This is a genomic window from Actinomycetospora lemnae, from assembly GCF_028737315.1.
Classification (GTDB): Bacteria; Actinomycetota; Actinomycetes; order Mycobacteriales; family Pseudonocardiaceae; genus Actinomycetospora; species Actinomycetospora lemnae.
Genome location: NZ_JAQZAO010000009.1, coordinates 1 through 57,238 on the forward strand (window position 1 = coordinate 1; position 57,238 = coordinate 57,238).

Genomic DNA, 57,238 nt, shown 5'->3' on the forward strand with positions numbered 1-57,238 from the left:
GCCCCGTACGTGAGCGGACTTTCGAGCTATAGCTCGAAAGTCCGCTCACGTGGGGCGCGCCGGTTCCCCCGCCGAGGTCCCGGGAGCGCCCTCGGGCTCGGGAGACGCCACCGCTTGCCCCGCCGCCAGGGCCGTCTTGCGCGCGATGTCGGCGAGGGCCTCGCGCTCGGCGGCCGCGGCCTCGTAGTCCGCCATCCGGTCGCGCACCACGCGCGCCGGGGCGCCCACGGCCACCGACCAGTCCGGCACGTCGCCCCGCACCACCGCGTGCGCGCCCAGCACGCACCCGCGCCCCACCCGCGCGCCGCGCAGCACCGTCACCTTCGTCCCGATCCACGTCTCCGGGCCGATGCGCACCGGCGACTTGACGATCCCCTGGTCCTTGATCGGTGCGTGGACGTCGGCGTAGCGGTGGTCGAAGTCGCAGACGTAGATCCAGTCCGACAGCAGCGTCGCCTCGCCGAACTCGATGTCGAGGTAGCAGTTGATCGTGTTCTCGTTGCCGAACACCGACTTGTCGCCGATGCGCAGCGAGCCCTCGTGGCAGCGCAGGCGGGTGTTGTCGCCGATGTGCACGAAGCGGCCGATCTCGAGCCGCCCGAACCCCTCGCGCGCCTCGAGCCGCACGCCCTTGCCCAGGAACACGAGCCCGTGCAGGACGATGTGCGGCTGGCGCACGCGGACCTTGAGCATCCGCCAGTACCGCACCAGGTAGAACGGCGTCCACGCGCGGTGGCGCACGATCCAGCGCAGCGAGGCCCAGGTGAACAGTCGCGGCTGGCGCGGATCCGACCTCACGGTCTGCAGACCCTACGATCGCCCGGTGTCCCGCCCCGCAGAGAGGCCGACGGAGGGCCTCCCGCCGCGGGTGACCGTCGTCGGCAGCGTCAACCTCGACCTCGTCGCCCGGGTCGACCGCCTCCCGGCCCCCGGCGAGACGCTCACCGCGCACGGCGTGACCCGCGTGCCCGGGGGCAAGGGCGCCAACCAGGCGCTCGCCGCCGCCCGTCTCGGGGGCCGGGTGCGCCTGGTCGCCGCGGTCGGTGACGACCCGCTGGCCGGCGAGGCGCTCACCCTCCTGCGCGCCGGCGGCGTCGACCTCGCCGGCGTCCGCATCAGCGACGACGCCCCGACCGGCACGGCGATGATCCAGGTCGACGACGACGGCGAGACCACGATCGTCATCGACGCCGGCGCCAACGCCACCCTCGCCGTCACCCCCGACGAGCTCGACGCCGACGTGGTGCTCACGGTGCTCGAGGTGCCCGACGAGACCGTGGCCACCGCCATGGCCGCGTCTGCGTTCACCGTGCTCAACGCCGCCCCGGCGCGCCCCGTCGCCGGGGACGTCCTCGCCGGGCTCGACCTGCTCTGCGTCAACGCCGCGGAGTACGGCGAGCTCGCCGCGCACGCCGACCTCGACGACGTCGTCGCCGTCGCGATCACCCACGGCGCAGCCGGGGCCGAGCTGCGCCGCCGGGGCCGGGTCGTCGCGCAGGTCGAGCCGCCGCCGGTGGACGCCGTCGACGGCACCGCGGCCGGCGACGCGTTCACCGCGGCCCTGGCCCTCGGGCTCGCGACGGGACTCGACGACGAGGCGGCCCTGCGCCGCGCCTGCCGGGCCGGCGCGCTCGCCGCCACCCGCGCGGGCGCCCAGCCGTCCCTGCCGACCCGCGACGAGGTGGACGTCCCGTGACGCCGCTGGTCATCGACACCGATCCGGGCGTCGACGACGCGTACGCGATCGTCCTCGCCGCCCGGCACGCCCACGCCGACCTGCGCGCGGTCACCGCCGTCTTCGGCAACGTCGACCTCCCCACCACGACGGCGAACGCGCGCCGCCTGCTCGGGATGCTCGGGCGGGGCGACGTCCCGCTCGGCCTCGGCGCCGAGCGTCCGCTCATCCACCCCGTCTCGCGGCGCGCGGCCGACGTGCACGGCGACGACGGGCTCGGCGGCGTCGCCGAGCGCTTCGGCCCGCTCGGCCCGGAGCCCGCCGGGCGGGCCCTGGACGTCATCGCCGACGTCCTCGAGACGAGCCCCGAGCCCGTCGTCCTCGCCGCGATCGGTCCCCTCACCGACGTCGCGCTGCTGCTCGCCACCCGCCCCGACCTGGCCGAGCGCATCGGGCGGCTCGTCGTCATGGGCGGCTCGATCGGCATCGGCGGCAACGTCAGCGCCGGCGCCGAGTTCAACGTCTGGTCCGACCCCGAGGCGGCGCGGCGCGTCCTGGTCGAGGAGCGGGTGCCGACGACGCTGGTGCCGCTGGACCTCACCCACGCCGTCACCGTCGACCGCGGTTGGCTGGAGACGCTCGCCGCGTCCGGGCCGGTCGGCGAGGCCCTGGCGGCGACGCGCACCGTCTACGGCCGGGGCGAGGCGCTCGGCGTGGACCGGGTCCCGATCCACGACGCGGTCGCCCTGCTCGAGGCGATCGAGCCCGGGACGCTCGCGACGGTGCCGCTGGAGGTCGAGGTCGACACGTCGCTCGGGCCGGCCCGCGGGATGGTGCTCGCCGACCGCCGCGGGCGCACCTCGCCGGGCCGCACCGTCGAGGTCGCGCTGCCCGAGGGCACCGACCTGGACGGAGTGCGTGACGCACTCGCCCGGTGCCTGCGCGACGACATGGTGACCCGCCCCGGCGGGTAGCCGCCCGGATGACCGAGCCCGAGCACAGCGACGAGGTCCCCGAAGAGCCCGACCTGGGCGCGAGCGTCCAACTCGAGTCCGGCGAGACGCTCGACGGCCGGCCCGGCACCGACGGCCTGGACGCCGGCGTCGTGTCCCCGAACCGGCCCTTCGGCCTCGACGACCCCGACACCACGCCCGCGGGGCAGCGCGAGCGCGAGACGCTCGACGAGCGCCTGACCCGCGAGATCCCCGACGACACCGGTGGTGCGGCCACCGCACCCGGCCCCGAGCTCTCCGAGGGCGAGATCGCCTCCGAGGCCGGTCAGGCCCGCAGCGGGCGCCTCACCGCCGCCGAGCCGGACCCCGACCAGGTGCCGGGGCGCTCGCTCGCCGCGGAGGACGCCGGCATCTCCGGCGGCGCCGCGTCCGCGGAGGAGGCCGCGGTGCACGACATCCCCGAGGACGACCTCGTCGACCTCGACGCCACCGAGCAGGCCATCGGCCGCGACCTCGACGAGCAGCTCGAGGGCCCGGAGGTGCGCCTCGACGACGAGGACGTCGACCCGGCGAGCGGTGTGCCCGAGAACCGACTCTGACGGCCACCGCGGCCCCGCGCCTCCGCGGGGCCGCGGTCGGTCCTCACTAGGCCGCGTGCTCCCGGCACGTGTCGGCCTGCGCCCGGGCCTCGAGGCGCTCGTCGTCGATCTGCTGGCCGCAGACGCGGCAGCGTCCCCAGGTGCCCTCGTCGATGCGCGCCAGCGCCGCGTCGATCTCGGCGATCTGGCGCTCGCTCTCGTCGGCGAGGCCCTCGCGCTCCATCGTCTCCTCGACCTCGGAGCCGTAGTCGCCCGGGTGCTGGCCCAGCGCGCCCTCCTGCTGCACGGCCACGGCGGGCTCGTGCTCACGGGACCACGAGCCCATCTCGCGCAGGCGCTCGCGCTCCTCGGTCAGCGAGCGGCGGGCGGTCTCGGCGTCCATCCGGTGGTGCCTCCTCAGGTTCGGTCGGAGGTCGCGGATACCCGGTCGCCGCCCCCGTCCCACACGGCCTCGCACACATAGGCCGCCGGGCCGCTCGCGAGGCGGGCGAGGACGACGGTGGCCTCCTGTGACCCGGCGAGCCGCAGCCGGGGGCGCAGCGCGTTCGGGTCGACGTCCAGACCGCGCACGAGGATCTCGAGGCGCCCGACGTCGCGGCGCCGCAGCGTCGTGCGCAGCGTCTTCTCGCTGTAGCGGCCGTGCTCGAGCACCCGGAACGCGCGGACGCCCGGCGGCGGCGCGTCGCCGGAGAGGTAGGCGAGGTGCTCGTCGAGGCGCCACAGCCCGTGCCGCGCGCCGTACTGGCGCACCAGGCCCGCGCGGACCACCGCGCCGTCGGGGTCGACGATCCACGCGCCGGCCGGGGCGACGGGGCAGTCGTCGTCCTCGGCGTCGGTGACCGCGAAGCCGGCGCCCCGGCTGGAGACCACCGTGGCCCGGCGCCGCGTCGTGGCGAGGCCCGCGGACCAGAGCGCCGCCTCCCGCACCCGCCCGTCGAGGCTGACGAGCTCGACCTCGGCCGCCCAGGGCACCAGCGCCGGGTCGAGGCCCGGGGCCGTCGAGACGACGAGATCGTGGCTGGCGGTGTCAGCGAAGTGCCGTCGCTGACACCCAGTGTCCGTATCGGTACTTCGATCACCGAGGACTGTGGCGGCGAGCTGGTCCAGCGGCGGGGCGAAGTCGGCGGGGCGCCAGGTGCGGCGGCCGGCGGCGGTGCGGCGGGCGGGGTCGGCGACGAGCACCGTGTCCCGCGACGGTGGGGCCAGCGCGTCGGCGCGCACCAGCGGCACGCCCGGCACGTTGACGCGCGCCATGGCCAGGCGCACGGGGTCGAGGTCGGAGCCCACGACCCGCCGGGCCACCCCGGACAGCGCGTGCAGCTCCGCCCCCACCGAGCAGGTCACGTCGTGCACGTCGCGCCCCGCGAGCCGGGCGGCGCGGTGCGCGGCGACCGGCGCCGCGGTGGCCTGCTCGGCGGCGTCGGCGGTGAGCAGCCAGCCGTCGGGCACCCGGCCCCGGGCGCGGTCCTGCAGCAGCGCCGTCTCCAGCACCGGCGCGGCCCGCTCACCCAGCCGTGCTCGCAGCGTCTGCACCGCCCGGAGACGATCAGCAGAGACCAGCGGCGCCGCCCCCGCGACGGCGTCGCGCCCGGCGTCCGAGGCCAGGAACACGACGTCGTCGAGGGTGAAGGCGTAGGCCACCTAGACGCGGACGGGGTCCGCCGGCCGCACCCCGGTGACCAGGGCGTTGTAGAACAACGACCGCGGCACGACGCGTGCCAGGCGCGCGTCCAGCCACGACAGCCGCTGCCAGGTGCGGTAGGCGAACATCGCCCAGCCCATGCCCAGCTTCTCCGGCGGCACCGCGGCCTCGAAGGTGCGCACCGGCCAGCCGAACACCGCCGCCGTGAGCTCCTCGGTGGCGACGCGGACGTCCACCGCGCCGGCGGCGTGGGCGTAGCGCTCGAGGCGGTCGGGGTCGAACACGTGCTGGTCGACCACCGCCTCCAGCGCCGCCGCGCGCGACGACTCGTCGAGCTCGGTCTGCGGGCGCAGCCACGACGACGGGGCGAGGCGGGTCGTCGCCCACCACGTCGCCTGCCCGAGCTTGCGGGCGTAGAGGTCGCCGATCCGCGTCGGCTCGCCCGCGAACACGAACCGCCCGCCGGGCTTGAGCACCCGCAGGATCTCCCGGAACGCCTGGTCGAGGTCCGGGATGTGGTGCAGCACGGCGTGCCCGACGACGAGGTCGACCGACGCGTCGGGCACCGGGATCGTCTCGGCGTCGGCCACGCGGCCCTCGACGTCGAGGCCCAGGTCGGCCGCGTTGCGCGTCGCGACCTCGACCATGCCCGGCGACAGGTCGGTGACCGTGCCCCGCCGGGCGATGCCGCCCTGCATGAGGTTGAGCAGGAAGAACCCGGTCCCGCAGCCCAGCTCGAGCGCGTGGTCGAACGGCCCCGCGTCCCCGGCGACCGCGCGGAAGCGGTCCACCGCGAACGTCGTGCAGCGCTCGTCGAACGAGATCGACCACTTCTCGTCGTAGCTGTCCGACTCCCAGTCGTGGTAGAGGACGTTGGCGAGCTTCGGGTCCTCGCGGGCGGCGTCGACCTCGGCCTGTGACGGAGCCATCAACGCCCCAGGAACTGGGCCTTGCCGGGCCCGTTCTCGACGAACGACCGCATGCCGATCGTCTGGTCCTCGGTGCCGAACAGTGCCGCGAACACCTCGGACTCGAACGCCAGCCCGTCGCGCAGGTCCATGTCCATGCCGCGGTCGATGGCCGCCTTGGCCGCCGCGAGCGCGCGGCTCGGACCGTTGGCGAACTGCTCGGCCCAGGCCCGGGCGCGGCCGTAGACCTCGTCGGCGGGCACGACCTCGTCGACCAGGCCCATCTCCAGGGCCTCGGCGGCCTTGACGAAGCGGCCGGTGAAGATGATGTCCTTCGCCTTCGCCGGCCCGACGAGGCGCGTGAGGCGCTGGGTGCCGCCGCCGCCGGGGATGATCCCGAGCAGGATCTCCGGCTGGCCGACGGTCGCGTTGTCGCCGGCGATGCGCCGGTCGCAGGACAGCGCCACCTCGAAGCCGCCGCCCAGCGCGTAGCCGGTGATCGCGGCGACCACGGGCTTGGGGATCTCCGAGACCGCGCCGAAGCCCCGCGAGAGCTGGTGGGTGCGCTCGGCCATCTCGGAGTAGGTCATGTCGGCCATCTCCTTGACGTCCGCGCCGGCCGCGAGCGTCTTCTCCCCGCCGTACACGACCACCGCGCGCACGTCGGAGCGGCTGGTCGCCTCCGTCGCGACCTCCACCAGCTCGTCCTGCACCTGGCGGTTGATCGCGTTCATCGGGGGGCGGTCCAGGCGGATGGTGCCCACCCCGCCGTCCACCTCGAGCCGCACGAACTCCGTCACCGAAGAGCCTCCTCGATCAGGGTCGGTCCCGGCGGACCCTATCGCCGGAACGCGGTGAAGCGACGCCGCCGGCTCGTGAGCTCGAGCGGCTGCCCGAACGTCGCCGAGATGTTCTCGGAGGTCATGACGTCGTCGAGCAGGCCCTGCGCGACGACACGGCCCTCGCGCAGCAGCATCGCGTGGCTGCAGTTCGGCGGGATCTCCTCGACGTGGTGGGTGACCATCACCGTCGCGGGCCCGTCCGGGTCGGCGGCCAGCTCGGTGAGCAGCTCGACGAGGTCCTCGCGGGCGCCGAGGTCGAGGCCCGCGGCCGGCTCGTCGAGCAGCAGCAGCTCGGGATCGGTCATGAGCGCGCGCGAGAGCAGCACGCGCTGGCGCTCGCCGGTCGAGAGCGTGCCGTAGCGCCGTCCCGCGAGGCCCGCGACGCCCATGACCTCGAGCAGCCCGGACGCGCGCCGGTCGTCCTCGGGGTCGTAGCGCTCGCGCCAGGTCCCGAGGACGCCGTAGCCCGCGCTGCGCACGACGTCGTGCACGGTCTCGTCGGGCGGCACGCGGCCGGCCAGGCTCGCGGACGCGAGGCCGATGCGGGGGCGCAGCTCGAAGACGTCGACGCGGCCGAGGCGCTCGCCCAGCAGGTCGACGGTGCCCGTCGTCGGGTGCATCTCGGCCGCCGCGAGGCGCAGCAGCGTGGTCTTGCCGGCGCCGTTGGGACCCAGCACCGCCCAGCGCTCGTCGAGCTCGACGGTCCAGTCGAGGTCGGCGAGCAGGTCGGTGCCGCTGCGGCGCACCCCCACCCCGGCCAGGCGGATCACCGTGTCGGCATCGGCTCCGTCGGCGGTGCTGGCTCCGCTGCGCTCCGGCTGGGTCACGGCCGCCATCCTGACGGATCCCGGACGGTCGACGGGCGACGGGCCGCCCCTCCATCGGGCACGATGCCCGTCCGATGCCCACCACCGCTCCCCGCCCCGGTGCCCACCTCGACGGCGACCAGCTGCGCGTCCACGTCCCGGCCGCGCCCACCGCCGAGGCGGTGGAGCTCTGCCTGCTCGCCGACGGCACCGAACGGCGGGTCGAGCTGCGCCGCGCGGGCGACGGGTGGTGGCGTGGAGAGGCCGACGGGGTGACGATCGGCACGCCGTACGGCCTGCGCGTGCACGGTCCCTGGGACCCCGCGCGGGGCGTGCGCACCAACCCGGCGAAGCTGCTCGTCGACCCGTGGGCGCGCCGCGTGGAGGGGAAGGTCACGTCGCTGGAGGTCGCGCGCCCGTTCGCCGGGTCCGACCCGTTCGGCGCCCGGCGTGACGATCGCGACTCCGCCGGCGTGGTGCCGCACGCGGTCGTCGCCGCCCCGCTCGACGACGCCGCCGTGCCGCGCCCGCGGGTGCCGTGGGCGGACACGGTGATCTACGAGACCCACGTCCGCGACCTGACGATGCGCCACCCCGACGTCCCCGCCGAGCTGCGCGGGACCTACGCGGGCGTCGCGCACCCCGCCGTCGTCGACCACCTCGTCGCGCTCGGCGTCACCACCGTCGAACTGCTGCCCGTGTTCGCCCACGCCGACGAGCCCTCGCTGCTGGCCCGCGGGCGCGCCAACCACTGGGGCTACTCGACGCTCGCCTACCTCGCCCCGCAGCCGCGCTACGCCGCGACGCCGGGCCGCGAGGTCGAGGAGTTCCGCGCGATGGTGGCGACGCTGCACGCCGCGGGCCTCGAGGTCGTGCTCGACGTCGTGTTCAACCACACCTGCGAGGGCGGCGCCGACGGGCCGTCGCTGTCGTGGCGCGGGCTCGACGCCGGCGGCTGGTACGCCCTCGACGCCCGCGGTCACGACGTCGACCTCACCGGCTGCGGCAACACCCTCGACCCCGCCTCACCGCTCGTGCGCGGGCTCGTCCTGGACTCGCTGCGGTACTGGGTGACGACGATGGGCGTCGACGGCTTCCGCTTCGACCTGGCCTCGACGCTGGGACGCCCGCACGGCGGGGCCTTCGACGCGGCGTCGCCGTTGCTCGCGGAGATCGTCGGTGACCCGGTGCTCGCCGACGTCAAGCTCATCGCCGAGCCCTGGGACGCGACCGGCGAGGGCTACCGGGTCGGCGGGTTCGGGCCGGGCTGGGCGGAGTGGAACGGGCGCTTCCGCGACGACGTCCGCGACTTCTGGCGGGGTCACGGGCCCCTGTCGGCGATCGTGACGCGCGTCGCCGGCTCGTCGGACCTGTACTGGCCGGCGCGCACCCCGGCGGCGTCGGTCAACTTCGTCACCGCGCACGACGGCTTCACCCTCGCCGACCTCGTCTCCTACGAGCGCAAGCACAACGAGGCCAACGGCGAGCAGGGCCGCGACGGCACCGACGACAACCGCTCGGCCAACCACGGCGTCGAGGGCCCCACGGCCGACCCGGCGATCCTCGGGCTGCGGGCGCGCCAGTCCCGCAACCTGCTCACGACGCTGCTCCTCTCGGCGGGCACCCCGATGCTGCTGGGCGGCGACGAGCTGGGCCACACGCAGCACGGCAACAACAACGTCTACTCGCTGGACGACGAGACCTCGTGGCGCTCGTGGGACGACCCGGTGCTCGTCGACTTCGTCGCCCGCGCGCTCGCGCTGCGCCGCGCCACCCCCGCGCTGCGGCGCACCGACTTCTTCTACGGCCGCGAGGACACCGACCCCGACGGCGCCGTCCCGGACATCGCGTGGCTGCACGCCGACGGCCGCGAGCTCACCGAGCCCGACTTCCACCACCACGGCCAGACGCTGGTCGTGCGCATCGACGGCGACCGGGCGCTGCTGCTCGTCCTGCACGCCGGCCGCGGGCCCGTCGACGTCCTGCTGCCCGACGCGTTCGGGGACACGGCCTGGGTGCCGGTGCTCGACCCCGGCACGCCCGGCGGCGCGCCGCCGTCCTCGGAGCCCCTGCCGGCCGGGACGGCCCTCGCCGTCCCGGCCCACACGGCCCTGGTGCTGCGCGCGACGCCGCGGGGGTAGGCGGCGACGCCGGGGCGGGTCGCGGCCGCGCCTCAGTCCCCGGGACGCCGGTACGCGCTGCGCGCGGTGTCCGCGGTGTCGAGCACGCCCGGGAGATCGCCGGCGGCCAGGAGCTGCTGGGTCCGCAGGGACGAGAAGGCCCCGGAACTGTTCACGGCGAGGGACAGGGCGGCGGCGGCGGACGCGTCGGGCACGTCGAACAGCACCATGCCGTCGTCCTCACCGAGCATGTACCAGAGCCCGTCGAGCCGCCCTCCCACGCCCTCGACGAGCTCGCGGACGGCTTCGGTGCGGTCGGCGGGTTTCGTGAGCAGCGCGGCCCAGGTCTGCGGGGTGTACGAGAAGAACAGGGCGAACTCGGGCATGGCTCCTCCACTCCGTCTCGACGAGTCGTCGTCGGAGTGTGGGCGCCGGGGACGGGCCGGGTCAGTACGTGGATGTACGTACTCCCCCCGCCCGCCCGGCGCCCTCCGGCGGCGCGGCGTCACCCGGCCGCACGCGCGGTCGGTGGTGGGCCGGGCGGCGCCTACGCCGGCAGCACCACGCGCCCGAGCTCGGCCGGCGCGGCCAGCAGGTCGTGGCGGGGCAGCACGCGCACGGTGTAGCCCAGGACGCCCGCGTGGGGCAGGGCCACGACGGCCTCGAAGCGGTGCGACCCGTCGTGCCCGGCGCCGATCGGCTCCATCGGCTGGACCGTGGACTCGCTGAGCTCGTCGGCGTCGTCGGCACGGCCCACGACGGCCTGCACGAGGACCTCGTCCGGGCTCAGCCCGCCCAGCGCCACCTCGGCGCGGACGGTCATCGGCGCGCCCAGCACCGGGGTGTCGGCACCGCCGGACGCGTCGACCTCGGCCACCGCGACCGACGACCACGCCGCGTCGAGCCGGGCGCGGTAGGTCGCGAGCTCCTTGGCGCCGGCGAAGCCGTCGGCCACCACGCGCGCCGCCGACCGGGCCGCCGGGGCGTACCACTGCTCCACGTAGTCGGTGACCATCCGCGTCGCCTGCACCTTGGGCGACAGGGTCGCGAGCGTGTGGCGCACGAGCGAGGTCCAGCGGTCGGGCACGCCGTCGGCGCCGCGGTCGTAGAACAGCGGGGCGACCTGGCTGCCCAGCAGCTCGTAGAGGGCGTTGGCCTCGATGTCGTCGCGCCGCTCGGGGTCGTCGACGCCGTCGGCGGTGGGGATCGCCCAGCCGTTGCGGCCGTCGTAGAGCTCGTCCCACCAGCCGTCGCGCACCGACAGGTTCAGCCCGCCGTTGAGCGCCGACTTCATCCCCGACGTCCCGCACGCCTCGAGCGGACGGAGCGGGTTGTTCAGCCAGACGTCGCAGCCCCAGTAGAGGTAGCGCGCCATCGACATGTCGTAGTCGGGCAGGAACGCGATGCGGTGGCGCACGCCGTGGTCGTCGGCGAACCGGACCATCTGCTGGATGAGCCGCTTGCCGGCCTCGTCGGCGGGGTGCGACTTGCCGGCGATCACCAGCTGCACCGGACGCTCGGGGTCGAGCAGCAGCGAGCGCAGGCGCTCCTGGTCACGCAGCATCAGCGTCAGGCGCTTGTAGGTCGGCACGCGGCGGGCGAAGCCGATGGTGAGGACGTCCGGGTCGAAGACGCGCTCGGTCCACGCGAGCTCGGGCTCCGACGCGCCGCGCTGCAGCCACGACGCCTTCACCCGGCGGCGGACCTCCTCGACGAGCCGGCGCCGCAGCGTCCCGCGCATCTCCCAGAGCAGCGCGTCCGAGACGCCGAACAGCTCCGGGCTCCCGGCCGCCTCGGCGCCCGCGGTCAGCCCCGCGATCTCGCGAGCGGTCCAGGTCGGGCCGTGGACGCCGTTGGTCACCGAGCCGATCGGCACCTCCGGGGCGTCGAACCCGCCCCAGAGCTGCTGGAACATCCCGCGCGAGACCTCGCCGTGCAGCTGCGAGACGCCGTTGCTGCGCTGCGCGAGCCGCAGGCCCATGTGCGCCATGTTGAACATGTCGCCGGACGGCTCCCGGCCCAGCGAGAGGACCCGCGCCGGCTCGATGCCCGGGAGCATGTCGGCGGTGAAGTAGTGCTCGACCAGCCCGACCGGGAAGCGGTCGATGCCGGCGGGCACCGGCGTGTGCGTGGTGAAGACGGTGCCGGCGCGGACGGTGGCCAGCGCCTGGTCGAAGTCGAGGCCCGCGTCCCCTCCTCCCGTCGCTCCGCTCCCCCCGGCGACGAGCTCGCGGATGCGCTCGAGGCCCAGGAAGCCCGCGTGCCCCTCGTTGGTGTGGAAGACCTCGGGCGCCGGGTGGCCGGTCAGGTCGCAGAACGCGCGCACCGCCCGCACCCCGCCGATGCCGATGAGGATCTCCTGGCGGATGCGGTGCTCGGCGTCGCCGCCGTAGAGGCGGTCGGTGACCTGGCGCAGGTCGGGGTCGTTCTCCTCGATGTCGGCGTCGAGCAGCAGCAGCGGCACGCGGCCCACCGACGCCTGCCACACCCGCGCCCGCAGCGTGCGACCGCCGGGCATCGCGACGCCGACCAGCACCGGCGTACCCGCCGCGTCGGCGAGCAGGTGCAGCGGCAGGCCCTGCGGGTCGAGCGCGGGGTAGTGCTCCTGCTGCCACCCGTCGAGCGACAGCGACTGGCGGAAGTATCCGGATCGATACAGCAGCCCGACGGCGATCAGGGGCACCCCGAGATCGCTCGCGGCCTTGAGGTGGTCGCCGGCGAGGATGCCGAGGCCGCCCGAGTAGTTCGGCAGGACCTCGCTGACGCCGAACTCCATGGAGAAGTAGCCGATGGCCGTCGGCAGGCCCTGGTCCGTGTCGGAGGAACGCCTGGCCTGCCCCTGGTACCAGCGGGGCTCGCGCAGGTAGGTGCGGAGATCCTCGGCGCGCTCCTGCACCCGGCCGACGAAGTCGGCGTCCTCGGCGAGCTCGGCCAGGCGCTGCGGGCGCACCTCGCCGAGCAGCCGGACGGGGTCGCCGCCGGCGGCCCGCCAGGCCGCCTCGTCGACGCCGGCGAAGAGGTCCTGCGTGGGGCCGTGCCAGGTCCAGCGCAGGTTCATGGCGAGCTCCTGCAGCGGCGCGAGGGCGGCCGGGAGCTGGGCGCGGACGGAGAAGCGACGCAGAGCCTTCACGCGCTGAGAGCCTACGGCTCGACCCCCGACGCGCCGTGCGCCGCCCACCTCCCCTGGATCGATCCCATGACTACGCTGCGTCGCGTGAGCGCGCTGGGGAGATGGTGGCGGGTCGGACGACGGTCGAGTGAGGCGCAGACGGCTCCCGGCGAGCCGCCGGAGGCGCGCCGCGACCGCACCGGTGAGCAGCCGGTCGTCGGTTCCGACGGGGCCAGCGCCCCGGCGTTCGAGGAGGAGTACCCGCCCCGCTACGACCCCCGCACGGCCGACCGTCGCGCGCCCCGCCCGGCCCCGCGCGGCGAGGTCACGACGGGCACGCCCTCGGGCTGGTTCCGGCGCCGGCGCGGCTGGGGGTCCGCCGACGACGTCGAGGTCGGACCGCCGCCGCCCCCGGACGCGCGGCCGCACGGCCCGACGACCGGTCCCTTCCCGGTGCCCGGCCGCGCCACCGGCCCCTCCTCCGGACCGTTCCCGGTGCCCGGCCGCGCGACCGGCCCGTCCTCCGGTCCCTTCGCCGCGGCCGAGCGCCCCACCGGACCGGTGTCCGGACCGTTCCCGGCGCCCGGCCACGGCCCGCGCGAGCACTCCGGCGGCTTCCCCGCGCCCGGCGCCGTCGCCCCGTCCGGACCGTTCGCCTCGCCGGACCCCGCCGACCACCCCTCGCCCGGCGCCATGACCCCGCCGCCCGGGTTCCGCGCCGTCGGGGCCGACGCGCCCGACCTCGACGCCCACGGCCCCACCCCGTCCCTGCCGCCGTGGCGCCGTCCCGCGACCCCGCCGTGGGGCATCGCCACCGGTCGCCCCGGCACCGCCTCCCGCCGCCCCGCCGCATCGAACCCGCCCGTTCCGGGTAGCGGACGCGACATGAGCTCGTCGTCGGACCGCGACCCCGACCAGGCGTCCTGGCGCGCGGCCCCACCGACCGCACCGCCCGGCTCCGGGCCGCGCCTCGGGACCGGTGGGGCCGCGCCCTCCCGTCCCGCCGGCACCCACGCCGACGGCACCGAGCGCTCCGACGCGTCCGGCACCGAGCGCTCCGAAGCATCCGGCACCGAGCGCTCCGGCACCGAGCGCTCCGACGCCTCCGGCACCGACCGCGCCGCCCGCCCGGCGGCGGCCGGACCTGCCGGCGCCGTGCCGCCCGCCTCGGACCCGTCGTGGTTCACCCCGCGTACGCCGTACGCCCCGATCCCGAACGGTGCGGCCCGCGCGGACAGCCCCGCCGACGGCCCGGACGACATCCCGGACGACATCCCGGACGACAGCGGCGACCCGGCACCGACCGGCCTCACCGACGACGAGCCGACCGGCACCGCGGTCGTCGCGGGCGACCTCGGCGGCGAGGCGGCCGCCACCGGTCCGGACACCCCGACCGGCGACGACCCCGACCCCGTCGGTCGCCCGACCAGCGCCCGACCGGACACCTCGGTCGACACCCCGCTCGGCACCAGCACCCCGAGCGCGACCTCGGCGGATGCCGCGGCTCCGTCGCCCGACGACCGGGACGACGTCGCCACGAGCACGGGCAGCTCGGGCAGCACCGAGGACACCGCCGCCGCCGGCGCCGCGGGACTCGGGGCTGTCGGTGCCGTCGGTGCCGTCGGGGCCGCCGCGGCCTCCGGCGGCGGGTCCTCCGAGGGGTCGGCACCCGCTCGCGACACCAGCGCCACCAACGCCACCAGTGCCGGCGAGACCGGTGCCGGCGACGTCGCCGACCGGCCTTCCACCTCGCCGACCGTGTCCTCGGGGCACGGCTCGACCCCGCCGTCCCCGACCGCCGCGCCGAGCAGCAGCACGACCAGCACCCCGAGCAGCACCCCGAGCAGCACCCCGAGCAGCACCCCGAGCAGCACCGTCTCCGACGACGACCCGCTCGGCGTCGGCCCGGTCACGGTCGACCCGGACGCCTACGTCCACAGTCTCGCCCCGGACACGCCCGGTGACACGCCCGGCGGCACGCCTCGCGACACCCCGAGCGGCACCACCAGCGACTCCCGGGTCGGCGCCCCGCGCGCCGAGGTCCCGGCGTCGGACGTGTCGACGGCTCCCGGCGGCCCGATCGGCGACCCGGCCCGCGGCGGCGACGCCCCCGGCGACGTCACCGCACCCGACCCCACCGCACCCGACCCCACCGGCGCCGATGTCCCGGCCGAGGAGCCCGCGGGCGCGCCGTCCACCGACCCGGGCACGGTCGCCCCGGCCGCCACGGCCCCGGCCCCGCCGGAGAGCGCCGGCACGAGCACCACCACCACGAGCACCACCACGAGCACCACCACCCCGAGCACCACCACGGCGGACACCGCCGCGGCGATCGACCGCCACCGCCTCCCCCAGGGCCGGATCGGGATCGACGAGGTCACCCCGGAGGTCTCGGGCGGGCGGTTCCCGTCGAAGGCCGTGGTGGGCGAGGTCGTGCCGGTCAGCGCGCTGGTGTGGCGCGAGGGCCACGACGCGGTGGCGGCGACGGTCGTCTGGCAGCGCTGCGGCGTCGCCAGCCACGGCCAGCACCCCGACGCCACGATCCCCTGCGGCGACGAGGCCCCGCGCAGCATGCGCATGGCGCCGACGGGGCCGCTGACCGACCGGTTCGCCGGCCAGGTCGTCCCGGACGCCGAGGGGCTGTGGAGCTTCCGCGTCGACGCGTGGGGCGACCCGTGGGCGACGTGGCGGCACGCCGTCGACGTCAAGACCCGCGCCGGGCAGGGCGCGTCGGAACTCGCCAACGACCTCGAGACCGGTGCCCGGATCCTCGAGCGCGGCGCGGACGGCATCCAGCAGCGCCTGCGCGACACCCCGCCGGTCGACGACGACCCGGTCAGCGAGCGCACCGGCGGGATCGCCATGCCGCCGGCGCTCGAGCTCGCGCACACGCTCACCCGGGCCGCCGAGCTCCTCCGCGACACCGACCGGGAACTCCCCGACCGCCTCGGCCTCGCGCTGTCGGAGCCGGTGCACCGGACGATGACCGAGCACCCGGTCCGCGAGCTCGTGACCCAGGGCGAGACCCACCACGTCCAGGTCGAGCGCTCGCTCGCGCTGGCCGGCGCCTGGTACGAGTTCTTCCCGCGCTCGACCGGCGGGTGGGACGCCGACGGCAAGCCGGTGCACGGCACCTTCGCCACCGCGACCCGCGAGCTCGACCGCGCCGCCGCCATGGGCTTCGACGTCGCGTACCTGCCGCCGATCCACCCGATCGGCACGGTCAACCGCAAGGGGCCGAACAACACCCTGACCCCGGGCCCGGACGACGTCGGCTCCCCGTGGGCGATCGGGTCGGCCGCGGGCGGGCACGACGCCATCGACCCGGACCTCGGCACGATCGAGGACTTCGACGCCTTCGTCGCGCACGCCCACGACCTGGGGCTCGAGGTGGCGCTCGACCTCGCGCTGCAGTGCGCGCCGGACCACCCGTGGGCCACGGAGCACCCGGAGTGGTTCACGATCCAGCCCGACGGGACGATCGCGTACGCGGAGAACCCGCCGAAGAAGTACCAGGACATCTACCCGATCAACTTCGACAACGACCCCGACGGCATCTACGCCGAGGTCCTGCGGATCGTCCTGTACTGGATGGAGCACGGGGTCCGCGTCTTCCGGGTCGACAACCCGCACACCAAGCCGCCGGACTTCTGGAACTGGCTCATCGCCGAGGTGCACCGCCGCGACCCGGGCGTGGTGTTCCTCGCCGAGGCGTTCACGCGCCCGGCCAGGCTGTTCGGGCTCGCGAAGGCCGGGTTCAGCCAGTCCTACACGTACTTCACGTGGCGCACGGGCCGCGACGAGCTGCGCGAGTTCTTCGAGATGCACCGCGACCGGCTCGACGAGTGCCGACCGAACTGCTTCGTCAACACCCCGGACATCCTCCACGAGTCGCTGCAGGTCGGCGGCCCGGGCATGTTCGCGCTGCGGGCGGCGCTGGCCGCCACGCTCTCGCCGAGCTGGGGCGTCTACTCGGGCTTCGAGCTCTTCGAGCACCAGCCGGTCCGGCCCGGCAGCGAGGAGTACCTGGACTCCGAGAAGTACCAGCTGCGCCCGCGCGACTTCGCCGGCGCGCTCGCCGAGGGGCGCAGCCTCGAGCCGTGGATCACGCGGCTCAACCAGCTGCGCCGCGACCACCCGGCGCTGCGCCAGCTGCGGACGCTGCGGTTCCACGAGACCGACAACGACGCGCTGCTCGCCTACTCCAAGACCGACCCGCAGACCGGCGACACCGTGCTCTGCGTCGTCACCCTCAATCCGTTCGGCGTCGAGGAGGGCACGGTCCACCTCGACATGCCGGCGCTGGGCCTGGAGTGGTACGACCGGTTCGGCGCGTTCGACGAGGTCAGCGGCCAGACCTTCGAGTGGGGCGAGACGAACTACGTGCGCATCGAGCCGTGGCGCGACGTCTGCCACATCATCTCGGTGGTGCGCCGGTAGGGAGCCGCCGGACCCTGTGGGGGTGCTGAGAACCGGACGGATCGGGCACCATCCCGGGCACGATCCGGCTCCGGTGCGCGTTGGACCGGTCGAGAGCCCCTCGGGAGGTCGGAATGCGCATCCTCGTCGCCCTGGCGGTCTACCTGGCCGTCGAGATCACGGTGCTGGTCCTGGTGGGCCAGGCCGTCGGCTTCTGGGGCCTGCTCGCCGTGCTCGTCGTGTCGGCGGTGGTCGGCGCCTGGGCGATCAAGCGGGAGGGCCGGCGGTCGATGACGGCCCTGGTCGACGCGGCCCGGCGGGGCCGGCCGGCCGAGGCCGAGGTCGCCGACGGGATGTACGTCGCGCTCGCGGGCGTCCTGCTCGTCGTGCCCGGCCTGCTGTCGACGCTCGCCGCGCTCGTGCTGCTGGTGCCGCCGGTGCGCCGCGCGCTCGCCCGCAGTGCCGCCGCCCGCGCCGTGCGGGCCGGCAGCGCGCGGATGGGTCCGACGGTCACCGTCGTCGGCGTCGGCGGCCCCGCGTGGGGCCCGCGTCCCGCGCCGGGCCAGGACCGGCTCGGCCGGTACCCGCACCGCGGCACCGTCGTCGATGGCCAGGTCATCGAGGGCCAGGTCATCGAGGGGGAGGTCATCGAGAGCCGGGACGGTCGCGACGGCCGGGACACCCCCTGAGTGGACCTGCGCGTCGTTGCCCGACCGGTGCGGCGAGTCACCGCGCCCGACCACTAGCGTGACGGCTGATGAACGAGGGAGTCAGCGCCGGCATCGCCGCCGCACCGATCGACGAGGACCACGTCCGCGACGTCACCGAGGACCACGGCGCCTCGGCCGTCGAGGAGCCCAGCGCCGACGACTTCCGACATGCGCGCACGCTTCCGGTCGAGGACGACTGGTACAAGCGGGCGGTCTTCTACGAGGTGCTGGTCCGCGCGTTCGCCGACTCCAACCGCGACGGCTTCGGTGACCTCAACGGCCTCACCGACAAGCTCGACTACCTCGCCTGGCTCGGCGTCGACTGCATCTGGCTGCCGCCGTTCTACGACTCCCCGCTGCGCGACGGCGGTTACGACATCCGCGACTACCGCAAGGTGCTGCCCGAGTTCGGGACGGTGGCGGACTTCGTCGAGTTCCTCGACCAGGCGCACGCACGCGGCATCCGCGTCATCACCGACCTGGTCATGAACCACACGTCGGACCAGCACCACTGGTTCCAGGAGTCGCGCCGCGACCCCGAGGGGCCCTACGGCGACTTCTACGTCTGGTCCGACGACGACACGCGCTACTCCGAGGCGCGGATCATCTTCGTCGACACCGAGTCGTCGAACTGGACCTACGACCCGCTGCGCGGCCAGTTCTACTGGCACCGTTTCTTCTCCCACCAGCCCGACCTCAACTTCGACAACCCCGCCGTGTGCGAGGCGATGCTCGACGCGCTGCGGTTCTGGCTGGACCTGGGGATCGACGGCTTCCGGCTCGACGCGGTGCCCTATCTCTACGAGCGCGAGGGCACGAACGGCGAGAACCTCCCGGAGACCCACGCGTTCCTCAAGCGGTGCCGCAAGGTCGTCGACGACGAGTACCCGGGCCGCGTCCTGCTCGCCGAGGCGAACCAGTGGCCCGCCGACGTCGTCGAGTACTTCGGCGACCCGGCCGTCGGCGGCGACGAGTGCCACATGGCGTTCCACTTCCCGCTGATGCCGCGCATCTTCATGGCGGTCCGGCGGGAGTCGCGGTTCCCGATCTCGGAGATCCTGGCGCAGACGCCGGAGATCCCGTCGAACGCGCAGTGGGGCATCTTCCTGCGCAACCACGACGAGCTGACGCTCGAGATGGTCACCGACGACGAGCGTGACTACATGTACGCGGAGTACGCCAAGGACCCGCGGATGAAGGCCAACATCGGCATCCGCCGCCGACTGGCCCCGCTGCTCGACAACGATCGCAACCAGCTCGAGCTGTTCACGGCGATGCTGCTCTCCCTGCCCGGCAGCCCCGTCCTGTACTACGGCGACGAGATCGGGATGGGCGACAACATCTGGCTCGGCGACCGCGACGGCGTGCGCAGCCCGATGCAGTGGACGCCCGACCGCAACGCCGGGTTCTCCACCTGCGACCCGGGCCGGCTCAACCTGCCGATCATCATGGACCCGGTCTACGGCTACCAGGCGGTGAACGTCGAGGCGCAGTCCAACTCGACGGCGAGCCTGCTGCACTGGAACCGCCGGATGATCGACATCCGCAAGCAGCACCCCGCGTTCGGGCTCGGCAACTTCCACGAGCTGGGCGGGTCGAACCCGAGCGTGCTCGCCTACGTGCGCGAGCACGTCGACGCCGACGGGTTCCGCGACCTGGTGCTCTGCGTGAACAACATGTCCCGCTTCCCCCAGCCGGTCGAGCTCGACCTCATCGCCTGGAAGGGCTGCGTGCCCACGGAGCTCACGGGGGGTGTGCCGTTCCCGGCGATCGGGGAACTGCCGTATCTGCTGACGCTGCCAGGACACGGGTTCTACTGGTTCGCGATCCACGAGGCCGAGGAGCGCTGATGCCCGCCACGAGCTCGCCCGACGGACCCCCCGGTACCGGTGACCCCCTCGCCGGCCTCCACGACGCCCTGCTGGCGTGGCTGCCCACGCAGCGCTGGTTCCCCGCCAAGGGGCGCCGGATCGCCGGTCTGCGCACGGTGGCCCACAGCGTGGTCTCCACGCCGGAGGAGTCGCCGACGGTCGAGCACGCGGTGATCGGGGTGTCGTTCTCGGATGCCGCGGGGGGCAGCGCCGAGGAGCGCTACCAGCTGGTCCTCGGCGCCCAGGCGGGCCCGCCCGCGGAGGTCGAGCACGCCGTCATCGGACGGCGGCCGGGTCCCGACGGGCGCGACGAGGTCGTCTACGACGGCCTGGCCGACGGTCGGATCAGCCGCCTGGTGCTCTCGCTCATCGTCGAGAACCAGACGCGCGGGCCGCTGCGGTTCGTCGCCGAGCCCGACACCGAGGCGCCGATCGTGGGGCCCGGGCGGCCGCTGATCGGCGAGCAGTCGAACAGCTCGGTGATCTACGGCGAGCGCGCCATCATGAAGCTCTTCCGGCGGGCGACGGCCGGGCTCAACCCGGACCTCGAGCTCCACCGGGCGCTGCGCCGCCAGGGCAGCCACGAGGTCGCGCCGCTGCTCGGGGCCGTCGAGGGCGAGCTCGACGGCGAGCCGATGACCGTCGCGATGCTCCAGGGCTACGCGTCCAACTCCGCCGACGGCTGGTCGATGGCGCTCGCGAGCGTCCGCGACCTGCTCGCGGAGGCCGACCTGCGCGCCGACGAGGTCGGCGGCGACTTCGCGGGCGAGGCGCACCGCATCGGCAAGACCGTCGCGGCCGTGCACCTCGAGCTGGCCGCCGCGCTGGGTACGCACCCGCTCGACGCCCGTGCCGCGTCCGAGATCGAGGCGTGGATGCTCGACCGCCTCGACCGTGCCGCGGAGGCCGTCCCAGGGGTCGCCGAGCAGCGCGACGCGATCGCCGACGTCCTGCGCGGCGTCACCGCGGCCGAGCCGTCGACCCTGCAGCGCATCCACGGCGACCTGCACCTGGGGCAGGAGCTGCGCACGCCCACCGGCTGGCTCGTCATCGACTTCGAGGGCGAGCCGTCGAAGTCCCTGGCCGACCGGGTGCGCCCCGACTCCCCCATGCGCGACGTCGCCGCGATGCTGCGCTCCTTCGACTACGCCGCGTTCCACCAGCTCGCCGAGTGGGAGCAGTCCGCGGACGACCCCGACCCGCAGCTCGAGCGGCGCGCGCAGGAGTGGGCCGACCGCAACCGCGCGGCGTTCTGCGACGGCTACACCGAGGTCACCGGCACCGACCCCCGCGACGCCCCCGAGCTGCTGCGGGCCTACGAGCTCGACAAGGCCGTCTACGAGGTGCTCTACGAGACCCGCAACCGGCCGAGCTGGGTGTCGATCCCGCTGCGCTCCATGCGGCGGCTGCTGACCCCGGCGGGGCGGGGCGAGCGCTGAGCGGGGCCGCCCCGAGCGGCACGCGCTGAGCGCCACGAAAGGCCCCGGCGCGGCCCGCGATCACCGAGGCGATCGTGGGTACCTGTCTCGGTGACGCCGACCGCCCCGGCCGCCCCGGCCGCCCCACCGACGCCCGGGACGACCCGAGTACGGTCGACCGACCTCGGCGCGGTCGGCGTCCGACAGGTCCGTCTCGCAGCAGGAGCAGCAGGAGTGGTGCACATGTCCGTCCCCGGCAGCCGAGTCCGCGGGGCCGCCTCGCCGGCTCCCTCGGACCTGGACGTCCACCTCCTCATGGAGGGCTCGCACCGCGACCCGCACAGCGTGCTGGGCCCCCACCGCGACCCCGAGTCGTCGGGCACCGTCGTGGTCCGCGCGCTGCGTCCCGGCGCGGACGCGGTCGACGTCGTCGTCGAGGACGGCCCGACCGCCGGGCGCTACCCGCTCGTCGAGGTGCACGCGGCCGGGGTCTTCGCGGCCGGCGTGCCCGGCCCGCTGCCGCGCTACCGGCTCGCGACCCGCTACACCGACCCCGCGACGGGCGACACCGTCGAGGTGATCGCCGACGACCCGTACCGCTTCTCCCCGGTCCTCGGGCCCGTCGACCTGCACCTCATCGGCGAGGGCCGCCACGAGCGCCTGTGGGACGCCCTGGGCGCCCACCACCGCAGCTGGCCGACCCCGTCCGGGACGGTCGAGGGCACCTCGTTCACCGTCTGGGCACCGCACGCGCGCGGTGTGCGCGTCGTCGGCGACTGGGACCGCGAGCACGGTAGCTGGGAGGGCGTGTCGACGCCGATGCGGTCGCTCGGCTCGGGCGTCTGGGAGATCTTCCTGCCCGGCGTCGAGCCCGGCGCCCGCTACCGCTTCCACATCCTCTCGCCGGACGGGCACTGGCTGGACAAGGCCGACCCGATGGCGTTCGCCGCGGACCTGCCGCCCACACCCGCCTCGGTCGTCACCACCTCGACCCACGAGTGGGGCGACCAGGAGTGGATGACGCGGCGCGCCGCGTCGGCGCCGCACGCCGAGCCGATGAGCGTCTACGAGCTGCACCTCGGCTCGTGGCGCCAGGGCCTCGGCTACCGGGAGCTCGCCGAGGAGCTCGTCGCGTACCTCACCGAGACCGGCTTCACCCACGTCGAGCTCCTCCCGGTCGCCGAGCACCCGTTCGGCGGGTCGTGGGGATACCAGGTCAGCTCGTACTACGCGCCGACCTCGCGCTTCGGCACCCCGGACGACTTCCGCTACTTCGTCGACCGCCTGCACCAGGCGGGCATCGGCGTGATCGTCGACTGGGTGCCGGCGCACTTCCCCAAGGACAGCTGGGCGCTGGCCCGCTTCGACGGGACGCCCTGCTACGAGCACGGCGACCCGCGCCGCGGCGAGCAGCTCGACTGGGGCACGCTCGTGTTCGACTTCGGGCGCTCGCAGGTGCGCAACTTCCTCGTCGCCAACGCCCTGTTCTGGCTCGACGAGTTCCACATCGACGGCCTGCGCGTGGACGCCGTCGCCTCGATGCTCTACCTCGACTACTCGCGCACCGAGTGGACGCCCAACCGCTACGGCGGCCGGGAGAACCTCGAGGCGGTGTCGTTCCTCCAGGAGGTCAACGCCACCGTCTACAAGAACCACCCGAGCGCGGTGACGATCGCCGAGGAGTCGACGGCCTGGCCGGGCGTCACGCGGCCCACCCACCTCGGGGGCCTCGGCTTCGGGTTCAAGTGGAACATGGGCTGGATGCACGACACGCTCGACTACATCGGGCGCGACCCCGTGCACCGCGGGTTCCACCACAACCAGATGACGTTCTCGATGACCTACGCGTACAGCGAGAACTACGTGCTGCCGCTCTCGCACGACGAGGTCGTGCACGGCAAGGGCTCGCTGTGGACGCGCCAGCCCGGCGACGACGACCGCAAGGCCGCGGGCGTGCGGGCGCTGTTCGGCTACATGTGGGCGCACCCGGGCAAGCAGCTGGTCTTCATGGGCGGCGAGTTCGGCCAGGTCCGCGAGTGGTCCGAGGAGCGCTCGCTGGACTGGGAGCTGCTCGACGACCCCCGCCACGGCGGGCTGCGCCGGCTCGTCTCCGACCTCAACGCCGTCTACCGGTCACTGCGCCCGCTCTACGAGCTCGACAACGACCCGGCCGGCTTCTCCTGGATCGACGCCAACGACGCGGGCGGCAACGTGCTGTCCTTCCTTCGCCAGGACCGCGACGGCAACGCGGTGGCGGTCCTCGCGAACTTCTCGGGCGTCGACCACCCGAACTACCGGGTCGGGCTGCCGCAGACGGGACGGTGGCGCGAGGTCGTCAACACCGACGCCGACGTCTACGGCGGGCGCGGGGTCGGCAACTACGGGGCCGTCATCGCGTCCTCGCGCAGCTGGCACGGGCGCCCGGCGTCGGCCGAGGTCACCCTGCCCGCCTCCGGCGTTCTGTGGCTCGCGCTGGGGTGAGGGCCTCGGCTCCACCGGCCACGCCCCCACCGGCCCCGCGGATCGGTACCCGCGCCGCACACGTCCGGGGCATGATGTCGGCCGTGCGGGGGAAGCTCGGGCGGGCGCTGGTCGTGACGTGTGCGGTGCTGGCGGTGCTCGTGACGTCGGCGTGCGCGTTCCCCGTCGACGGGCGGGCGATCGCGGGACCGGAGGTCACCGCGGGCACCGACCCGTCGTTCATCGGCGGCACCGACGGCGGCGAGGAGGACCGGCTCGCCGCGGCGACGCTGCGCGACCTCGAGGGCTTCTGGGGCGAGGCGCTCCCGGCGCTCTCCGGCGGCCAGCCGTTCCGCCCGCTGGCCGGCTACTACTCGGTCGACCCCGCGGCCCGGAACGCCGCCGTGCCGTGCCTGCAGAACCCGCGCGAGGTCGAGGGCACCGCCTTCTACTGCCCGCGCTCGGACATCATCGCCTGGGACCGGGCCCAGCTCCTGCCGCAGCTGCGGCGCGACTTCGGGGACGCGGCCGTCGTCGTCGTCCTCTCCCACGAGTTCGGGCACGCCGTGCAGGGCCGCCTCGACCGCACCGGGGCGCTCGCGGGTGCGCCGACGATCCTCCTCGAGGCCCAGGCCGACTGCTACGCGGGCGTGTTCCTGCGCAAGGTGCGCGACGGCGCCCTGCCCGACCTGCGCACCGGCGCGGGCGGCATCGACGGCGCGATGGGCGCGCTCATCGGGTTCCGCGACCCGGTGGGCACCTCGCCGCGCAACGCCCAGGCGCACGGCAACGCGTTCGACCGTGTCTCGTCGTTCCAGGACGGCTTCGACGGCGACCCGGCGGTGTGCGCGGCGATGGGCACCGACCGGGTGTTCACCCAGCAGGCCTTCCGCTCGCAGGCCGACGAGAGCTCCGGCGGCAACCTCGGGCTCGCGCCGCTGATCGAGGCGATGGTGCCCGACCTCGACCGCTGGTTCGGCGAGGAGGTCCGGCGCCGCGGCGCGCAGTGGACTCCCCCGACCACCGAGCGCGGCCAGGCGCAGTGCCCGGATGCCGACGAGCCGGTGCAGGGCCCCGTGGCGTGGTGCGCGCCGGCCGGGGGCGCGCCGTCCTCGGTGCACATCGACACCACCGGCGACCTGCCGGGCGACCACGCCCGCATCGGCGACTACGCCACCGGCACCCTGCTCGCGTCCCGCTACGGCGCCGCCACCCTCGCCGCCCTGGGCCGGCCCACCACCGGCGCCGAGGGCGGGCGCGCGGCGCTGTGCCTCGCCGGGGCCTACAGCGCCGCCGTGGGCACCACCAACAACGCCTTCGCCCTCTCTCCCGGCGACCTCGACGAGTCGGTGACGCTGCTGCTGCGCGAGGACTTCCCCGCCCGCGGCACCGACGGCGTCGCCTCCGCCGGCACGGGCTACGAGCGCATCCGCGTCTTCCGCGCCGGGGTCACCGGCGGCTCGGACGCCTGCCTGCGCGGGGTCTGAGGCGAGAGATGGGGCGAACGCCCCATGCTCCCGGGCCCCGCCCGTCCCTAGCCTCCCGGGACGGCCCGAGCAACCAGGAGGCGGCCATGTCGAAGGTCTCGAAGGACAGCGCGGCGACGGTGGAGGACATCGGCGTCGGCGAGGTGCACGAGGACGTGGTGGACGGGTACGAGATCAGCTTCCTCGACCTGCGGGAGGCCGCGGACCTCGCGCCCCTGCTCACCGGGTTGCCCGACGACCGCTGCCCCTGCCCGCACTGGGGCTACGTGACCGACGGGGAGCTGACGTTCACCTTCGCGGACCGCGTCGAGGTCTTCCGCCGGGGCGACGCGTTCTACACCCCGCCGGGCCACACCCCGCGCGTCGCGGCGGGCACGTCGTGGGTCATGTTCAGCCCGGCCGAGGAGGTGGCCCGGGTGAACGAGGTGATCGCGCGGAACACGGCGCGACAGAGGGCGTGAGCCGGGCGCTCACACCACGGCCCCATCGCTCAGCAGCCCGTGCTTGGTGGCGAAGAGCCCGGCGGCGGCACGGGTCGAGGTCCCGATCTTCGCGTAGATGTGCTCGACGTGGTTCCCGACCGTCTTCGCGGAGATCGTCAGGGACGCCGCGATGTCCTTGTTCGTCATGCCCCGGGCGAGCAGGCGCAGGACCTCGACCTCGCGGCCCGTCAGCCCGGCCGGTCCCTCGCGGCGGACGGTGACCCGGTGCCCGGCCGCACGCAGGACCGCCTCGACGGTCTCCGCGTCGCGACGGCCACGGACCACGTCGCGCCGCAGCTCCGCCGCGGCCGTCTCGCCCGACAACGCCACGCGGTAGGGCCGTGGCTCGCGCATCGCGCAGTACGCGTCGGCCGCCCCGAGCAGGCGGCCCGCGCGGGAGATGGCGCCGCCGGCGAGACCGTGGGGATGGCCGGAACCGTCGAGCCGCTCGCGGTGCTGGGCGGCGATCGCTCCGAGCGGCGCCAGCGGGCCCGACTGGCGCAGCATGCGCTCGGTCACGTAGGGCGTCATGCGCACCCGCTCACGCTCACCGGCGCCGAGCGGTCCCGCCTTGTCCAGGATGGCGTTCGAGACCCCGAGGCGGCCGAGGTCGTGGACGAGACCCGCCCGGCGCAGCGTGCGCACCTCGCCGGCGGACAGCCCGAGCTGCGCACCGGCCCGGGCGACGAGGTCGGCGACCGCGCGTGCGTGCCCCAGCGTGTAGGGCGACTTGAGGTCCACGAAGTCCGCGACCGCGAGGAGCGCCGCGTCGAAGCGCTCCCCGGACAGGACCACGGCGAGCGCGGGTTCGGCGGCGATCACCGCGTCCCAGGTGTCCGTCGTGTCGAGGTCGGCGAAGAGCAGGTCGGCGTCGACGAGGACGATGCGGGCGATGGCGGGGTCGAACTGGCGCCCGCTCTGCCGGCGCGCGAGCGCCCGGGCCGCCGCCCCGCCGCCCATGCGGTGAGCGACCTCCGTGAACTCGGCGACGGCGACGATGCGGGCGCCGATCGGGACGTCGTCGCCGGCGAGGTGTCCCGGCCAGCCCCGGCCGTCCCACTGCTCGTACGACGCGACGAGCGCCTCCCCGGCCTCGTCCGGCAGACCCAGCTCCTCGGCCAGGGCGCGCGCCATCGCCGCGTGGTGGGCGATCATGTCGTCCACCTCCCGGTGTCCCGAGACGACGAACTCCAGCCCGATGCGCAACCGGTGCACGACGTTCTCGGCCCCCGACCCCAGGAGCCGCACACCGGAGGCCGCCGCGCGGACACCGTGCAGGCCGTGGACGTACTTACCGGACCGCAGCGCGATGTCGTCGCCGAACCACTTGGCCTGTTCGTGCGCATCGGAGTGGCAGCCGATGTTCACCAGCAGCGCCGTGTAGTACACGCACGCCCGGGCCCGTTCGTCGAGGCCGAGCCGGTCCGCGAGCCGCATCGCGATCAGGCACTGACGCTGGACGTGCTCCATCGGCTGGCCGAACCCGAGGTCGATGCCCAGGGACAGCGCCCCGAGGACCTCAGCCAGCCGGACCTCCGTCGCCGCCTTCTCCTGCATCGGACGCTCCTCGCCGCGGCCGGGTCCGCCCGTGCGGGGCAGCGGTGCGCGGTGGTGCGCGGTGGCGTCGTGCGCGGCGAGCCCGTGGCCGCCGATCCAGCATCCTCGCCGGAGGACCGAACGTCACGGGTCCGGCGGCCCGTCCTAGTACAGCGCGCGGGCCAGGGCGCGGCGGGCGGTGGTGACGCGCTCGTCCTCGGTGCCGAAGAGCTCGAAGAGCTCGACGAGGTGGGTGCGGGCGCGGTCGCGCTCGTCGCCGGAGGTGCGGGCCACCGTCTGCACGAGGCGGTCGAACGCGCCGGTGACGTCCTGCGCGGCGAGCTGGGCGTCGGCTGCCGCGATCTGGGCGTCGACGTCGTCGGGCGCGGCGTCGGCGCGGGCGATCGCCGACGGGTCCGCCGACTCGGCCCGCTGCAGGAACTTGACCTGTGCCAGCGCGGCCTGGGCCTCGGCGTTGGCGGGCTCGCTGGCGAGGATCTGCTCGTAGGCCTGGGTCGCGGCCGCGTAGTCGCCGGCCTCGAGGGCGTCCTCGGCGGCGACGAAGCGCGGGTCCTCGGGGGCTTCGGCGGGCTCGACCTCGCCGCCGCCGGCACGCGCCTCGGCTTCGGCGATGCCGGGCATCTGGTCGCGCAGCGCGTCGAGCAGCTGGCCGATCCACTGCCGCAGCTGCGGCTCGGGCTGGGCGCCCTGGAACGACGTGACGGGCTGTCCGCCCGCGACCACGACGACCATCGGGATCGACTGGACCTGGAACGCCTGCGAGATGCGCGGGTTCGCGTCGACGTCGATCTTCGCGAGCACCCAGGCGCCGCGGCCCTCGGCGGCCAGCTTCTCGAGCACCGGCGAGAGCTGCTTGCACGGCCCGCACCACTCGGCCCACAGGTCGACGACGACGGGCACGGTCATCGAGCGCTCGATGACCTCGGCCTGGAACGACGCCTCGTCGACGTCGATGACGGTGACGGGCGCGCCGCCGGCGGGCGCGGCGCCGTCGGCCGGTGGACCGGCGGGGCGCTGGGGGGCGGCCTGGGACGATCCGGCGGAGGTGCGCGCCTCGGCGCGCGCCTTCAGGCCGGAGAGGTCGACGGCCCCCGCCATCGCGGAGGAGAGAGCAGCGGCCTGCGCCGCCTGGCGGGAATCGGGACGTGCCACGGGGCCAAGTCTGCCACTCACCGCGGGGGCACTGCTCAGCCCTGCAACCGCTCCTCGACCCGCGCGACCTTCGCCTGCATCTGGCCGGTGTGGCCCGGGCGGATGTCGGCCTTGAGCACGAGCGACACCCGCGAGCCGTAGCGCCCGGCGGCCTCGGTCGCGCGGCGCACGACGTCCATGACCTCGTCCCACTCGCCCTCGATCGAGGTGAACATCGACGAGGTCTCGTGCGGCAGGTCCGACTCGCGGACCACGCGGACGGCGGCGGCCACCGCCTCGGACACCGAGCCGTCCTCGCCGGCCGACCCGTCGACGCCGACACCGGACGGGGACACGCTGAACGCGACGATCACGACACCACCCTGCCACGATCCCGCTGCTAGGTTCGCCCACGTCATGACCGCGTCCACGCCACTGCCGTTCGACCCGATCGCCCGGGCCGCCTCGCTGTGGGGCGAGCGGATCGGCGAGCCGCGGGCGATGGCCGCGGTGACCAGCGTGATGCGGGTCCAGCAGATCCTCCAGCACGCGGTCGACGGCGCGCTGCGCCCGCACGGGCTGACGTTCGCGCGCTACGAGGCGCTCGTGCTGCTGCGGTTCTCGCGGGCGGGCGCGCTGCCGATGCGGATCATGGGTGAGCGGCTGCAGCTGCACCCGACGTCGATCACCAACATCGTCGACCGCCTGCAGTCCTCGGGGCTCGTGGCCCGCCGGCCGCACCCGACCGACGGCCGCACCACGCTGGTGGAGATCACCGACGAGGGCCGGGAGCTGTGCGCGGCGGCGACGGCGTCGGTGACCGCGATCGACTTCGGGCTGGTGGGCCTGGACGAGGGCGAGATCGAGGCGCTGACGGGCCTGCTCGCCCGCGTGCGTCACGCGGCGGGCGACTTCGCCTGAACCTCCGGTGACACGGGTCGAGCTCCGCTGCGCTCCGTCTCCCGGGCCCGCAGCGCGCCGTGCTCGAGGTGCCGCACCTCGTCGACGAGGTCGAGCCCCTCGCCCCGGTGGGCGAGCAGGACGACGGTCCGCCCGCTGCTCGATGGTCGAGCTCCGCTGCGCTGCGTCTCCCCGGCCGCGTCGAGCAGGTCGGCGACCAGCGCGCGGGCGGTGGCGGGGTCGAGGCCCTCGGTCGGCTCGTCGAGCACGAGCACCGCGGGGTCGACGAGCAGCGCCCGGGCGGCGGCGAGACGCCGGCGCTCGCCACCGGAGACGGAGCCGGCGTCGAGCCAGGTGTCCAGGCCGTCGGGCAGACCGTCGAACCAGGCGCCGAGCCGGACCCGGCGCAGGACGGCGACGAGCTCGGCGTCGGTGGCCCCGGGCGCGGCGAAGCGCAGGTCCTCGCGCAGCGTCGTCGCGAAGACGTGGTCGTGCTCGCCGACGAGGGCGACGCGGCGCCGCCAGACGTCGCCGGGCACGGCGGCCGCGTCGACGCCGCCGAGGGTGACGGTGCCGGCGCGCGGGTCGAGCAGGCGCAGCAGCACGGCGGCCAGCGTCGACTTGCCCGATCCGGACGCCCCGGTGACGCCGAGGCGGTGCCCGGCGGGCAGGTCGAGGTCGAGGTCGCGCAGCGCGGGCCGGGCGCCCCAGCCGGCGGTGACGCCGCGGAGGTGCAGGTCGCCGACGCCGGGCGCGCTCACCGGGTGCTCGGGCTCGCGGGCGGGCGGCGCCGGCGCCTCGAGGCCGGCGAGGCGCGCGCGGGCGCGCCGGCCCCGGACCACGGCGGCCGCGGCGGCAGGGAGGGCGAGCACGGTCTCGCCGAGCGCGAGCGGCGCGAGGACGGCGACCGCGGCGAGCTCGGGCGACGTGCTCGCCGGCGCGGCCATGGCGGCGGCGACGGAGGCCGCGCCGAGACCGAGCTGGGCGAGCGCGCCCGCGAGCGCGCCGCCGCGGGCCTCGCGCCGCCGGGCCCGGGCGAGCGCGGCGGTGGCGGCACGCGGGCGGGCCCGCAGCGCCTCGGGGCCGCGGGCGGCGAGCTCGTCGCGCGCGGCGTGGGTCTCGACGACGGCCGCGCGCAGGTCGTCGACGCCGCGCTCGAGCGCCGGCGCGGTGCGCCGTGCCGCGACCGCCGCGAGCAGCGGCGCGCCGAGGGCCGCGACGGCGAGGCCGGGGAGCAGGGCGAGCGCGACGGCCGTGCTCGCCAGGATCGCCACGCCGAGGAGCAGCGGGAGCGCGAGCGCCGCCGCCGCGAGCGGCAGTACCCCGCGGACGAGGCCGTCGAGGCGGACGTCGACGTCGTCGGTGACCCGCGCGAGCAGGTGACCGCGGCGCCCGGCGACGGCCCCCGGCACGCGCTCGGCCAGCGCCGCGACCACCCGCCGGCGCCACCGGACCATCCGCGCCAGCCCGTCGGCGTGCGCGGTGACCCGCTCGAGGTGGCGCAGCACGGGGCGCGCGATCGCGAACCCGCGCACGGCGACCACGGCGATCGACAGGGTGAGGATCGGCGGCTGGGCCGCGGCGCGCGCGATGAGCCACGCCGCCGAGGCCGTCAGCGCCACACCCGCCACCGCCGCGCCGGCCCCGAGCAGCACCGCGAGCGGGAGCCCCCGGCGGTCGGCGGGGCTCGCGGGTGTCGCAGCGAACGCGCTGTTCGCTGCCTCTAGGCGTCCGAAGTCCCCGTTCGCGGCCTGGGGAGGCGCGCCCGTCGATGCCGCGAACGCGCCGTTCGTGCGCGTAGAGGCAGCGAACCGCCCGTTCGCTGCCCCGGAGCCCGCCCGCGCGCCCAGCTCCACGACGCGGTCGGCGGCGTCGCGCAGGGCCGGGCGGTGAGCGACGGCGAGCACGAGCGCCCCGCGCCGCGCCAGCGCCCGCAGCTCGGTGACGACCGCGCGCTCGGCGTCGGCGTCGAGGTGGGCGGTGGGCTCGTCGAGCAGCACCACCGCGCCGGCGGGGTCGGCGGACGCCTCGCCCAGCACGCGCGCCAGGGCCAGGCGACGGCGCTGGCCGGACGAGAGCGAACGGCCGCCCTCGGCGAGCGGGGCGTCGAGGTCCAGCCCGAGGCCCAGCCGGCGCAGGAGGTCCGCCGGCCCCTCCGCCGACCCCTCCGCCGACCCCTCCCCCAACGCCTCCCGCACCGTGGCCGCGTGCGGCAGCTGCGGGTGCTGGCCGAGCACGACCACGCGCCCCTGCACCTCGACCGTGCCCGCGGAGGACGCCGCGTCGTCGAGCGTCCCCGCGAGCGCCCGCAGCAGCGTCGTCTTGCCCGCGCCCGAGGGCCCGGCGACGACCGCCAGCACGCCGCCCTCCGCGTCGAGCGCCGGGAGCGACGGCGTCGCCGCCCACCGCCCGGGGTGGCGCACCTCGAGACCACGGACGCGGACCCGCGCAGGACCCGGGACCACGGAGCGCACGAGGGACGCCGACGCAGCCCCCGCCAGCACCGCGTCCCGCTCGTCCAGCACCGCCGTGGCCCGCGCGTCCTCGTGGAACCGGGCCCCGGCCTCGCGCAGCGGGCGGTGGGCCTCGCCGGCGAGCAGGATCGCGACGAGCGCCGGGTGGAGCGCCATCGTTCCCTCGACCAGCCGCACCCCCGCGCCGACCGCGACGAGCCCGACCGACAGGGTCCCCAGCAGCTCCAGCGCCGTCGACGACAGGAACGCCACCCGCAGCACGCGCGTCGACGCCACGCGGTGCCGCTCGCCGAGCTCGGCGACGGCCTCGACCGCCCGGCGGGAGCGCCCGAAGAGCCGCAGGGTGGCCAGTCCCGTGACGGTGTCGAGGAAGTGCCCGGCCAGCCGCTCCCCCGCCGCCCACTCCCGCCGCGCGCGGGCCCGCGCCGCCCACCCGAGCAGCACCGCGAACACCGGCACCAGCGGCAGCGTCGCCGCCACGACCAGCGCCGACGTCGGGTCGGCCAGCGCGAGGACGACGAGCACCGCGGGCGGCAGCACGACCGCCAGGACGAGCGCCGGCAGGGTGCCGGTGAACCAGGCGCGCAGGGCGTCCACCCCGTGCCCGGCGAGCGGGACGATCGCCGGGTCGTCGTCGTGCCCGAGCTGCTCGAGCAGCCGCTCGCGCTCCCGCTCGACGACCCGCTCGCCGGTCCGGGCCGCGAGCCACGGCTCGAGCCACGCGAGCGCTGCCCTGGCGACGACGACGCCGGCGAGCACCGCGATCGCGCCTCGCGGGACGACGCCCGGGCCCGTGACCAGCGCCGTCACCACGCTCGCCGCGGCCAGCGCCGCCGCCACCGTCCCGGCCGCGCGGGCCACGCCGACGGCCACGAGCCCGACGACACCACCGAGGGCCCCGCGCGCCAGCACCAGCAGCCGCGGGTCGACGGGGCCACGAGACCGGGCAGCGCGACTCATGTCGCCACCCGCTCGCTCGCCACCCGCCGCCGGAACACCCAGTACGAGTACGCCTGGTAGGCGACCACCCCGGGCAGGACGACGACCGCGGCGACCGTGATCAGCTGCAGTGCCCCGGGGCTCGCGGCGGCGCCGTCGACGGTCAGCGAGAAGGCGGGGTCGAGGGTGCTGGGCAGCACGGCCGGCAGGTGCGCGGCGAGCACCGCGACGACGCCCACCGCCACCGCGACCGACGCCGCCGCGAACGCCAGCACCTCGCGCCGCGCCACCACCAGCCCGGCCACGACCGCCACGGCCACCAGCCCGAGCGGCGCCACGACCGCGACGAGCACGGCCACGGGCACGAGGACGGCGAGCGCCGTCGTCCGCGCCCGGGCGCGCAGCGGACCGGTCGTGCGCAGGCCCAGGAACGCCGCGCCCTGCAGCAGGGCCACGCCGACCCCGAGCGCCGCCCCCAGCAGGGCCGGCGCCGAGATCACGGGCGCGAGCGAGCGCGAGAGCCCGGAGCCGACGACCTCGCCGTCGGCACCCAGCGCGAGCCCCGTCGCGAGCACGCCCAGCAGGGCGCCCCACAGGGCCGCCGTCAGCAGCGACGACACCGCGAGCACAGCGTCGCAGCCCGCGCGCCACCGCGCGGTGCCGCCCTTGCCGCGGAACTCCAGCGCGACCCCGCGCGCGGCCAGCGTGAGCAGGACCAGCACGAACGGCAGGTAGAGCCCGCTCAGGAGCGCCGCGTACCAGTCGGGGAACGCCGCGAACGTCACCCCGACCGCGGCGACGAGCCACACCTCGTTGCCGTCCCACACGGGCCCGATCGTCGTGACGCCGGCGCCGCGCTCGTGGTCGTCGCGGCCGAGGACGGGCGCGAGCACGCCGACGCCGAAGTCGAAGCCCTCGAGCACGAAGAACAGCACCCAGCAGGTGACCGCCAGGGCGAACCACAGGGTCGGGAGGTCCATCGGGACTCCTCTAGTAGCTGGGGACGAGGGGACGGTCGTCGGCCGGGTCGGCCTCCGGAGCGGGCGCCGGGTCGTCGCCCGCGGTCCGGGCCACGCGCAGCACCAGGCGGACCCAGACGACGGCGAGCACGCCGTAGACCAGGGCGAACCCGGCGAGCGAGGCCGCGATCTCGCCCGGTGTCAGGGCCGGCGACACGCCGTCGGCGGTGCGGAACAGTCCGAAGACGAGCCAGGGCTGGCGGGCGGTCTCGGTGAACAGCCAGCCCGCGGTCGCCGCGAGCGCGGGCAGCACCGGCACGGTCCACAGCAGGCGCAGCAGCCACCGGTCGGCCAGCCCGGACCACGTCGGGCCCGGCGTCAGCTCACCGCCCCGCCGCGTCCGCCACAGCACCCACGCCGCGACCATCGTCGCGAGCACCCCGAAGCCGATCATGAAGCGGAAGCTCCAGTACGCCATCGGGACGACCGGGACGTAGTCGCCGGGGCCGAACTGCGCGACGTACTGCGCCTGCAGGTCGTCGATGCCCTGCACGGTGGCCGTCGGGTCGCCCGTGGCGAGGAACGAGAGCAGCCAGGGCACGTCGAGCGAGAAGAACGGCTCCTTCTCCCCGGGCGCACCGATCGCGAACAGCGAGAACGGCGCCCCGGCCTGCGTGGCGTAGAGGGCCTCGGCCGCCGCCATCTTCATGGGCTGGACCTCGGTCATGACCTTGCCGAGCAGGTCGCCGGTGAGCGCGACCAGCGTGCCGCCGGCGAGCGTCGTCCACGCCCCGACGCGGGTGAACAGGCGCCACCGCCCGTCCGGGTCGCCGCGACGCGCCCGCCAGGCGCCGATCGCGAGCAGCAGCGCGCCGCCGCCGGCGAAGGCCCCGGCGATGGTGTGGGGGAAGGCGGCGAGGACGACCGGGTTGGCCAGCAGGTCGGCGAAGCTGCCGAGCCGCGCCCGCCCGGTCTCCGGGTCGAGCGTGTAGGCCACCGGGTTCTGCATGAACGCGTTGGCGGCGAGGATGACGTAGGCCGAGATCAGGGTGCCGACCGCGACGATCCAGATGGTCGCCAGGTGCACCCGGCGCGGCAGCCGGTCGGCGCCGAACCACCACAGTCCCAGGAACGTCGCCTCGAGGAAGAACGCGAGCATCCCCTCGATCGCGAGCGTCGGGCCGAAGACGTCGCCGTAGAAGCGGGCGAAGGCCGACCAGGACAGGCCGAACTGGAACTCCTGGACCAGCCCGGTGACGATGCCGACCGCGAACGTGATCATGAGCAGCTTGCCCGCGACGAGCGTCAGGCGCTGCCAGCGCTGGTCCTCGGGCCGGCGATGAGCCTGCGTCTGCAGCAGCGCCGTCAGCGTCGCGAGCGAGATCGAGAGCGGGACGAACAGGTAGTGGTACACGGTCACGACGGCGAACTGCAGTCGGGACAGCTCCAGGGCGGTCATCGTCGACCCTCCTACCTACGACGCTGCGTCGTATCTACGACCGAGCGTAGTACGACGGGTTGCGTTGGCAAGGGGATCCTTCGCTAGGATGTGTGACGTGGCCTTGGGTGAGCTGGAGCGCGCGGTGATGGCGCAGCTGTGGGCCGCTCCCGGCCCCCTGACCGTCCGTGAGGTGCACGACCGGCTCGATCGCGAGCTCGCGTACACCACGGTGATGACGGTCCTCGGACGCCTCGCCAAGAAGGGCGTCGTCCGGCAGGAGCGCGACGGGAAGGCCTACCGCTACGCGGCGGCCTCGACCCGTGAGCAGCTCGCGGCGTCCCTCATGCTCGACGCGCTGGGCGACGTCGGCGAGGACCGCACGGCCGCGCTCGTGGCGTTCGTCGACCGCGTCGGCCCCGAGGAGGCGGCCGCACTGCGGGCCGCCCTGCAGGCCGCACCCGCACCGGCGGGACCCCCCGAGGTGCCGCAGCCCAGGGTCGACGGCGAACAGTCCGGCCCCGAGTCGTGATCTAGACCCCACCGGCCCAGACTGGTCAACCATGGCCTCGGTGTGGCTGGCCGTGCTGGCCCTCGTGCTGGCCGGCCCCGTCCCGTCCGCGCTCGCGCGCGCCCGGTGGCCCCAGCGCGTGCCCCGGGCCGCCATCGTCCTGTGGCAGGCCATCGCGCTCGCCGCGGTGCTCGCCGCCGTCGGCAGCGCCCTCGCCGCCCCCGAGGAGCTCCTGCGCGCCCTCGGACCCGAGCAGCGGCGCGGCACGGCGATGGTGGTGGCCGTCGCCGTCGCCGCGGTCCTCGCCGGGCTCATCGTCCTGCGCCTGCTCGGCGTGCTCGTGCTGCTCGCGGTGCGCACCCGGCGACGGCGCGCGCGGCACCGGGACATGGTCGACCTGCTCGACCGCGCCGAGCGCAGCGCGCTCGTCGGCGGGGCGGGGGCGAAGACGGTGCTGCGGGTGCTCGACGGGGCGGTCCCCTTCGCCTACTGCGTGCCCGGGCGGGCGCCGCGGGTGGTGGTCACCGAGGCCGCCCTCGACACGCTCGACGACGACGAGCTGCGCGCCGTCCTCGCCCACGAGCAGGCCCACCTCGACGCCCGCCACGACCTCGTGCGCGAGGGCTTCGTCGCCCTGCACCAGGCGTTCCCGGTGCTCGTGCGCAGCCGGCAGGCCCGCGACGCCGTCGGCCTGCTGCTGGAGATGCTAGCCGACGACGCCGGCCGCGCCCGTTGCTCGGACGCCGCGATGGCGGGCGCGCTCGAGGCGTTCCTCGCCACCGGCGACACCGAGGTCGGCGCGCGCCTCGAACGCGTCCGCGCCCGTCGCTGCGGCGGCCGGGCCCTCGCGACCGGGACCTACCTCGCCGCGGCCGCGGTCGTCGTCGTGCCGACCGTCGGCGTCGTCATCCCCTGGCTGTCGGTGGCCCTGCCGGCCGCGGGCGTCCTGCGCTGAGGGGCGCCGCGAACGCGCCCTTCGTGCGCGTAGAAGCAGCGAACAGCGCGTTCGCTGCGACCCACCCGGCGGCGCACCCGGCGACCCACCCGACGACCCACCCCACCTCAGCCCCGCACCGACGCCACGACCTCGTCGGCGGCGGCGTAGGGATCGAGCTCGCCGGCGACGACGCGCTCCGCCAGCTCGCCCAGCGCGGCGTCGCCCGACAGCTCGCGGATGCGCGCCCGCAGGTCGGCCAGCGCGATCGCCTCGATCTCGGCGCGCGCCCGGCGCCGCGGGCCCTCGGCGAGGCGGTCGTGGTCGGCCATCCAGGCGCGGTGGTCGTCGATGGCGGCGACGAGGTCGTCGATCCCCTGCCCGGTCGCGGCCACCGTGCGCACCACCGGCGGACGCCACGTCGGCCCCGACACCTCGCGGCGGTTGAGCGAGAGCATGTGCTGCAGCTCGCGCACCGTGGCGTCGGCGCCGTCGCGGTCGGCCTTGTTGACCGCGAACACGTCGGCGACCTCGAGGATCCCCGCCTTGGCCGCCTGGACGCCGTCACCCATCCCGGGGGCGAGGAGCACGACCGTCGTGTCGGCCAGGGCCACGACCTCGACCTCGGACTGGCCCACCCCGACCGTCTCGACCAGGATCACGTCGCACCCGGCCGCGTCGAGCACCCGCAGCGCCTGCGGCGTCGCGGCCGCGAGCCCGCCGAGATGGCCGCGCGTGGCCATCGACCGGATGAACACGCCCGGGTCGGTCGCGTGCTCGCCCATCCGCACCCGGTCGCCGAGCAGCGCGCCGCCGGAGAACGGCGAGCTGGGGTCGACGGCGAGGACGCCGACGCGCCGGTCGTCGGCCCGCAACGCGCTGACCAGCGCGGACGTCGTCGTCGACTTCCCCACCCCGGGCGAGCCGGTGAGCCCGACGACCCGCGCCCGCCCGGTGTAGGGGGCGAGCGCCGCCGCGAGCTCGCGCAGGCGCGGACTGCCGTCCTCCACCAGGGAGATCAGGCGGGCCACCGCGCGCGGCACGCCTTCCCGCGCGTCGGCGACGAGCCGGTCCAGGTCCACGGCGCGCGAGGGTACCGAGCGACACCTCCGTGGCCGGGACGAGACTGCAAGGTATCCCAAGCGTGCGCTGCATCACGGGGCGAATACTTCGATTCAGACCGTTACCCTGCCCGCCATGGCATCCGACGGGGCAGGCCACCTGGCCGGCAGCGGCATCACCACCATCGACCACGTGGGGATCGCCGTGCCGGACCTCGACGCCGCGATCGCGTGGTACGCCGAGAACCTCGGCCTGGTCGCCACCCACCAGGAGACCAACGACGAGCAGGGCGTGCGCGAGGCGATGCTGCACGCGCCCGGTGACGACACCGGCCCGGCGGTCCAGCTGCTGGCGCCGCTGTCGGAGTCGTCGACGATCGCGAAGTTCATCGACCGCAACGGTCCCGGCCTGCAGCAGGTGGCCTACCGGGTCACCGACGTCGAGGCCAGCGCGGAGGCCCTGCGCGCGAAGGGCCTGCGGCTGCTCTACGACGCCCCGCGCCGGGGCACCGCGGGGTCGCGCGTCAACTTCGTGCACCCCAAGGACGCCGGTGGGGTGCTCGTCGAGCTCGTCGAGCCCGCCGCCGAGCCCATCCACTAGTCGGCCGACACCGTCACACCCCGGTCCCCGCGGCCGTTACCGGTCGGTAGCCTCGCGCCACCGCACCAGACCCGGAGGCAAGAAGTGCAGGACATCCGCGACGCCATCCTCGCCGACGACACCGCCGCCCTGGCCGGGCTCTCGGTCCCCGAGTCGTACAAGGGGATCACCGTGCACGCCGACGAGGCCGACATGTTCGAGGGGATGGCCTCGCGGGAGAAGGACCCGCGCAAGTCGCTGCACCTCGACGACGTCGCCACGCCGGACGTGGCCCCGGGCGAGGCGCTGGTGGCCGTCATGGCCAGCGCCATCAACTACAACACCGTCTGGACCTCGATCTTCGAGCCGGTCTCGACGTTCAGCTTCCTCAAGCGGTACGGCAAGATCTCGCCGCTGGCCAAGCGCCACGACCTTCCGTACCACGTGGTCGGCTCCGACCTCGCCGGCGTCGTGCTCAAGACCGGCGAGGGCGTGCACGCCTGGAAGCCCGGCGACAAGGTCGTCGCGCACTGCCTGTCGGTCGAGCTCGAGGCCCCCGAGGGCCACGACGACACGATGATGGACCCGGAGCAGCGCATCTGGGGCTTCGAGACCAACTTCGGCGGCCTCGCCGAGCTGGCCCTGGTCAAGACCAACCAGCTCATGCCCAAGCCGGAGCACCTGACCTGGGAGGAGGCCGCCTCCCCCGGCCTGGTCAACTCCACGGCCTACCGCCAGCTGGTCTCGCCGCACGGCGCGAACATGACCCAGGGCGACGTGGTGCTCATCTGGGGTGCCTCGGGCGGCCTCGGCTCGTACGCCACGCAGTTCGCCCTCAACGGCGGCGCGACCCCGGTGTGCGTGGTCTCCAGCCCGGAGAAGGCCGAGATCTGCCGCAAGATGGGCGCCGAGCTGATCATCGACCGCTCGGAGGAGGGCTACAAGTTCTGGTCCGACCCCGAGACGCAGGACCCGCGCGAGTGGAAGCGCTTCGGCCAGCGCATCCGTGAGCTCACCGGCGGCGACGACCCGGACATCGTCTTCGAGCACCCGGGCCGCGAGACCTTCGGCGCCAGCGTCTACGTCGCCAAGCGCGGCGGCACGATCGTCACCTGCGCGTCGACCTCGGGCTTCATGCACCAGTACGACAACCGCTACCTGTGGATGAACCTCAAGCGGATCATCGGGTCGCACTTCGCCAACTACAAGGAGGCCTACCTGGCCAACCGCCTCGTGGCGAAGGGCCAGATCCACCCGACCGTGTCGCGGGTCTACCCGCTGCACGAGACCGGCGAGGCCGCGAACGACGTGCACCACAACAGCCACCAGGGCAAGGTCGGCGTGCTCTGCCTCGCGCCCGAGGAGGGTCTCGGCGTCACCGACACCGAGAAGCGCGAGCAGCACCTCGAGGGCATCAACCGCTTCCGCGGGGTCTGATGGCCGCCCCGACGACGCCGGCGTGTCGCGCGGACGGGTGGGCGCGTGTCGCTCACCCGTCCGTGGTTGGCCCCCCGTCCCGCCGGTACCGTGAGCCGCATGCCCTCTGACGAGCACGAACTGTTGCCGCTGGGGACCGGCTTCGACGTCGTGCGCCGCGGTTACGACCGCGGTCAGGTCGAGGAGCACCTCGACCGCGTCGAGGCGGACCTGCGGATCCTCACCGCCGACCGCGACGCCGCCGTGCACCAGGCGACCGAGCTCGCCCGGGCGCTCGACCACCACCGGGCACACGTCGAGGACCTCCGCGCGCAGGTCGACCGCCTGTCGGCGCCGCCGGACACCATGGAGGGCCTCTCCGAGCGCCTCCAGCGGATGCTGCGCCTGGCGCAGGACGAGACGCGGGCGATGCGCGAGGAGGCCGCGGACGCGGCCCGTCGGGTCCGCGAGGACGCCGACGAGTACGCCCGCCGCACGCGCCACAGCGCCGACGAGTACGGCCGCCGCACCGTCGAGCAGGCCGACGAGCACGCGCGCGCCACCGTCGCCGAGGCCGAGGATCGGGCCCGCCACACGGTCGAGCAGGCCGAGGAGCAGGCGCGCGCCACGCTCGACGAGGCCCACCGCCAGGCCCGCGAGATCCACGAGCAGGCCGAGGCCGAGGCCGCCGAGGCCCGCACCCGCTACGACGGCGGGATCGCCGACAACGAGCAGCGGCGCCGGGCGATGGAGGACGAGCACCGCGGCGTCATGGAGGCCGCGCGCGCCGAGGCCGCCCGCCTGCGCCAGGAGTCCGAGCGCGAGCGCGACCGGCTCGACGCCGAGGGCCGCGCGTCCCGCGAGCAGGTCGAGCACGACTTCGCGGTCGCGATGGCGGCGCGGCGGCGCGAGGCCATGCGCCAGCTCGAGGCCGAGGAGCAGGCCTCGAAGGAGCGCTCCGAGAAGCACGTCCAGGACGCGGCCGAGGAGGCCCGCCGCCGCCTGCGGGAGGCCGACGCCGAGGTCGCGGACCTGCGGCGCCTGCGCGACCGCGTCGGCCAGCAGCTGGCCACCCTGCGCGCGGCGCTCGGGGCCCTGCCCACGATGGACGCGTTCCCCGAGGAGGGCAGCACCGGCGGGCGGCCCGTCCTGCCCGAGCCGCCCGCCCCCGGAGCGCCCGCGGCCGGACCGCGGCCGGCGGGCCCGCACGACGCCGAGCAGGGCGGCGGGGGCCACGGGAACGGCAGCAACGGGTCGACCGGATACGCCGGCGACCTGGGCGGCGCCGCCGCGCCCGAGCAGCGCAGCGCCGCGCCCACGCGCTAGGGACCCGTCAGGGGCGGCGGGCCCGGCGCCAGCACCCGGTGTGCCAGTGCCGCCGCTCGACCGTGCCTTCCGGCTCGTCGGCCGGCCAGGCCACCACGTGCGGCGTGCCGGGCGGGATGTCCTGGTGGCAGCCCGGGCAGACGTAGGTCTTCGTCGCGGCCGTCCCGCTGATCGAGCGCACGGTCCAGCCGTCCTCGTCGCGCACCCACCCGCCCCGCAGCGGCGGGGGCGCCGGTGCGGGGCGGGCGGGGGACGACGAGCGCCGGGAGCGGCGGGGCACCCTTACTTCTTCTGGTAGTCCCGGAAGCCCTGGCCGGTCTTGCGGCCGAGACGTCCCGCGGTCACCAGGTGCTCGAGCAGTGGCGCGGGCGCGAAGCCCGGGACGCGGAACTCCTGGTAGAGCGAACGCTCGATGGCGAGCGACACGTCCAGGCCCACGACGTCGAGCAGGGCGAACGGCCCCATGGGCAGCCCGCAGCCGTTCTTCATGGCCGAGTCGATGTCGTCGGCTCCTGCGTAGTTCGCCTCGAGCATGGCGACGGCGTCGTTGAGGTACGGGAAGAGCAGCGCGTTGACGATGAAGCCCGCGCGGTCCCCGCAGAGCACCGGGTGCTTGCCGATCTTCGCGGTGACCGCCCGCACCGTCGCGGTGACGTCGGGGGCCGTGGTGATCGGGCTGACGATCTCGACGAGCTTCATCACCGACGCCGGGTTGAAGAAGTGCATGCCGATGACGTCGTCGGGACGCTGCGTCGCCGCCGCGCACTCCACCACCGGCAGCGACGAGGTCGTCGTCGCGAGGATCGCGCCGGGCTTGACGACGTCGTCGAGCGCGCCGAACACGGCCTGCTTGACCTCGAGGTCCTCGGCGACGGCCTCGACCACGAGGTCGCAGTCGGCGAGGTCGTCGAAGCTCGTCGTCGGGCGGACGCGCGCCAGCGTCTCGTCGCGCGCGGACTCCGAGAGCTTGCCCTTGACGACGGCCTTCTCCAGCGACTTGCGGATGCCGGCGACGACGCCCTCGCCCTTGGCCTCGGTGCGCGCGCGGACGACCACGTCGTAGCCGGACTTCGCGAAGACCTCGGCGATGCCCGTGGCCATCGTGCCCGTGCCGACGACGCCGACGGTCTGCACCGGGCGCTGGCCGTCGCCGTCCTCGCCCGGGGGCGGCGGCGTCAGGTTGTCGGCGACGACCTCGGGCGAGCCGGGGGCGGCGTAGGTGTAGAAGCCGCGGCCGGACTTCCGGCCCAGCAGCCCGGCGGTGATCATCTGCTTGAGGATCGGCGCCGGCGCGTGCCGCTGGTTGCGCGACTGCCGGTACATCGTGTCGAGGATCTCGTAGGCCGTGTCGAGGCCGATGAGGTCCACCAGCGCGAGCGGCCCCATCGGGTAGCCGCAGCCGTAGCGCATCGCGGCGTCGAGGTCCTCGCGGCCGGCGTAGTGGGACTCGAACATCCCGACGGCCTGGTTGAGGTAGGTGAAGAGCAGGTTGTTGGCGATGAAGCCGGCGCGGTCGCCGCACACCACCGGGCTCTTGCCCAGCTTCACGGCCAGGTCGGTGACGTCGGTGAGCACCTCGGGGTCGGTGACGACGGTGCGCACGACCTCGACGAGCTTCTGCACCGGCGCCGGGTTGAAGAAGTGCATGCCGACGACCTGGTGCGGGCGCTCGGTGCGCACCGACAGCTCGGTGATCGACAGCGACGAGGTGTTCGACGCGAAGATCGTCTCCGGGCCGCACACCTTGCTCAGCGCCGCGAACACCTCGGCCTTGAGCTCGAGGCGCTCGGGCACGGCCTCGACGACGAGGTCCACGTCGGCGAGGTCGTCGAGGTTCGTGGTGACCCGCACCCGGCCGAGCAGGGCCTCGCGATCGTCGGCGGCCATCTTGGACCGGTCGACGGCGCGCTGGGTCGACGCCTCGAGGGTCTCGCGGCCGTGGGCGGCCGACGCCTCGTCGACCTCCACGGCGACGACCTCGATGCCGCCCCGGGCGAACACCTCGACGATCCCGGCCCCCATCGTGCCGAGACCGACCACTCCGACCCGGGCGAATTCGCGCGCCACGTCGTGCCCTTCCTGCCGACGACGGTTACCGGCGCGATCCTGCCATGCGTGCCGTCGTCTCACCCGGGTCCGGCGGACGGGTTCGTACCAGCGGGTAACTTGACCGTTCCGGTAGGTGCGGGTGCCCGACGGGCCAGGAGCAGGGCCCCGACCAGCGCCGCGACGACGAACGCGCCCGCCGCCACCCCGTACCCGGCGGCGATCCCGGACGGGGCGGCCGTGCGCCCGGGCAGGTCGGCATCGGCGGCGATCACCACCGCGCCGATCACCGCGATGCCCAGCGTGCCGCCGAGCTGGCGGACGGTCTGGACCACGCCGGAGGCCTGGGTGCGCTCGGTGTCGGCGACCCGCGCGAGGGCGTCGGTGGTCGTCGGGGACAGCGTGAGCCCGAGGCCCACGCCGACCAGCGCCATCCCCGGCGTCTGCAGGACGTAGTCCAGGCCCGGGAGCGCGAGCAGCCATGCGACCGTGCCGACCGCGCAGAGGACCAGTCCCGTGAGCACGGGGCCGCGCACACCGGCCCGGTCGTACCAGCGGCCGCCGACCTGGGCGGCGAGGGTCAGCGGCAGGATCAGCGGCAGCACGGCGAGCCCCGCGCTCATCGGGCCGAAGCCCAGCAGTTCCTGCAGGTAGATCGAGCTGTAGAGCACGAGCCCGAGCAGCCCGAACTGCACGAGGCCCATGACGACCGCGGCGCCCGTGAAGCCCCGGTCGGCGAACAGCCGTACGTGGATGAGCGGGTCCGGGGAGCGGAGCTGCCGCACGACGAACCACCCCGTCGTCGCGAGGCCGACGACGAGCAGGGCGACCACCGGCGTCGAGAGGCCCACGGCGCCGGCGCCCTGGATCGCGAAGGTGGTCACCGCCAGGCCCACCACGACGAGCACGACGTCCAGGGGCCGGACGGTGGTGCCCGGGACACGCTCGCCCGGGACCGGGGCGATGGCCACGAGCACCAGCGTCGCGACGCCGACCGGCACGTTGAGGAAGAACACCGCCCGCCAGGACACGTACTCGGTGAGCAGCCCGCCGATGAGCGGCCCGAGCGCCACGAACACCTGGCTGATGCCGGCGTAGATCGCCATGGCGCGGCCGCGCTCGCTCGGCCCGAACGCCGCGATGACGATCGCGCCCGACACCGGGACCATGAGGGCGGCGCCCGCCCCCTGCAACGTGCGGCAGGCGATGATGACCGCCTCGCCCGCGGGGCCCGCCGGCGCCAGCCCGCAGCCCACGGAGGCGAGGAAGAACACGGCCACCCCGGACCGGAACGCCCGCCGGGGGCCGAGCAGGTCGGCGGCCTTGCCGCCCAGCGCGACCAGCGCCGCGAGGGCGAGCACGTAGGCGTTGACCACCCACTGTTGGGCGGCGGGGTCCAGCGAGAGCTCCCGCCCCATCGTCGGCAGGGCGACCGACACCACGGTCTGGTCGAGCATGATCATCGACAGCGAGCCGGTCATCGCGACCAGCACGAGCCACCGCTTCGGGTCCCCGCCCTCCTGGTCCCCGCCCTCCTGGTCCCCGCCGGGAGCGCTCACCGGTCGCGCCCCCGCAGCTTCCACCCGGCCATCGCCGCGACGGCGGCCAGCAGCGCGATCCCGCGCGGCAATCCGCCGACCGGCGCCGGGTCCTCCGGCGCCGGGCGCGACCACGGCCGCGCGTCGTCGCCGTGCGCGGGGCGCAGCCCGATCTCGGCGGGGAGGTCGACCGCCATCATCCCGGTGAAGACCGGGTTCGGGTTCGACCCGCCGCCGCCGATCTCGCCGATCCGCCGCGTGAGGTCGTCGACGAAGCGGTGGGGGTCGACCGGCTCGTGCCCGGCGCCGGTGTCGACGAGGACGAGCGTGTCCCCCGCGCGGTGCACGAGGGCGTGGCCGACGTCCGGCTGCTCGTACGCGACGTCGAGCTCCTGACCGAGGACCAGGCGGGTGCGCTCGTCGACCGCGACGACGTCGCCGAGACCCGTGCGGGCCGGCGTGTGGATCTCGGTCACGGGCCGAGCCTGCCCGACGCCGCCACCGCGCCGGTAGATCGAGTTCCGTGAGCGCGCGTCTCCGGAGCGTCAGCCCCTAGCCACGCCGCCCGTACAGCACGCTGACGAGCCGGGCGAGGACCGTCACGACCCAGCCGGGGCGGTCGAACGTCATGACGTTGATGCTGCGGAAGCGGCGCTCGGAGATCGCCAGCGGCCGCGTGAACTCGCGCAGCCCGTCGACGCCGTGGATGCGACCGAACCCGGAGTCGCCGACGCCGCCGAAGGGCAGCGACGGGATGCCGGCGAACGCGATGACGCCGTTGACCGAGACCATGCCGACGCGCAGCCGGCGCGCGATCTCGTGCCCGCGCGCCTTCGCGTACACCGAGGCACCCAGCCCGTAGCGCGAGGCGTTGGCCCGCTCGACCGCCTCGTCGATGTCGCGGACGCGGTTGACGACGACGGTCGGGCCGAACGTCTCGTCGGTGACCGCCGAGGAGTCCTCGGGCACGTCGGCGAGCACGACGGGGTCGACGTACGGGGCCCGCACCGACTCGCGGCCACCCACGACCGCGCGGGCGCCCCGCGTGAGCGCATCGTCGATCTGGCCGGAGATGACCCCGAGCTGCGAGGGCATGGTGATCGGGCCGTACTGGGAGTCCGGGGCCCCGCCCGGTCGCACCTGGGCGGCGCGGGAGGCGACCCGGTCGAGCAGGTCCTCGGCCACCGCGTCCACGACGTACACGCGCTCGACGCCGACGCAGGTCTGGCCCGCGTTGGACATGGAGCCCCACACCACGGCCGCCGCGGCGTCGTCGAGGTCGGCGTCGGCGTCCACGAGCAGCGCGTCCTTGCCGCCGCACTCGACGAGCACCGGCGTCAGCGTCTCCGCGCAGGTCGCCATGACCTTCTTCGCGGTGGCCGTCGAGCCCGTGAACGCGACCTTGTCGACCCCGGCCCGGCACAGCGCGGCGCCCGTCTCGCCCTCACCGGTGACCAGCTGGAACACGGCGTCCTCGCCGACCGCCTCGGCGAAGCTGTCCACGAGCCACTGCCCCACGCCGGGGGTGAGCTCGCTGGGCTTGAACACGACGGTGTTGCCGGCCGCGAGCGCGTACGCGATCGAGCCCATCGGCGTGAACACCGGGTAGTTCCACGGCCCGAGCACGCCGACGACACCCAGCGCCGGGTACTCGACGGTGGCCTTGTGGTTGATCATGAGCAGGCCGGCGGCGGCGTTGCGCGGCCCGAGCACCTTCTCCGCGTGCGTGGCGGCCCAGTGCAGGTGGTCGAGGGCGAGGATGCCCTCGATGCGCGCGTCGTCCATCGGCTTGCCGGTCTCGCGGCTGACCACGGCGGCCAGCTCGTCGCGGCGGCGGTCGATGAGCTGGCGCCACGCCGCGAGCTTGTGCGACCGGCCCCGGAACCCGAGGTCGGTCCACCACCGCACGGCCCGCCGGGCGCGGGCGACCTTCTCCTCGACCTGCGCGGGCGTGTGCCGCGGGTAGGAGGCGATCACCTCGCCCGAGCGGGGGTCGAGGGAGTCGAAGGTGTCCTGCTGATCGGCGTCGTGGCTCGCCGCGGGCGCCGTCGCCGCGTCGCGGGTGCTCGTCATGGGGGGAGGCTACGGGTGAGTAGCGGTCAGGCGCGACTGTCGAGGAGTGTCAGCGACGTGCCGTCGCTGACACCCAGTGTCCGTATCGGTACTTCGATCACCCGAGGGCGGCGCGGACCCGCGCGGCGGTGGCGTCGAGGCCCGCGCGGTCCGGGCGGGTCCAGGCCGCGAGCAGGCGCAGGCCGTCGCCGCGGCGGCGCGGGATGACGTGCAGGTGGACGTGCCACACGGTCTGCCAGGCCACCGCCCCGTCGGCGAGCATCAGGTTCACGCCGTCGGCGAGCCCTGCGGTGCGCAGTCCCGCCGCCACCCGCCGCGCCAGCGACCAGACGGCGGCGCCGTCGGCGTCGTCGAGGTCCGCCAGCCCCGCCGCGTGCGCCCGCGGCACCACGAGCACGTGGCCGGTGGTCAGCGGCTGCAGGTCGAGGAACGCCACCGCCCGGTCGGACGTCGCGACGACGCTCGCCTCGCCCCGGCCCTCGACGATCCGGCAGAAGACGCACTCGCCGTCGACCTCGGCGGGCAGGTGCCGGCGCACCCGTCCCAGCCGGCGACCGACGGCGCGCCGCAGACGCGGGAGCATCAGAACAGGCGGAACTCGTCGACCTCGGCGCCGCGCAGGGCGTCGTAGTCGAGCGTGACGCAGCGGATGCCGCGGTCGGTCGCGAGCGTCCGGGCCTGCGGCTTGATCTGCTGCGCGGCGAACACCCCGGCCACCGGCGTGAGCAGCGGGTCGCGGTTGAGCAGCTCGAGGTAGCGGGTCAGCTGCTCGACGCCGTCGATCTCCCCGCGGCGCTTGATCTCCACAGCCACCGACGCGCCCCGGTCGTCGCGGCAGAGCAGGTCGACCGGGCCGATCGCCGTGGGGTACTCGCGGCGCACGAGCGTCCAGCCCTCCCCCAGGGTGGTGACGTGCTGGGCGAGCAGTTCCTGCAGGTGGGCCTCGACGCCGTCCTTGACCAGCCCGGGGTCGACGCCGAGCTCGTGGCTGGAGTCGTGCTGGATCTCCTCGAGCATGATCGTCAGCGTCTCGTCGGCCTTGTTGCGCACGGTCCACACGCTCTCGGGCTGTCCCGTCGCTCCGCTCGCCCGGGGCTCCTCTGTGAGCCAGCACGGCGGGCTCATCCAGTTCAGCGGCTTGTAGGCCCGGTCGTCGGCGTGGACGCTGACCGACCCGTCCGCCTTGACCAGCAGCAGCCGCAGCGCGCTGGGCAGGTGCGCGGTCAGGCGGCCGTCGTAGTCGACCGTGCACCGGGCGATGACGAGACGCACGGCGCCGAGCGTAGGAGGGGAGGATGCGGCGCCGTGGAGCACCCCGTGACCACCAGCAGCCGCGAGATCTACACCAACCCCTGGATGGTCCTGCGCGAGGACACCTTCCGCCGCCCCGACGGCTCCGACGGCCTGTACGGCGTGATCGACAAACCGGACTACGCGCTGGTCGTGGCCCTCGACGGGGACCGGCTGGCGATGGTCGAGCAGTACCGCTACCCGATCGGGCTGCGGCGCTGGGAGTTCGTCCAGGGCACCGCCCCTGACCGCGCGGAGATGCCCGCCCGGGAGCTGGCGGAGCGCGAGCTCGCCGAGGAGACCGGCCTGACCGCGGCCACCTGGACCTACCTCGGGCTGCTCGACGTCGCGCCCGGCGTCTCGTCCCAGCGCGGGCGAGCCTTCCTCGCCACCGACCTCACCGCCGGCGAGCCGGCCCGCGAGGACACCGAGGCCGACATGCGCTTCGCGTGGGTGACGCGCGCGGAGTTCGAGGACCGCGCCCGCTCCGGCGAGATCACCGACGCGCAGACGCTCGCCGCCTACGCGCTGCTGCTCCTCCGGTCGCCGTAACCGGGGCGTGGATCGCCGGCGGACGGGCACAGTGGGGGCATGGCGTTGGTACGGCTCGGTCCGCTGTCGGTGCCCACGCCCGGCGAGGTGGTCGGCTGGGTCGGCGAGGTCGTCGACGTCGGCGTCCGCCTGCCCGGGCGGGTGGAGTCGCTGCTCGACGAGGTGACGCGGCTGGTGGACGTGCTCGGCACGCTCGCCGACCGCGTCGACGGCCTCGTCGACCGCGCCGACACCATCGTCGGGCGCGTGGACGGGGTCATGGAGCGCGTGGACGGCGTGCTCGGCGAGACCCGGCGGATCACCGAGGGGGCGAACGAGGTGGTCGGGTCGGCGCGCAGCATCACCAGCGGCGCGGAGGAGGTCGTCGGGTCCGCCCGCTCGATCACCGCCGGCGCCGAGGAGGTCGTCGGGTCCGCCCGCTCGATCACCGCCGGCGCCGAGGAGGTCGTGGGCTCCGCCCGCAAGATCACCACGGGTGCCGACGAGGTGGTCAGCTCGGCGCGTGGCATCACCAGCGGGGCCAGCGAGGTCGTGGAGTCCGCGCGGCGCATCACCTCGGGCGCGGACGAGGTCGTCGGCTCGGCGCGCTCGATCACCGCGGGCGCCGACGAGGTCGTCACCTCGGCGCGGGCGATCACGAGCGGGGCGAGCGAGGTCGTCGACTCCGCCCGCGGCATCACCAGCGGCGCCGAGGGCGTCGTCGGCGACGCCCGGGAGATCACCGCGGGGGCCCGCGACATCGTCCAGGGCGCGGGCGCCACGAGCCGCTCGGCGCAGGAGCTGCTCGACCTCTACCGCCCGATGCTCGAGCAGGGCGCGCCGCTCGCCGGCCGGTTCATCGACGAGCTCAGCCCGGAGGAGGTCGACGCGGCGATCAAGCTCGTGGACCAGATGCCGCAGTTCACCGAGCACATGGTCTCGGACATCATGCCGATCCTCGCGACCCTCGACCGCGTCGGTCCGGACCTGCACGAGCTGCTCGACGTCACCAAGGACCTGCGCCAGGCCATCGACGGCATCCCGGGGTTCTCGTTCCTCAAGCGCCGCGGGTCGCGCGGTGAGGACGAGGAGGAGATCGAGGGCTGAGGAGCAGCCTCGGACGCCCGCCGCCCGGCGCACGATCGCGGCGACCTCGGCCGGCTGCGACACCGCCGCCGAGTGCCCGGCGTCGAGGTGGACGACGGTCCCGGCGCGCCCGGCCATCGCCTCCTGTGCGAACGACGGGATCGCCGCGTCCCGGTCGCCCACGACGTAGGTGGTCGGCACGTCGTGCCAGGCGGCGCGGGTCAGCGGCTGCTCGACGGCGGCCCGTCGATCGCGTCGAGCGCGCGGTCCCTGCTTCCGCCCAACGGGAGCGGCGTCAGCCCGGGATCACGGCCTGCGTCTGGGTGGTCCGCGCGACGAGGCGGCCGCGGTCGTCGGTGAGGTCGGTCTGCACGACGACCTGGGTGCGCCCGGCGTGCACCGGACGGGCCGTCGCCCGGACCTCCGACCCCGACACCGCGCGGAAGAGGTGCGTGCCCGACTCCGTGGTGGCGGTCCGGGCACCCGCCGGGAGGCCGAGGAAGGCGCAGACGGCGCCCGCGGTGTCGGCGAGCGCCATCAGCGCGCCGCCGTGCAGCAGCCCGCCCGCGGTGGTGTGCGCGTCCGACCAGGGGAGCACGGCGACGGTCTCGTCGGGACCGGCGGCCTCGAGGCGGATGCCGAGGCCGGCGGCGAAGGGCATGGCGGCGACGATCTCGTCGGGTCGTGGTCGAGCTCCGCTGTGCTGCGTCTCCTGGGTCACGGGCACCAGCCTCGGGCCGGACGTGCTGATCGTCCATGACCCACGAGGTCATCGACCCGGCTACCGCACCGCGGTCAGGGTTCTCCCGTCACCACGACCCGAGGAGGACCCCGATGACCGCCACCGACACCACCACCCTCGTCGACCGCTACCTCGCCGCCTGGAACGCGACCGACCCGGCCGCGCGCCGCGAGGCGGTCGCCGCGGTCTTCACCCCCGACGCGCGCTACGTCGACCCGCTCGCCGACGTCCGCGGCCACGACGGCGTCGACGCGCTGATCGCCGGCGCGCAGGAGCAGTTCGCGGGCCTGGTGTTCTCGCCCGGCGACGTGCTCGACGCCCACCACGACGTCGTGCGCTTCACCTGGCACCTCGGCCCCGCGGGAGCCGAGCCCGTGGTCATCGGGTTCGACGTCGCGGAGATCGCGGACGACGGGCGGCTGGCCCGCGTCCACGGCTTCCTCGACCGGGTGCCCGGCTGAGGAACCGGTGCTCAGGCCCCCGCGACGGGAGCCGGCGACGGCGAGTCGGAGCCGGAGGAGAGGCCGTGCGCCTCGCGGACGACGTCGACGAACTCGCCCATGATCCCGGTCAGCGAGTAGGTCTTCGGTGTCACGACGCGGTGCACGCCGAGGCGCTGGAGCTGCTCGGCGTCGTTCGGCGGGATGATCCCGCCGACGACGACCGGGATGTCGTCGGCACCCGCGCGGGCCAGGCCGTCGAGCACCGCGGGCACGACCTCGAGGTGCGAGCCCGACAGCACCGACAGGCCCACGACGTGCACGCCCTCCTGCACGGCCGCCGCGACGATCTCGGCCGGCGTGAGGCGGATGCCCTGGTAGATGACCTCGAAGCCGGCGTCGCGCGCCCGCACCGCGATCTGCTCGGCGCCGTTCGAGTGCCCGTCGAGCCCGGGCTTGCCGACGAGCATGCGCAGCGACGACGTGCCCATCTCCTCGGCGGTCTGCCGCACGCGCGCCCGCACCGCCGCGAGCTCCTCGGGCGCCTCGCCCGAGCCCGAGGAGGCGGCGGACACCCCGGTCGGCGCGCGGTAGGAGCCGAAGACGTCACGCAGCGCGGCCGCCCACTCCCCCGTCGTCACCCCGGCCTTCGCGCAGGCCAGCGTGGCGTCCATGAGGTTCGCGTCGGTCGACGCGGCGTCGCGCAGGCGGGCGAGCGCGGCGTCGGCGGCCTCCTGGTCGCGGCCCGCGCGCCACTCCTGCACCGCGCGGGCGGCCTCCTCCTCCACCGACCTCTCGACGGTGAAGATCGCCTCGGCGCCCTCGGCCTGCAGCGGGCTGGGTTCGGTGGAGGTGAACTTGTTGACCCCGACGACCACGTCCTCGCCGGACTCGAGGCGCATCCGCCGCTGCGCGAGCGACGACACCAGCTGCGACTTCATGTAGCCCGAGTCGACGGCCGGCACCGCGCCGCCCATCTCGGCGACCTTCGCCATCTCCGCCCGCGCGCCCTCGACGATCGCCGCCGTCTTGGCCTCCATGACGTGCGACCCGGCGAAAATGTCGTCGTGGTCGAGCAGGTCGGTCTCGTAGGCCAGCACCTGCTGCATCCGCAGCGCCCACTGCTGGTCCCACGGCCGCGGCAGGCCCAGCGCCTCGTTCCACGCCGGCAGCTGTACCGCGCGGGCCCGGGCGTCACGGGACAGCGTCACCGCGAGCATCTCCAGCACGATGCGCTGGACGTTGTTCTCCGGCTGCGCCTCGGTGAGCCCGAGCGAGTTGACCTGCACGCCGTAGCGGAAGCGGCGCATCTTCGGGTCCTCGACGCCGTAGCGCTCGCGGCACAGCTCGTCCCAGAGCTGCGAGAACGCCCGCAGCTTCGCGATCTCCTCGATGAAGTGCAGGCCGGCGTTGACGAAGAACGAGATGCGCCCGACGACCGTGCCGAAGTCCTCGGCCGGCACCTGACCCGAGTCGCGCACCGCGTCGAGCACGGCGATCGCCGTCGACAGGGTGTAGGCGACCTCCTGCGTCGGCGTCGCCCCGGCCTCCTGCAGGTGGTAGCTGCAGATGTTGATGGGGTTCCACTTGGGGACGTTCGTGTAGGTCCATGCGATCATGTCGGTGATCAGCCGGACGCTCGGCGCGGGCGGGAACGCGTAGGTCCCGCGCGAGAGGTACTCCTTGACGATGTCGTTCTGCGTCGTGCCCGCCAGCGACGCCCGGTCGGCACCGTGCTCGTCGGCGACGGTGACGTAGAGCGCGAGCATCCACATCGCCGTCGCGTTGATCGTCATCGAGGTGTTGGCCTCGTTGAGCGGGATCCCGTCGAACAGCGCCCGCATGTCCCCGACGTGCGACACCGGCACGCCGACCTTGCCGACCTCGCCCTTCGCTAGCTCGTGGTCGGGGTCGTAGCCGGTCTGCGTCGGCAGGTCGAACGCCACCGAGAGCCCGGTCTGGCCCTTCTCCAGGTTCCGCCGGTAGAGCTCGTTCGACGCGCGCGCCGACGAGTGGCCGGCATAGGTCCGCATGACCCAGGGCCGGTCGCGGGCGTCGTCGCTGGGGTAGGGCACGTCGGTACCTCCGCTGCGCTTCGTCACCTGGCGATGACCCGCTGATGTTACCGACGGGTCTCGTGAGCGGAATCGCGCGCGGAGATGCCGTGGCCCACAGGATCGGTCAGGAACAGCGGGCGTCCCGGGGGCAGACGGGGGACGATGAGCACATGGTCGGGTCCATCGGCGAGATCCTCACCGCCATCGCGATGGTGGTCGTCCTCGCGGGTCTCCTGCGCTACACCTTCGGCCGCGGGCCCCAGGGGGCGCTGCCCGACGAGCACGGCGACCTCGGACTGCTCGAGACCGTGGCCGTGGTGCCGACGCGCGAGGCCGCCGACGTGCTCGTCGCCAAGCTCGCCCGGGAGAAGGTGCGGGTCACGGTCAGCCACGGCGAGGAGGGCTGGCGGCTGCTCGCCTTCCCGTCCGACGCCGACGACGCCCGCGTGGTGCTCCGCCAGTCCTGAGAGAAGCGCCATCGAGGTGGCGGCGAGCGACCACGGGAGAGCCTTCCCTGCCGTCCTTGCCCGCCGTCGACGGTGCGCGCATCCGTCCACGCGCTCCGGCATGTCGATCTGCGCCGTCCGGGCACCCGGCGGGCCCGCTCCACGGAGCACCGGGACCAGGACACCATGAGGAGGTCGGACATGACCAAGCCCGGGGAGAACGCCCCCCGCCCCACCGCTGACGAGCCCGAGGAGGGCGCCCGCCGCGACGTCAACCCGGACCTGCACGGCCAGGCGCGCGAGGCCGAGGAGAAGATGCGCTCGGACGACCCGGACGCCACGCCGGGCGGCGGCTGACCCACGGCGCGGCCTGATCTGCTGCGCAGCGCGGGGCACGCGTGAGCCCGCGGGGCCGACGGGTAGCACCAGGACGGTTGACCGACCCAGCCGCCCGCACCCACGGCCCCCGGGAGGCTCCCCGTGTCGTCCCCCTCCGGCACCACACCGCGCGCCCAGCCCACCGAGTCCACCCAGCCGACCGATCCCACCGAGCCCGAGCCCACCGGCCCCGTGCCGCGGCTCGGGCCGGCGGACACGGCCCGCCTCGCGGCCCGCGTCCTGATCCCGACGATCGCGCAGGGCGCCATCGCCCGGCGCCCGCGCGTCGTCGGGCTCGCCGAGCGGCTCGACCTCGACGCCCGGGCCGTCGCGACCGTGCAGGACCTGCACCGCCGCTACGGCGACGGCCCCGTCCGCCTGCCGCTGCCGGTGCGGCGCTTCGCGCTCGTGCTGGCGCCGCAGGACGTGCACCGCGTGCTCGAGGGGTCGCCGGAGCCGTTCGCCCTGGCCAACCGCGAGAAGCAGGGCGCGCTGGGCCAGTTCCAGCCGCACGGCGTGCTCGCCTCGCACGGGGAGGAGCGCGCGGAGCGCCGGCGGGTCAACGAGAGCGTGCTCGACACGCCCCAGCCGGTGCACCGGCTCGCCGGCGACGTCGTGGCCACCGTGCGCGAGGAGGCCCGCCTCGTCGCCCAGCAGGCCGCGCGGACCGGGCGCCTGGACTGGGCGGCCTACTCCACGGGCTGGCGCCGCGCGTTCCGCCGGGTGGTGCTCGGCGACGCGGCGCGCGACGACGAGGGCCTGCAGCAGGACCTCGACGCGCTGCGCTACCGCGCGAACTGGTCGTACTTCCTGCCCCGCTCGCGCACCCGCCGCGACCGGCTGCGTGGCCGGCTCGGGCAGTACCTCGAGCGCGCCGAGCCCGGGAGCCTCGCCGGGCTCCTCGCGCAGACCGCGGGCGAGGACTCCGTGGTGGACCCGGTCGACCAGATCCCCCAGTGGCTGTTCGCCTTCGACCCGGCCGGCATGGCGAGCATCCGGGCCCTGGCCCTGCTCGCCGCCGCCCCCGAGGAAGCGGGTCGGGTCCGCGCGGAGATCGAGGGCGTCGACCTGGACGTCCCGCAGGAGCTGCGCCGCCTGCGGGCCGCGGTGCTCGAGTCGGTGCGGCTGTGGCCGACCACCCCGATGATCCTGCGGGAGACCACCCGGGACGTCTCCTGGCCCACCGGCCGGCTGGCCGCGGGGACCGCCGTGCTGGTCTACGCCCCGTTCTTCCACCGCGACGACGACGGCCTCGCGGTCGCCCACCGCTTCACCCCGGAGCTGTGGACCGGCGAGGGTCACGACGGCACCGCCGGCGACGCCGCGACCGACTGGCCGCTGGTCCCGTTCAGCGAGGGCCCGGGCGTCTGCCCCGGTCAGAACCTCGTGCTGCTGACGACGAGCACGTTCCTGGCCACGCTGCTCGAACACCACGACCACGCGCTCGAGCACCCGGCGTCCCTCGACCCCGACCACGTCCCGGGCGTCGTCAGCCCCTTCCGCGTGCGCTTCCGGACGACCGGCCGCTGACGCCCATGTGAGCACTTTCCACGGCTATAGCCGTGGAAAGTGCTCACATACGTCAGCGCTGGGGTGGCGCCGCGATCCGCTGGATGTCGCCGCCGAGGGCCGCGAGGTTCTCGACGAAGAGCGGGTAGCCGCGGTCGATGTGGGCGACGTCCCAGACCTCGGTCTCGCCGTCGGCGCACAGCCCCGCGAGGACGAGCCCGGCGCCCGCGCGGATGTCCGACGCCCACACCGGCGCCGACGACAGCCGCCGCACCCCGCGGACCACCGCGTGGTGGCCGTCGGTCCGCGCGTCGGCGCCGAGCCGAACCATCTCCTCGACGAACCGGAAGCGCCCCTCGAAGACGTTCTCGGTGATCATCGAGGTGCCCTCGGAGACCGCCGAGAGCGCGATCGCCATCGGCTGCAGGTCGGTCGCGAAGCCCGGGTAGGGCAGCGTCACCCAGTCCACCGAGCGCGGGCGGGCGGCCATGACCACCCGGAACCCGCCGTCGAGCGCGGTGACCTCGGCGCCGGCCTGGCCCAGGCGGTCGAGCACGAGGTCGAGGTGGTGGGGGTCGACGCCGCGCACGGTGACGTCGCCGCCGGTCATGGCCGTCGCGAAGCCCCAGGTGGCGCCGACGATCCGGTCGCCGATGACCCGGTGCGTCGTCGGCGTCAGCGGCCCGCCGCCGTGCACGGTCAGCGTCGAGGTCCCGCCGCCCTCGATCTTGGCGCCCATCTGCTGGAGCATCGTCACGAGGTCGACGATCTCCGGCTCGCGCGCGGCGTTGTCGATCACCGTGGTGCCCTCGGCGAACACCGCGGCCATGAGGATGTTCTCGGTGGCCCCGACGCTCGGGAAGTCCAGCCAGATCTGCGCGCCGCGCAGCGTCTCGGCGCCCGCGACTACGCATCCGTGCGAGATCTCGCTCGACGCGCCCAGCAGGCGCAGGCCCGCCTGGTGCATGTCGAGCGGGCGCGAGCCGATCGCGTCGCCACCCGGCAGCGGCACCACCGCGCGGCGGCAGCGGGCCACCAGGGGCCCGAGCACGCACACCGAGGCGCGCAGCCGGGAGACCGAGCGGTAGTCGGCCTCCGGGGTCAGCTCGGCGGGGACGTCGATGGTCACCGTGTCGCCGTCGACCGACACCGCGCAGCCGAGGCTGCGCAGCACGTCCGCCATGAGCGGGACGTCGAGGATCTCGGGGCAGTTGGTGATGACCGTCCGGCCCTGGGCGAGCAGCGCCGCCGCCATCAGCTTGAGCACGCTGTTCTTGGCGCCGACGACGTCGACCGCCCCGGACAGCGGGCCCGAGCCGCGCACCACGAAGTGCTCGTTCATCGCCCGGTGACGCTACCCGTCGGCCCGCACGACCCCGTCGGCGGAGGCCTCACGCGAGCGCAGCGGGCGGCGCGGGACGACCATCGGCGTCCCGGTCTCGGGGTCGGGCACCACGCGGCAGGCGAGCCCGTAGACGTCGGTGACGAGCTCCTCGGTGAGCACCTCGGCCGGCGGCCCCTCCGCCGCCACGACGCCCCCCGGGCCCAGCGCGATGAGGTGCGTGGCGTAGCGGGCGGCCTGGTTGAGGTCGTGCAGGACGGCGACGAGGGTGCGCCCGAGGTCGCCGTGCAGGCGCGCGCAGAGCTCGAGGACGTCGACCTGGTGGGCGATGTCGAGGTAGGTCGTCGGCTCGTCGAGCAGCAGGATCGGGGTCTCCTGGGCCAGCGCCATCGCGAGCCACACCCGCTGGCGCTGCCCGCCCGACAGCTCGTCGACCAGGCGCGGCGCGAGGTCGGCGACGTTCGTCAGCGTCATCGCCTCGGCGACGGCGGCCTCGTCGGCGTCCGACCACTGCTTGAGCAGCTGCTGGTGGGGATACCGGCCGCGCGCGACGAGGTCGCCGACGGTGATGCCGCCCGGCGCCGTGGCGGTCTGCGGGAGCAGGCCGAGGCGCCGCGCGACCTCCTTGGAGCGATAGCTCGCGATCGACGCGCCGTCGAGCACCACCGTGCCCGCGGTCGGCGCCAGCACCCGCGCCAGGGCCGCGAGCAGTGTGGACTTGCCGCAGGCGTTGGGTCCGACGATCACGGTGAACGAGTCGTCGGGGATCGCGACCGCGAGGTCGCGGGCCACCGTGCGGCCCTCGTAGCCCAGCGTCACGTCCTGGGCGTGCAGGCGGGTCATGCGGCTCCTGCCGGGTGGGCGGTCACGTCGGGCTCCCCCGCCACAGCCGCACCAGCAGCGCGACGAGGTAGAGCCCGCCGACGAGGCCGGTGGCGATGCCCACCGGCAGCGGGACGGGGGCGAACAGGCGGGTGACGGCGAGGTCGCTGACGACGAGCAGCGCGGCGCCGACGAGCGCGCTCGGCAGGAG

At 75.1% G+C, this 57,238-nt stretch carries 50 protein-coding genes (1 of these 50 cut by a window edge); 23 read left to right on the forward strand and 27 right to left on the reverse strand.

Translation table 11 applies throughout. The annotated features are described in order from the left end of the window. Positions 1–45: 45 nt before the first annotated feature. Positions 46–798, reverse strand: coding sequence for an acyltransferase (locus PGB27_RS20010; protein WP_274202168.1), 753 nt, complete (start codon positions 796–798; stop codon positions 46–48). A gap of 25 nt (positions 799–823) precedes the next feature. Between PGB27_RS20010 and PGB27_RS20015 the strand changes: the two genes are divergently transcribed. From PGB27_RS20015 to PGB27_RS20025, 3 genes are read left to right on the forward strand one after another with little or no spacing between them, the layout of a single operon-like run. Beyond that, positions 824–1,696: a ribokinase gene (locus PGB27_RS20015; RefSeq protein WP_274202169.1), complete on the forward strand. Its 873-nt coding sequence runs from the start codon at positions 824–826 to the stop codon at positions 1,694–1,696. Then, a complete protein-coding gene (locus PGB27_RS20020; protein ID WP_274202170.1) occupies positions 1,693–2,649 on the forward strand; it encodes a nucleoside hydrolase in 957 nt (318 codons plus the stop codon). Before PGB27_RS20015 ends, PGB27_RS20020 begins: the two co-directional genes overlap by 4 nt. A gap of 8 nt (positions 2,650–2,657) precedes the next feature. Next, a complete protein-coding gene (locus PGB27_RS20025) occupies positions 2,658–3,227 on the forward strand; it encodes a DUF5709 domain-containing protein (protein ID WP_274202171.1) in 570 nt (189 codons plus the stop codon). A gap of 46 nt (positions 3,228–3,273) precedes the next feature. Here PGB27_RS20025 and PGB27_RS20030 read toward each other — a convergent pair whose 3' ends face one another. Genes PGB27_RS20030 through PGB27_RS20050 form a run of 5 tightly spaced genes read right to left on the reverse strand, consistent with a single transcriptional unit; the run spans position 3,274 to position 7,455 of the window. Beyond that, positions 3,274–3,609 (reverse strand): TraR/DksA family transcriptional regulator, encoded by a 336-nt coding sequence (locus tag PGB27_RS20030; protein WP_274202172.1) that lies wholly within the window; start codon positions 3,607–3,609, stop codon positions 3,274–3,276. 14 nt (positions 3,610–3,623) lie between these two features. Then, a complete protein-coding gene (locus PGB27_RS20035) occupies positions 3,624–4,868 on the reverse strand; it encodes a THUMP-like domain-containing protein (RefSeq protein ID WP_274202173.1) in 1,245 nt (414 codons plus the stop codon). Beyond that, positions 4,869–5,798, reverse strand: a complete 930-nt coding sequence (locus tag PGB27_RS20040; RefSeq protein ID WP_274202174.1) for a class I SAM-dependent methyltransferase — start codon at positions 5,796–5,798, stop codon at positions 4,869–4,871. Beyond that, on the reverse strand, positions 5,798–6,577 hold the full coding sequence (locus tag PGB27_RS20045; RefSeq protein WP_274202175.1) for an enoyl-CoA hydratase/isomerase family protein: 780 nt from the start codon (positions 6,575–6,577) through the stop codon (positions 5,798–5,800). Before PGB27_RS20045 ends, PGB27_RS20040 begins: the two co-directional genes overlap by 1 nt. Before the next feature lie 38 nt (positions 6,578–6,615). Then, positions 6,616–7,455 carry an ABC transporter ATP-binding protein gene (locus PGB27_RS20050; RefSeq protein ID WP_274202176.1) on the reverse strand — a complete coding sequence of 280 codons (840 nt, stop codon included), beginning with the start codon at positions 7,453–7,455 and terminating at the stop codon, positions 6,616–6,618. A 65-nt stretch (positions 7,456–7,520) separates the two neighbouring features. On the opposite strand from PGB27_RS20050, the gene glgX reads away from it, so the two are divergent. Beyond that, complete coding sequence (gene glgX, locus PGB27_RS20055) at positions 7,521–9,566, forward strand: glycogen debranching protein GlgX (protein ID WP_274202177.1); 2,046 nt, start codon at positions 7,521–7,523, stop codon at positions 9,564–9,566. Between the two features lie 32 nt (positions 9,567–9,598). Here glgX and PGB27_RS20060 read toward each other — a convergent pair whose 3' ends face one another. Together PGB27_RS20060 and glgP are read right to left on the reverse strand one after the other, a co-directional pair. Next, complete coding sequence (locus tag PGB27_RS20060) at positions 9,599–9,931, reverse strand: GYD domain-containing protein (protein WP_274202178.1); 333 nt, start codon at positions 9,929–9,931, stop codon at positions 9,599–9,601. Positions 9,932–10,092: 161 nt separating this feature from the next. Continuing rightward, entirely contained in the window at positions 10,093–12,675 is a 2,583-nt protein-coding gene (gene glgP / locus PGB27_RS20065) for an alpha-glucan family phosphorylase (RefSeq protein WP_274202179.1), read from the reverse strand. Positions 12,676–14,985: 2,310 nt separating this feature from the next. Between glgP and PGB27_RS20070 the strand changes: the two genes are divergently transcribed. The 7 genes from PGB27_RS20070 (at position 14,986) to PGB27_RS20100 (ending at position 25,480) form a co-directional block, all read left to right on the forward strand. Continuing rightward, positions 14,986–17,094, forward strand: coding sequence for a maltotransferase domain-containing protein (locus PGB27_RS20070; RefSeq protein ID WP_274202408.1), 2,109 nt, complete (start codon positions 14,986–14,988; stop codon positions 17,092–17,094). Between the two features lie 113 nt (positions 17,095–17,207). Beyond that, positions 17,208–17,762 carry an FxsA family protein gene (locus PGB27_RS20075; protein WP_274202180.1) on the forward strand — a complete coding sequence of 185 codons (555 nt, stop codon included), beginning with the start codon at positions 17,208–17,210 and terminating at the stop codon, positions 17,760–17,762. A 68-nt stretch (positions 17,763–17,830) separates the two neighbouring features. Beyond that, positions 17,831–19,633 (forward strand): maltose alpha-D-glucosyltransferase, encoded by a 1,803-nt coding sequence (treS, locus tag PGB27_RS20080; protein WP_274202181.1) that lies wholly within the window; start codon positions 17,831–17,833, stop codon positions 19,631–19,633. Further along, a complete protein-coding gene (locus PGB27_RS20085) occupies positions 19,633–21,093 on the forward strand; it encodes a maltokinase N-terminal cap-like domain-containing protein (RefSeq protein WP_274202182.1) in 1,461 nt (486 codons plus the stop codon). Before treS ends, PGB27_RS20085 begins: the two co-directional genes overlap by 1 nt. Positions 21,094–21,315: 222 nt before the next feature. Next, a complete protein-coding gene (glgB, locus tag PGB27_RS20090) occupies positions 21,316–23,553 on the forward strand; it encodes a 1,4-alpha-glucan branching protein GlgB (RefSeq protein ID WP_274202183.1) in 2,238 nt (745 codons plus the stop codon). 83 nt (positions 23,554–23,636) lie between these two features. Beyond that, a complete protein-coding gene (locus PGB27_RS20095; protein ID WP_274202184.1) occupies positions 23,637–25,019 on the forward strand; it encodes a neutral zinc metallopeptidase in 1,383 nt (460 codons plus the stop codon). Positions 25,020–25,105: 86 nt separating this feature from the next. Further along, a complete protein-coding gene (locus PGB27_RS20100; RefSeq protein WP_274202185.1) occupies positions 25,106–25,480 on the forward strand; it encodes an AraC family ligand binding domain-containing protein in 375 nt (124 codons plus the stop codon). A gap of 9 nt (positions 25,481–25,489) precedes the next feature. Here PGB27_RS20100 and PGB27_RS20105 read toward each other — a convergent pair whose 3' ends face one another. The 3 genes from PGB27_RS20105 to PGB27_RS20115 form a co-directional block, all read right to left on the reverse strand. Further along, the gene (locus PGB27_RS20105) at positions 25,490–27,058 is read right to left on the reverse strand and encodes an HD domain-containing phosphohydrolase (protein ID WP_274202186.1); all 1,569 of its coding nucleotides are present in this window, start codon (positions 27,056–27,058) and stop codon (positions 25,490–25,492) included. 144 nt (positions 27,059–27,202) lie between these two features. Further along, positions 27,203–28,156 carry a tetratricopeptide repeat protein gene (locus PGB27_RS20110; RefSeq protein WP_274202409.1) on the reverse strand — a complete coding sequence of 318 codons (954 nt, stop codon included), beginning with the start codon at positions 28,154–28,156 and terminating at the stop codon, positions 27,203–27,205. 89 nt (positions 28,157–28,245) lie between these two features. After that, positions 28,246–28,563 carry a thiamine-binding protein gene (locus tag PGB27_RS20115; protein WP_274202187.1) on the reverse strand — a complete coding sequence of 106 codons (318 nt, stop codon included), beginning with the start codon at positions 28,561–28,563 and terminating at the stop codon, positions 28,246–28,248. A gap of 43 nt (positions 28,564–28,606) precedes the next feature. Between PGB27_RS20115 and PGB27_RS20120 the strand changes: the two genes are divergently transcribed. Next, a complete protein-coding gene (locus PGB27_RS20120; RefSeq protein WP_274202188.1) occupies positions 28,607–29,110 on the forward strand; it encodes a MarR family winged helix-turn-helix transcriptional regulator in 504 nt (167 codons plus the stop codon). Here the strand turns inward: PGB27_RS20120 and cydC are convergent. From cydC to PGB27_RS20135, 3 genes are read right to left on the reverse strand one after another with little or no spacing between them, the layout of a single operon-like run. Beyond that, positions 29,086–32,523, reverse strand: a complete 3,438-nt coding sequence (cydC, locus tag PGB27_RS20125) for a thiol reductant ABC exporter subunit CydC (protein WP_274202189.1) — start codon at positions 32,521–32,523, stop codon at positions 29,086–29,088. The genes PGB27_RS20120 and cydC overlap by 25 nt on opposite strands. After that, the gene (gene cydB / locus PGB27_RS20130; RefSeq protein ID WP_274202190.1) at positions 32,520–33,482 is read right to left on the reverse strand and encodes a cytochrome d ubiquinol oxidase subunit II; all 963 of its coding nucleotides are present in this window, start codon (positions 33,480–33,482) and stop codon (positions 32,520–32,522) included. Before cydB ends, cydC begins: the two co-directional genes overlap by 4 nt. A 10-nt stretch (positions 33,483–33,492) precedes the next feature. Further along, positions 33,493–34,920, reverse strand: a complete 1,428-nt coding sequence (locus PGB27_RS20135) for a cytochrome ubiquinol oxidase subunit I (RefSeq protein ID WP_274202191.1) — start codon at positions 34,918–34,920, stop codon at positions 33,493–33,495. 88 nt (positions 34,921–35,008) lie between these two features. On the opposite strand from PGB27_RS20135, the gene PGB27_RS20140 reads away from it, so the two are divergent. Both PGB27_RS20140 and PGB27_RS20145 read left to right on the forward strand, forming a co-directional pair. Continuing rightward, positions 35,009–35,431, forward strand: coding sequence for a BlaI/MecI/CopY family transcriptional regulator (locus tag PGB27_RS20140; RefSeq protein ID WP_274202192.1), 423 nt, complete (start codon positions 35,009–35,011; stop codon positions 35,429–35,431). 31 nt (positions 35,432–35,462) lie between these two features. Then, entirely contained in the window at positions 35,463–36,365 is a 903-nt protein-coding gene (locus PGB27_RS20145; RefSeq protein ID WP_274202193.1) for a M56 family metallopeptidase, read from the forward strand. A gap of 107 nt (positions 36,366–36,472) precedes the next feature. Here PGB27_RS20145 and meaB read toward each other — a convergent pair whose 3' ends face one another. Further along, a complete protein-coding gene (meaB, locus tag PGB27_RS20150) occupies positions 36,473–37,426 on the reverse strand; it encodes a methylmalonyl Co-A mutase-associated GTPase MeaB (protein ID WP_274202194.1) in 954 nt (317 codons plus the stop codon). 115 nt (positions 37,427–37,541) lie between these two features. On the opposite strand from meaB, the gene mce reads away from it, so the two are divergent. The 3 genes from mce (at position 37,542) to PGB27_RS20165 (ending at position 40,727) form a co-directional block, all read left to right on the forward strand. Further along, complete coding sequence (gene mce / locus PGB27_RS20155; protein ID WP_274202195.1) at positions 37,542–38,006, forward strand: methylmalonyl-CoA epimerase; 465 nt, start codon at positions 37,542–37,544, stop codon at positions 38,004–38,006. 84 nt (positions 38,007–38,090) lie between these two features. Further along, positions 38,091–39,422 carry a crotonyl-CoA carboxylase/reductase gene (gene ccrA / locus PGB27_RS20160; RefSeq protein WP_274202196.1) on the forward strand — a complete coding sequence of 444 codons (1,332 nt, stop codon included), beginning with the start codon at positions 38,091–38,093 and terminating at the stop codon, positions 39,420–39,422. A gap of 99 nt (positions 39,423–39,521) precedes the next feature. Beyond that, positions 39,522–40,727 (forward strand): DivIVA domain-containing protein, encoded by a 1,206-nt coding sequence (locus tag PGB27_RS20165; RefSeq protein WP_274202197.1) that lies wholly within the window; start codon positions 39,522–39,524, stop codon positions 40,725–40,727. 7 nt (positions 40,728–40,734) lie between these two features. Here PGB27_RS20165 and PGB27_RS20170 read toward each other — a convergent pair whose 3' ends face one another. From PGB27_RS20170 to nucS, 7 genes are all read right to left on the reverse strand, one after another. After that, on the reverse strand, positions 40,735–41,007 hold the full coding sequence (locus tag PGB27_RS20170; RefSeq protein ID WP_274202198.1) for a hypothetical protein: 273 nt from the start codon (positions 41,005–41,007) through the stop codon (positions 40,735–40,737). A gap of 2 nt (positions 41,008–41,009) precedes the next feature. Further along, positions 41,010–42,794: a 3-hydroxyacyl-CoA dehydrogenase family protein gene (locus PGB27_RS20175; RefSeq protein WP_274202199.1), complete on the reverse strand. Its 1,785-nt coding sequence runs from the start codon at positions 42,792–42,794 to the stop codon at positions 41,010–41,012. Between the two features lie 59 nt (positions 42,795–42,853). Beyond that, positions 42,854–44,332, reverse strand: a complete 1,479-nt coding sequence (locus PGB27_RS20180) for an MFS transporter (protein ID WP_274202200.1) — start codon at positions 44,330–44,332, stop codon at positions 42,854–42,856. After that, positions 44,329–44,787 (reverse strand): hypothetical protein, encoded by a 459-nt coding sequence (locus tag PGB27_RS20185; RefSeq protein WP_274202201.1) that lies wholly within the window; start codon positions 44,785–44,787, stop codon positions 44,329–44,331. Before PGB27_RS20185 ends, PGB27_RS20180 begins: the two co-directional genes overlap by 4 nt. Before the next feature lie 76 nt (positions 44,788–44,863). Continuing rightward, positions 44,864–46,384 (reverse strand): aldehyde dehydrogenase family protein, encoded by a 1,521-nt coding sequence (locus PGB27_RS20190; protein ID WP_274202202.1) that lies wholly within the window; start codon positions 46,382–46,384, stop codon positions 44,864–44,866. A gap of 97 nt (positions 46,385–46,481) precedes the next feature. Beyond that, positions 46,482–46,967: an HIT family protein gene (locus PGB27_RS20195; RefSeq protein WP_274202203.1), complete on the reverse strand. Its 486-nt coding sequence runs from the start codon at positions 46,965–46,967 to the stop codon at positions 46,482–46,484. Next, positions 46,967–47,656 carry an endonuclease NucS gene (gene nucS, locus PGB27_RS20200; RefSeq protein ID WP_274202204.1) on the reverse strand — a complete coding sequence of 230 codons (690 nt, stop codon included), beginning with the start codon at positions 47,654–47,656 and terminating at the stop codon, positions 46,967–46,969. The genes PGB27_RS20195 and nucS overlap by 1 nt, the downstream gene beginning before the upstream one ends. Before the next feature lie 84 nt (positions 47,657–47,740). On the opposite strand from nucS, the gene PGB27_RS20205 reads away from it, so the two are divergent. Then, the gene (locus PGB27_RS20205) at positions 47,741–48,226 is read left to right on the forward strand and encodes an NUDIX domain-containing protein (protein ID WP_274202410.1); all 486 of its coding nucleotides are present in this window, start codon (positions 47,741–47,743) and stop codon (positions 48,224–48,226) included. Positions 48,227–48,265: 39 nt separating this feature from the next. After that, the gene (locus PGB27_RS20210) at positions 48,266–49,312 is read left to right on the forward strand and encodes a methyl-accepting chemotaxis domain-containing protein (protein ID WP_274202205.1); all 1,047 of its coding nucleotides are present in this window, start codon (positions 48,266–48,268) and stop codon (positions 49,310–49,312) included. Between the two features lie 274 nt (positions 49,313–49,586). Here PGB27_RS20210 and PGB27_RS20215 read toward each other — a convergent pair whose 3' ends face one another. Continuing rightward, complete coding sequence (locus PGB27_RS20215) at positions 49,587–50,012, reverse strand: PaaI family thioesterase (protein ID WP_274202206.1); 426 nt, start codon at positions 50,010–50,012, stop codon at positions 49,587–49,589. Positions 50,013–50,125: 113 nt separating this feature from the next. On the opposite strand from PGB27_RS20215, the gene PGB27_RS20220 reads away from it, so the two are divergent. Further along, on the forward strand, positions 50,126–50,494 hold the full coding sequence (locus tag PGB27_RS20220; RefSeq protein ID WP_274202207.1) for a nuclear transport factor 2 family protein: 369 nt from the start codon (positions 50,126–50,128) through the stop codon (positions 50,492–50,494). Positions 50,495–50,505: 11 nt separating this feature from the next. Here the strand turns inward: PGB27_RS20220 and PGB27_RS20225 are convergent, their stop codons facing one another. Continuing rightward, the gene (locus PGB27_RS20225; protein ID WP_274202208.1) at positions 50,506–52,548 is read right to left on the reverse strand and encodes a protein meaA; all 2,043 of its coding nucleotides are present in this window, start codon (positions 52,546–52,548) and stop codon (positions 50,506–50,508) included. Positions 52,549–52,700: 152 nt separating this feature from the next. Between PGB27_RS20225 and PGB27_RS20230 the strand changes: the two genes are divergently transcribed. The 3 genes from PGB27_RS20230 to PGB27_RS20240 all read left to right on the forward strand — a co-directional run bounded on the left by PGB27_RS20230 (position 52,701) and on the right by PGB27_RS20240 (position 54,884). Continuing rightward, a complete protein-coding gene (locus PGB27_RS20230; RefSeq protein WP_274202209.1) occupies positions 52,701–52,997 on the forward strand; it encodes a hypothetical protein in 297 nt (98 codons plus the stop codon). A gap of 180 nt (positions 52,998–53,177) precedes the next feature. Beyond that, complete coding sequence (locus tag PGB27_RS20235) at positions 53,178–53,333, forward strand: hypothetical protein (protein WP_274202210.1); 156 nt, start codon at positions 53,178–53,180, stop codon at positions 53,331–53,333. Positions 53,334–53,456: 123 nt separating this feature from the next. Next, positions 53,457–54,884: a cytochrome P450 gene (locus PGB27_RS20240; RefSeq protein ID WP_274202211.1), complete on the forward strand. Its 1,428-nt coding sequence runs from the start codon at positions 53,457–53,459 to the stop codon at positions 54,882–54,884. Between the two features lie 52 nt (positions 54,885–54,936). On the opposite strand, the gene murA is transcribed toward PGB27_RS20240, so the two are convergent. The 3 genes in view from murA to PGB27_RS20255 are tightly spaced (at most 22 nt apart) and all read right to left on the reverse strand, a layout consistent with a single transcriptional unit that may run on beyond the window. After that, positions 54,937–56,205 (reverse strand): UDP-N-acetylglucosamine 1-carboxyvinyltransferase, encoded by a 1,269-nt coding sequence (murA, locus tag PGB27_RS20245; RefSeq protein WP_274202212.1) that lies wholly within the window; start codon positions 56,203–56,205, stop codon positions 54,937–54,939. A gap of 12 nt (positions 56,206–56,217) precedes the next feature. After that, positions 56,218–57,048, reverse strand: a complete 831-nt coding sequence (locus tag PGB27_RS20250; RefSeq protein WP_274202213.1) for an ABC transporter ATP-binding protein — start codon at positions 57,046–57,048, stop codon at positions 56,218–56,220. Between the two features lie 22 nt (positions 57,049–57,070). Continuing rightward, positions 57,071–57,238, reverse strand: partial view of a FecCD family ABC transporter permease gene (locus PGB27_RS20255; protein ID WP_274202214.1) — the 3' portion only. The gene runs 897 nt beyond the window's last position; 168 of the gene's 1,065 nt are visible here — the last part of the coding sequence; its start codon lies off the right edge, out of view — the gene reads right to left on this strand; its stop codon occupies positions 57,071–57,073.

Coding starts and splice junctions, on each gene's coding strand:
- PGB27_RS20230 (WP_274202209.1), top strand. CDS start 52,701: ATGGTCGGGTCCATCGGCGAGATCCTCACCGCCATCGCGATGGTGGTC.
- PGB27_RS20075 (WP_274202180.1), top strand. CDS start 17,208: ATGCGCATCCTCGTCGCCCTGGCGGTCTACCTGGCCGTCGAGATCACG.
- PGB27_RS20025 (WP_274202171.1), top strand. CDS start 2,658: ATGACCGAGCCCGAGCACAGCGACGAGGTCCCCGAAGAGCCCGACCTG.
- cydC (WP_274202189.1), bottom strand. CDS start 32,523: ATGAGTCGCGCTGCCCGGTCTCGTGGCCCCGTCGACCCGCGGCTGCTG.
- PGB27_RS20250 (WP_274202213.1), bottom strand. CDS start 57,048: ATGACCCGCCTGCACGCCCAGGACGTGACGCTGGGCTACGAGGGCCGC.
- PGB27_RS20100 (WP_274202185.1), top strand. CDS start 25,106: ATGTCGAAGGTCTCGAAGGACAGCGCGGCGACGGTGGAGGACATCGGC.
- mce (WP_274202195.1), top strand. CDS start 37,542: ATGGCATCCGACGGGGCAGGCCACCTGGCCGGCAGCGGCATCACCACC.
- PGB27_RS20135 (WP_274202191.1), bottom strand. CDS start 34,920: ATGACCGCCCTGGAGCTGTCCCGACTGCAGTTCGCCGTCGTGACCGTG.
- PGB27_RS20195 (WP_274202203.1), bottom strand. CDS start 46,967: ATGCTCCCGCGTCTGCGGCGCGCCGTCGGTCGCCGGCTGGGACGGGTG.
- PGB27_RS20220 (WP_274202207.1), top strand. CDS start 50,126: ATGACCGCCACCGACACCACCACCCTCGTCGACCGCTACCTCGCCGCC.
- treS (WP_274202181.1), top strand. CDS start 17,831: ATGAACGAGGGAGTCAGCGCCGGCATCGCCGCCGCACCGATCGACGAG.
- PGB27_RS20235 (WP_274202210.1), top strand. CDS start 53,178: ATGACCAAGCCCGGGGAGAACGCCCCCCGCCCCACCGCTGACGAGCCC.
- PGB27_RS20030 (WP_274202172.1), bottom strand. CDS start 3,609: ATGGACGCCGAGACCGCCCGCCGCTCGCTGACCGAGGAGCGCGAGCGC.
- PGB27_RS20060 (WP_274202178.1), bottom strand. CDS start 9,931: ATGCCCGAGTTCGCCCTGTTCTTCTCGTACACCCCGCAGACCTGGGCC.
- PGB27_RS20085 (WP_274202182.1), top strand. CDS start 19,633: ATGCCCGCCACGAGCTCGCCCGACGGACCCCCCGGTACCGGTGACCCC.
- PGB27_RS20050 (WP_274202176.1), bottom strand. CDS start 7,455: ATGGCGGCCGTGACCCAGCCGGAGCGCAGCGGAGCCAGCACCGCCGAC.
- PGB27_RS20205 (WP_274202410.1), top strand. CDS start 47,741: ATGGTCCTGCGCGAGGACACCTTCCGCCGCCCCGACGGCTCCGACGGC.
- murA (WP_274202212.1), bottom strand. CDS start 56,205: ATGAACGAGCACTTCGTGGTGCGCGGCTCGGGCCCGCTGTCCGGGGCG.
- glgB (WP_274202183.1), top strand. CDS start 21,316: ATGTCCGTCCCCGGCAGCCGAGTCCGCGGGGCCGCCTCGCCGGCTCCC.
- PGB27_RS20105 (WP_274202186.1), bottom strand. CDS start 27,058: ATGCAGGAGAAGGCGGCGACGGAGGTCCGGCTGGCTGAGGTCCTCGGG.
- PGB27_RS20040 (WP_274202174.1), bottom strand. CDS start 5,798: ATGGCTCCGTCACAGGCCGAGGTCGACGCCGCCCGCGAGGACCCGAAG.
- PGB27_RS20140 (WP_274202192.1), top strand. CDS start 35,009: ATGTGTGACGTGGCCTTGGGTGAGCTGGAGCGCGCGGTGATGGCGCAG.
- PGB27_RS20190 (WP_274202202.1), bottom strand. CDS start 46,384: ATGACGAGCACCCGCGACGCGGCGACGGCGCCCGCGGCGAGCCACGAC.
- PGB27_RS20120 (WP_274202188.1), top strand. CDS start 28,607: ATGACCGCGTCCACGCCACTGCCGTTCGACCCGATCGCCCGGGCCGCC.
- PGB27_RS20210 (WP_274202205.1), top strand. CDS start 48,266: ATGGCGTTGGTACGGCTCGGTCCGCTGTCGGTGCCCACGCCCGGCGAG.
- cydB (WP_274202190.1), bottom strand. CDS start 33,482: ATGGACCTCCCGACCCTGTGGTTCGCCCTGGCGGTCACCTGCTGGGTG.
- PGB27_RS20145 (WP_274202193.1), top strand. CDS start 35,463: ATGGCCTCGGTGTGGCTGGCCGTGCTGGCCCTCGTGCTGGCCGGCCCC.
- PGB27_RS20110 (WP_274202409.1), bottom strand. CDS start 28,156: ATGGCGGGGGCCGTCGACCTCTCCGGCCTGAAGGCGCGCGCCGAGGCG.
- PGB27_RS20165 (WP_274202197.1), top strand. CDS start 39,522: ATGCCCTCTGACGAGCACGAACTGTTGCCGCTGGGGACCGGCTTCGAC.
- glgX (WP_274202177.1), top strand. CDS start 7,521: ATGCCCACCACCGCTCCCCGCCCCGGTGCCCACCTCGACGGCGACCAG.